The following is a 56,702-nucleotide window of genomic DNA, read 5'->3' as shown; positions in this document are numbered from 1 at the left end:
GTCCACGCGCCAGCGCAGCTCCGTGGGGTAGTAGCCATACATGAACTGGCCGAAGCGCTGCTGCACGAACACCCAGCAGGCGCCGTCCTTGGTGCAGTCGGCGCGGGTGGTGCCGACCCAGTTGGCATCCAGCAGCGCCCATTGCAGCAACGGCGGCACGATCAGCCAGATCAGGTAGACAGCGAACAGCGTCAACAGGGTATTGAGCCAACTGGAGAACAGGTTGGCACGCATCCATGCGAGCGCGCCGACGGTTTTCACCGGTGGCGGCATGTCAGGTTTGAAAACATGGGCAGTCACGGGCGTATCCTCATCGCTCGATCAGCGCAATGCGCTTGTTGTACCAGTTCATCAGCAGCGAGATGCTGATGCTGATGGCGAGATAGACACTCATGGTGATGGCGATCACCTCGATGGCCTGGCCGGTCTGGTTGAGCACGGTACCGGCGAACAGCGACACCATCTCCGGATAGCCGATGCCAGCAGCCAGCGACGAGTTCTTCGCCAGGTTCAGGTATTGGCTGGTCAGCGGCGGAATGATCACCCGCAGTGCCTGGGGGATGATCACCTTACGCAGCGTCGGCCCCTCGCGCAGACCGAGCGAACGCGCCGCCTCGGTCTGACCGTGGCTGACCGAGCGGATGCCCGAACGCACGATTTCAGCGATGAACGCTGCGGTGTAGATGGTCAGGGCCAGCGTCAACGCCAGCAGCTCAGGGATCAGCACCCAACCGCCCACGAAGTTGAATCCCTTGAGTTCAGGCATTTCCCAGTGCACCGGGCTGCCGAACAGCAAGGCACAGGCGCCGGGAATGACCAGGAACAACCCAAGCCCTACCCAGAACTTGTGGAACGGTTCGCCGGTTTCGTCGAAGCGCTTGTTGGCATACCGCACCATCGCCACGATTGCCACCACCGCCAGCACCAGGGCGACCACGAAAGGCCAGAAGCCATCGGCCATGGACGCGCCAGGCATGTTCAGGCCACGGTTGCTGATGAAGAAGGTGTCTTCGATATTGATGCTGCTGCGCGGCCCCGGCAGGGTCAGGAACACGGCAAAGTACCAGAACAGGATCTGCAGCAAGGGAGGGATGTTGCGGAAGGTTTCCACGTAAACCGTCGCCAGCTTGCTGATCATCCAGTTCGGCGACAACCGCGCCACGCCGATGATGAAACCGAGGATCGTTGCCAGGACCACGCCGATGAAGGTGACCAACAGCGTGTTGAGCAGGCCGATCACGAACACCCGCGCATAGCTATCGGACTCTACATAGGGAATCAGATGCTGGGCGATGCCAAAGCCGGCACTGCGGTCGAGGAAGTCGAAGCCCGAGGTGATGCCCCGGTGTTGCAGGTTGGTTTGCGTGTTATGGAACAGGTACCAGCCCAGGCCCACCACGAAGATGATCGTGAGGATCTGGAACAGCCACGCGCGCACACGTGGATCGCTCAGGGACAAGCCCTTTCGTGCGCCGATTTGATTTTGCATGAAATGCCCCGGACAGTAGGGATTCGAACAGCCTGCGGCGGCGGGATGCCGCCGCAGGAGGCAACCATCAGCGCACTGGAGGTGCGTACTGGATGCCGCCGTTGTTCCACAGGGCGTTCATGCCGCGGTCGATCTTCAGGTCGGTGCCCTGGCCCAGGTTCTTCTCGAACACCTCACCATAGTTGCCGACTTGCTTGACGATCTGCACTACCCAGTCCTTGGGCAGCTTGAGGTCCTTGCCATATTCACCATCGGCGCCCAGCAGTCGAGCGACGTCCGGGTTCTTGGTGGACTTGGCCTCGGCCTCGACGTTCTTCGAGGTGATCCCCGCCTCCTCGGCATTGAGCATGGCGAACAGGGTCCACTTGACGATGCTGAACCAGTCTTCGTCGCCCTTGCGCACCACCGGGCCCAGCGGCTCCTTGGAGATGGTTTCCGGCAGCACGACATAGTCGCTCGACGCCGCCAGCTTGGAGCGTTGGGCGAACAGCTGCGACTTGTCGGAGGTCAGCACGTCGCAACGCCCGGACTCCAGCGACTTGGCGCTTTCGTCGGAAGTGTCGAAGGTGATCGGGGTGTACTTCAGGCCATTGGCGCGGAAGTAGTCGGACACGTTCAGCTCGGTGGTGGTACCGGCCTGAATGCAGATGGTCGCGCCATCGAGCTCCTTGGCGCTGGAAACGCCGAGCTTCTTGTTGACCAGGAATCCGACGCCGTCGTAGTAGGTCACGCCGGTAAACACCAGGCCCATGCCGGCATCGCGCGAGCTGGTCCAAGTGGTGTTACGCGACAACACGTCGACTTCGCCGGACTGCAGCGCGGTGAAGCGCTCCTTGGCGTTGAGCTGGCTGAACTTGACCTTGGTGGCGTCGCCGAATACGGCGGCAGCCACGGCCCGGCAGACATCGGCGTCGATACCGATGATCTTGCCCTTGGCATCAGGTACCGAGAAGCCCGGGAGGCCGTCGCTCACGCCACACTGGACGAAGCCCTTCTTTTTGACCGCATCGAGGGTGGCGCCAGCCTGGGCGGTGCTCACGGCGCCCAGCGCGGCGGCAGCGGTCAGGACTGCCAGGGTGGTTTTCAACATCTTCATTCACAACCTCCAAAATTGCTCTTCTTGTATTGAGCCGGAATTGCACCGCGCCCTTTTGAGGCGCATCCGACCCTTGTTGGCTTGTTATTGGGTCAATTGGCGCAATGGGCTGTTCTGTGACAGCCTTCGGGTGCGGGGGTGTTACCGTCACCGGCGAGCCCGCGCATCGGGGGTTTAATAGCAAAGCGCGTACCATAGTCGCTGGCTTAAGCGATTAAGCCCCTCGTCAAGTAGGCAAAGTTGTATCGTTGCGACATTCTCTTTCGACGCGTTAATACCGACGCTTGGATTTCGAGCACGCTCGGCGTGCATCCGCACACTTTCGGAGCAGTTATGACCAACCCGCTGATTCTCGAACCCCAGAAAACCGCAGATGCCTGTGTGATCTGGTTGCACGGCCTGGGCGCCGACCGTTACGACTTCCTACCGGTGGCCGAATTCATGCAGGAGCGATTGGCCACCACGCGGTTCATCATGCCCCAGGCGCCTACCCGACCGGTGACCATCAACGGCGGCTATGCCATGCCAAGCTGGTATGACATCAAGGCCATGAGCCCGGCGCGAGCGATCGACGAAGCGCAGCTGGATGAATCAGCGCAGCAGGTCATCGACCTGATCAAGGCCGAACAGGCCAAGGGCATCAGCCTTTCGCGGATCTTTCTGGCTGGATTCTCCCAAGGTGGCGCGGTGGTGCTGCACACTGCCTATGTGAAATGGCAGGAAGCGCTGGGCGGGGTCATCGCACTGTCGACCTACGCCCCGACCTTCCACGACAGCCACGATCTGAGCGCTTGTCAGCAACGTACTCCAGCGCTGTGCGTACATGGCATCCATGACCCGGTGGTGATCCCCTCGCTGGGCCGCACCGCGTTCGAATACCTCAACCAGTGGGGCGTAGCGGCGCGTTGGCAGGAATATCCCATGGAACACGAAGTGGTCGTGGCCGAACTCGCCGATATCCACAACTGGTTGAGCGAGCATTTGCAATAAGCAGGGCTCGCCTGTAGTTGTAGGCGTTATCCACTACGCCGCGCCCAGTTCTTGCATTACACTGCCCGCGTACATTCCATAACCAGTTGACGAGACGATCGTGCTCAAGGCACTCAAGAAAATATTCGGCAAGGGAGACGCCGCATCACCGGCCGTCGATCCTGCAGCCAGCGCGCCCGCGCCCGCCGCTCGCCCTCTACCCGAGGCGGCACCGGCCAAACCACGCAGCAAGCCTGCCCCCCAACCTGTCGCCCAGGCCCCAGCGCCTGATGCGCCGCGCGCGCCGCAAACGGCCAAGGAAAAGCCTCGTCGCGAACGCAAGCCCAAGCCCCAGGCCAGCCTGTGGAAGCCCGAAGACTTCGTGGTCGAGCCGCAGGAAGGCAAGACCCGCTTCCACGATTTCAAGCTGTCCAACGAGTTGATGCACGCCATCCACGATCTGGGCTTTCCTTATTGCACGCCGATCCAGGCCCAGGTGCTCGGTCACACCCTGCGCGGCCAGGACGCCATCGGTCGGGCCCAGACCGGTACCGGCAAGACCGCTGCGTTCCTGATTTCGATCATTTCCCAGCTGCAGCAGACGCCACCGCCCAAGGAACGCTACATGGGCGAGCCGCGCGCGCTGATCATCGCTCCGACCCGCGAACTGGTGGTGCAGATTGCCAAGGACGCCATGGCCCTGACCAAATACAGTGGCCTGAACGTGATGAGCTTCGTCGGCGGCATGGACTTCGACAAGCAACTCAAGGCCCTGGAAGCCCGCCACTGCGACATCCTGGTGGCCACACCCGGTCGTCTGCTGGACTTCAACCAGCGCGGCGAGGTGCACCTGGACATGGTCGAAGTGATGGTGCTGGACGAAGCCGACCGCATGCTCGACATGGGCTTCATCCCACAGGTACGCCAGATCATCCGCCAGACTCCGCCCAAGAGCGAACGCCAGACCCTGCTGTTCTCGGCAACCTTCACCGATGACGTGATGAATCTGGCCAAACAGTGGACCACCAACCCGGCCATCGTCGAGATCGAGCCGGAGAACGTCGCCAGCGAAACGGTCGAGCAGCACGTCTACGCGGTGGCCGGCAGCGACAAGTACAAGCTGCTGTACAACCTGGTGACCCAGAACAAGTGGGAACGGGTGATGGTGTTCGCCAATCGCAAGGACGAAGTGCGGCGCATTGAGGAGAAACTGGTGCGTGACGGCATCAACGCCGCGCAACTGTCCGGCGACGTGCCGCAGCACAAGCGCATCCGCACCCTGGAAAGCTTCCGCGAGGGTCGCATCAGCGTGCTGGTGGCCACCGACGTGGCCGGTCGCGGTATCCACATCGACGGCATCAGCCACGTGATCAACTTCACCCTGCCGGAAGACCCGGACGACTACGTGCACCGCATCGGCCGTACCGGTCGAGCCGGCACCAGCGGCGTGTCGATCAGCTTCGCCGGCGAGGACGACTCGTACCAGTTGCCGGCGATCGAAGAACTGCTGGGGCGCAAGATCAAGTGCGAGATGCCGCCGGACGAGCTGCTCAAGCCGGTGCCGCGCAAGCATCATTGATTGCAGGAGCGGCCGTCTTGCTCACAATCTGAAAGCACGCCCGGCTACCAGCGTCCGGCCGCCTCCTGATCGCTTTGTCGGCCTTCGACCCAGCGCGGCCCTTCCTGGGTGTTTTCCTTTTTCCAGAACGGCGCCCGCGTCTTCAGGTAATCCATGATGAAGTCGCAGGCCTCGAAGGCCGCCTGGCGATGAGCACTGGCCACGCCAACGAAGACGATCGGCTCACCCGGTTCCAGCGCACCGATCCGGTGCAGCACCTCGACCTTGAGCAGCGGCCAGCGTTGCTGCGCCTCGGCCTCGATCTTGGTCAGGGCCTTCTCGGTCATGCCCGGATAGTGCTCGAGGAACATCCCCGCCACTTCGCGGCCATCGTTGAAATCCCGCACATAGCCAACGAAACCGACCACCGCGCCCACACCGACATTGGCGGCGTGCATGGCATTGACCTCGGCCCCCGGGTCGAAAGCCCGCTCCTGCACTCGAACGGTCATCTTCAACCTCCCGTCACAGGCGGGAAGAACGCCACTTCATCGCCCTCTTCCAGCGGCTCGTCCAGCCTGCACAATTCTTCGTTGCGTGCGCACATCAGATTCTGCTCGGCCAGCACGGCATACTCCCCACCCTTGGCCACCAAGGCCTGGCGTACATCGTCGAGCACCTGGAACGACCCCTCCACGCGCTCGGTATCCATGCCCAGCCGCTCGCGGTAGCGGGCGAAGTAAAGCACCTTGACCTTCATCATGCCTCCACCTTGTAGTGGCCGCTCTTGCCGCCGAGTTTTTCCAGCAGACGAACCTGCTCGATGATCATGCCTTTGTCCACGGCCTTGCACATGTCATAGATCGTCAGTGCGGCAACGCTGGCGGCTGTCAGCGCCTCCATCTCCACACCGGTCTGCCCGGCCAGCTTGCAGCGGGCGACGATACGCACGGCGTCCTGACCCTCGGCGCTGAGCTCGACCTTGACGCTGGTCAGCATCAACGGGTGGCACAGCGGAATCAGGTCACTGGTCTTTTTCGCCGCCTGTATGCCGGCGATCCGCGCAACGGCGAACACATCGCCCTTGGGGTGCTCGCCATCGACGATCATGCGCAAGGTCTGCGGCAGCATGCGCACCCGCGCCTCGGCGGTGGCCTCGCGCTCGGTCACGGCTTTTTCAGTGACGTCGACCATGTTGGCGCGCCCCTGGGAATCAAGATGTGTCAGCACTGCTCTGCTCCTGTGAAGGGAATCAGGAGTGTAAACCCGTGGGTCAGGTTTGAGCAGAGGTATGTGTCGGCAGGATTGCCCTCTGCGGGCATGCCCCCGAAAGGGCAGCCCGGCTTTTGAGGTTACAGGTGCGACTCGGCGTACTCGGCCAGTACCGAACGTGGCACCCCCTGCAGGGTGATGTGCACGCCGTGGGGGAAGTCCTTGAAGCGTTCGGTCAGGTAGGTCAGCCCTGAGCTGGTCGCGGACAGGTAGGGGGTATCGATCTGCGCCAGGTTGCCCAGGCAGACCACCTTGGAACCGGAGCCGGCACGGGTGATGATGGTCTTCATCTGGTGCGGCGTGAGGTTCTGGCACTCGTCGATCAGGATCAGACTCTGCTGGAAGCTGCGCCCACGGATGTAGTTGAGGGACTTGAACTGCAGCGGTACCCGCTCGAGGATGTACTCGACACTGCCATGGGTGCTCTCGTCGTCCATGTGCAAGGCTTCGAGGTTATCGGTGATCGCCCCCAACCACGGCTCCATCTTCTCCGCCTCGGTGCCGGGCAGGAAGCCGATTTCCTGGTCCAGGCCCTGCACGCTGCGGGTCGCGATGATGCGTCGGTAGCGCTTGCTGACCATGGTCTGCTCGATGGCTGCGGCCAAGGCCAGGATGGTCTTGCCCGAGCCTGCGGCGCCGGTCAGGTTGACCAGGTGGATATCCGGGTCGAGCAAGGCAAACAGCGCCAGACTCTGATGGATGTCGCGCGGCTTCAGCCCCCAGGCTTCCTGGTGCAGCAACGGCTCCTGATGCAGGTCGAGCAACAGCAGCTCATCGTTGCGAATACCCTTGATCCAGCCGACGAAGCCCTGCTCGTCGATGATGAACTCATTGATGTGCACGGCCGGCAGGTTGTCGATCAATTGCACGCGGTGCCAGGTGCGCCCACGCTCCTGGCGGGTATCGACTTTGCTGACCCGATCCCAGAATGAACCGGTGACTGAGTGGTAGCCTTTGGACAGCAAGGACACATCGTCGACCAGTTGGTCGGTGCTGTAATCCTCGGCGGCAATGCCGCAGGCACGCGCCTTGAGGCGCATGTTGATGTCCTTGGTGACCAGCACGACGTCCAGGTCGGCGCGCTTGCCTTTGAGTTCGAGCAACTGGTTGATGATGATGTTGTCGTTGAGGGTTTCCGGCAACAGCCGGGTCGGTTCACTGCGCGGGCTCATCAGGATCGACAGGTAGCCCTTGGATCCGCTTTTGCCACGCTGGATCGGCACGCCCTGCTCGACATCGCTGGGCGAGGCATCTCCAAGGGTCTGGTCGATCAGGCGGATGGCCTGGCGACATTCGGCGGCGATGGTGTGTTTCCCGGTCTTGAGCTTGTCGAGTTCCTCCAGCACCGTCATCGGCAGGGCGACATGGTGCTCCTCGAAGTTCAGCAATGCGTTGGGGTCGTGTATCAGGACGTTGGTATCGAGCACATAGAGGATTGGCTGGGTGGAGGAAGGGTTGCGTCCTTGGTCATCCATACTCGGTCACCTTATGTCGAAGCCACACGGCGCGTTCTGTTACGCCGCAAAGTGACGACCGTTCTTCCCGTATCCGCGTTGCTACGGGCGGGAAGCGAACCTGGCAAGGTGGGCCTGGATGACGCCACCTGTGCTGCAGGAATCGGCTGTCTGGTTTCTTCATACCGCAAAAACGATGACTAAAAAAAGTCTTTTTACGTCCTGGTGAAGTTTATTTTGCTGAATGACGACCAGCACTTGGCGCGCACGCCAAGCAGGACTACAGTCAAAAGGTATGCCTCTCAAGGAGCCACCGCAGCGCGTTGGGCGTAATCATGGCAGTCTTCCCAGCCGATACCGCTCTGCGCCGTGCTGCGCAACAACCATTGCACTGCAGGCTGCGCTTTGGACAAGCTGTCGTGGAACTGGATCACCCCTTTGCGCCATAGCAGCATCAAGGTCATCACCCGCTGGGCCGACGCCTCGGCAGACAGCCCGGTTTCGTCCTGGGCATCGATGTCCCACAACGACACTTGCAACCCCTGGCTGGCCATGAATGCCTCGCCATCGGCACGACGCTGCCCGTAAGGCGGCCGGAACAACGGCACATACTGCTTGGGCAGCTCCGCTTGCACCCGCGCCTGGCTGCGCCGCAGGGAATCCTGCCAATCCTGCCACTGGGCGTGGGAGCGGTATTCCCAACCCTGGATGCCCACGCACTGACCGGCATAAAGGTGGGGCAAGGCCTGCGCCGAGCCGCCATCACGTCGCAGTTGCAGGCGATTGCCAATGACGAAGAAAGTACCCTGCAGGCGCTGCTTGCGCAGATAGCCTGTCAGCCGATCGGTGTCGCCGCCTTGAGGGCCGGGGCCACCGACGAAGGTCAGGAGGAACATGCGGTCGTTCAGCTCATCGCCGTTGCGTTCACGATTGGACAGGCGTTCTACCTCACTGCTGGTCTGCGGCAGCAGCGCGGCCTTGCGCAGTTGCTCATCGAGATAACGGGCATGGAACTGATGACTGGGCTCGATCCACTCGGTGTAGAACTCGCCGACATCGCTAGCGAACGTCTCCGAACGAGTGCGTAACTCAGCCATGGATGCCACGGGGTAGCAGAACGAGGCATCTTGCTCGCAACTGCGCAGGGCCTGCTGGTAACCCTGCCACAATCGCTGCCACATCCGCGCCCGTATGGCCCTGATTTTCTGCAGGTTGATCTGCCGCAAACCCAGTCGTGCAGCCAACGCCTTGTCATCCAGTTGCTCGCTCTCGTGCAGCACCTGGGCAAACGCCAGAATTTCGGCCCGGGAGGCAACGTCGAACAATGCCGGGCTGTCCAACTGTTCGGGCCACACCGCGCGATCGAGCGTGGCCGGCGGCAAGGGGCCGGCTTGGACGGACAAGCTCAGGGAAATGGCCAGCAAGGCCAGGGCAATGCGCACATCCGTTCTCCGCAAATGGCCAAACCCGCACTATAACGCCTCGTGGTTATCATGGCCTGTGCCTATCGGCCACATAGTTTGGCGTAACCTCCCCCACCCCGTAGAATCGCGGCAACGCCTTTAGGAGCCGACCCGATGCTGACGGTGATTTCCCCCGCCAAGACCCTCGACTACGACACCCCACCGGTGACCGACCGCTTCACCCTGCCCCAGTACCTGGACGACTCGCAGCAACTGATCGAACAATTACGCACATTGTCACCAGCGCAGATCAGCGAGCTGATGCACCTATCGGACAAACTCGCCGGGCTCAATGCTGCGCGTTTCGGCAGCTGGACCCCAGACTTCAGCCCAGCCAACGCCAAGCAGGCGCTGCTGGCGTTCAAGGGCGACGTGTACACTGGCCTGGATGCCGAATCCCTGAGCGAAGACGATTTCACCTATGCCCAGGAACACCTGCGCATGTTGTCGGGCCTTTACGGCCTGCTGCGCCCGCTCGACCTGATGCAGCCTTATCGCCTAGAGATGGGCACCAAGCTGGCCAACGCCCGCGGCAAGGATCTGTATGCATTCTGGGGTACGCGCATCAGCGAGTGGTTGAATCAGGCTCTGGTCGAGCAAGGCGACGACCTGCTGCTGAACCTGGCGAGCAACGAGTACTTCAGCGCGGTCAAGCGCAGCGCCCTGAAGGCGCGTGTACTGAATGTCGACTTCAAGGACCAGAAGAACGGGCAGTACAAGATCATCAGTTTCTACGCCAAGAAGGCGCGCGGCATGATGAGCCGTTTCGTGATCCAGGAGCGTATCGCCGATCCCGAGCAGCTCAAAGGGTTCGACGTGCAGGGGTACTACTACAGTGCCGAACAATCGAAGCCAGATCACCTGGTGTTCTTGCGTGATCATCCGGTTGATTGATTGGGGCTGACGCCCGGGCGCTGGAGGTCTGCAGCGCCGCACAAATCGAGCGCCGCGCGGGCGGCGCTCGATATCCGCACCAGCAAAGCCCCAAAGCGCACCCCCCCTCTACACCCCTCCCCCGCCAAAATTTCCCTCCCGCCCCGCAATGACGCAGACCTCGCCGGACCTATATCGCCATATCTCTGGCGCCAAAAAACCAACGTTATTGACCTTATCGCCAAACGCCATAAGACCGTTCGTAGTTTTTTGACGAATTCTGAAAAAATTTTTCCGATGATGGCATATAAACATCTCGTGTAAGGATCGCCCTTTATATTCCGGGACGAAACCCCAGCGTGCTATCAGATTGAAACTATTTGGCACTGAAAAAATATTTAGAAATCTTTCATCGGGGCGGAGCCAGCCAGGAACTTCTGCTACGGCCAATCGCTCATAGAGCCGTAACGATTTTCCTCCCCACGATGTGTGAGAGATGACTTACAGATGACAAACAGCAGGTATCCACTACCTGCTTGGTTAACCCAGACAGGTATTACCGGCGACCCGGAATACCCGTCACTGCAGGAGAGTCGCGCCCCCTAAAATTCGTCCTAGTGGTTGATTTCAAAGGATTTTTCCACTTGAAAAAACAAGCACAGCAACGCGCCAAGTAGCGCATTGCATTAAAGACGGCTGCATTTCAGGGCACGCCTTTTAAAGACTGGCTTTTAACTGCCTATTTAGAGTGCACAACTTTGCGCGCTCCGGATTTATTCATGCCTGCGCTCGGCGAAGTGAGATTTCGTCATGGGTCCGTGCGCCTGAAAACTGTTGCTATCAACCCAGTCCGGCGTTTCTCGGAAGCGTCGACGTGATAAACACATGAGGTGATTGCGATGCGTATCAGCATCTTTGGTTTGGGTTATGTAGGTGCGGTCTGTGCAGGTTGCCTGACGGCACGGGGCCATGAAGTGATCGGTGTGGACGTGTCCAGCACCAAGATCGACCTGATCAATCAGGGCAAGTCGCCCATCGTCGAACCGGGCCTGGAAGAATTGCTGCAACAGGGCATCGCCAACGGTCGCCTGCGTGGTACCACCGACTTCGCCGAAGCCATCCGCGCCAGCGACGTTTCGATGATCTGCGTCGGCACCCCCAGCAAGAAAAACGGCGACCTCGGCCTCGAGTACATCGAGTCGGTGTGCCGCGAAATCGGCCATGTCCTGCGTGATACCGAGCGCCGCCACACCATCGTGGTGCGCAGCACCGTCCTGCCGGGCACCGTCAAGAACGTGGTGATCCCGATCATCGAAGACTGCTCCGGCAAGAAGGCTGGCATCGACTTCGGTGTCGCGGTCAACCCTGAGTTCCTGCGTGAAAGCACCGCCATCAAGGACTATGACCACCCGCCAATGACCGTTATCGGCGAATTCGACAAGGCCAGCGGTGATGTCCTCCAGGCCCTGTACGAAGAGCTCGACGCGCCGATCATCCGCAAGCCGATCGAAGTGGCCGAGATGATCAAGTACACCTGCAACGTCTGGCACGCCACCAAAGTCACCTTCGCCAACGAAATCGGCAACATCGCCAAGGCCGTCGGCGTCGATGGCCGCGAAGTGATGGACGTGGTCTGCCAGGACAAGGCACTGAACCTGTCCCAATACTATATGCGCCCGGGCTTCGCCTTCGGCGGCTCGTGCCTGCCCAAGGACGTGCGCGCCCTCACCTATCGCGCCTCGAGCCTGGATGTGAAAGCGCCGCTGCTCGACTCGCTGATGCGCAGCAACGAATCCCAGGTACAGAACGCCTTCGACCTGATCGAGCGCCACGACAAGCGCAAGGTCGCCCTGCTCGGCCTGAGCTTCAAAGCGGGCACCGACGACCTGCGCGAGAGCCCACTGGTGGAACTGGCCGAACGCTTGATCGGCAAGGGCTACCAGCTGGATATCTACGACGAGAACGTTCAGTACGCCCGCGTCCATGGCGCCAACCGGGAGTACATCGAGTCGAAGATCCCCCACGTCTCCTCGCTGCTCAACGACGACTTCCAGAAGGTCATCGACAACGCCGAGGTGATCGTTCTGGGTAACCGTGACGAGCAGTTCCGCGCCCTGGCCCAACAGGCGCCAGCCGGCAAGCAGGTGATCGATCTGGTCGGCTTCATGAGCAAACCGACCTGCACCACCAGCCGTACCGAAGGCATCTGCTGGTAAGCCCTCGGCCGGGCGACGCGGGTTCTGATCCCGCTCCCGCGTCGCCCCCTTTTTCCTGATTCTTCGACGGATGCTGAACATGCAAAGGCTCCAGACAGTGCTGTTGCAGTGCGCCGGTTGGCTGGCCTACATGAGCCTGCTCATGTTGCTCGCCCTGGCCCTGCCCGCCGATATCTTCGACTCGCAGTCGAAGCACTTCATCTTCCTGGTCGGTGCGGTCGGCATCTGGCGTTACTCCATGGGCGCCACCCATTTCATCCGCGGCATGATCTTCCTCTACGCGGTTTACCCGTACCTGCGCCGCAAGGTGCGCAAGATGGGCAAGTCCGCCGACCCATCGCATGTGTACCTGATGGTCACCAGCTTCCGCATCGAAGCACTGACCACCGCCCAGGTGTACAGCTCGGTGATCCGCGAGGCGATCGACTGCGGCTTCCCCACCACCGTGGTCTGCTCGCTGGTGGAGATGTCCGATGAACTGCTGGTCAAGAGCCTGTGGGCCAAGTACAACCCGCCCGAGCACGTGACCCTGGACATCGTGCGCATCGCCGGTACCGGCAAGCGTGACGGCCTGGCCTACGGCTTCCGTGCCATCTCGCGCATGCTGCCCGACGAGAACGCCGTGGTCGCCGTGATCGACGGTGACACCGTGCTGGCCGAAGGCGTGGTGCGCAAGACCGTGCCGTGGTTCAAGCTGTTCCCCAACGTCGGTGGCCTGACCACCAACGAATTCTGCGAAGTGCGCGGCGGCTACATCATGAGCGAGTGGCACAAGCTGCGCTTCGCCCAGCGCCACATCAACATGTGCTCGATGGCCCTGTCCAAGCGCGTACTGACCATGACCGGTCGCATGTCGATGTTCCGCGCAAGTGTCGTGACCAACCCCGAGTTCATCGCCGACGTCGAAAGCGACTCGCTGATGCACTGGCGCCTGGGCCGCTTCAAGTTCCTCACCGGTGACGACAAGTCGAGCTGGTTCAGCCTCATGCGCCTGGGCTACGACACCTTCTACGTACCCGATGCCGCCATCAACACGGTCGAACACCCGCCTGAGAAGAGCTTTCTCAAGGCCAGTCGCAAGCTGATGTACCGCTGGTACGGCAACAACCTGCGGCAGAACTCCCGCGCCCTGGGCCTTGGCCTGCGCCGCCTGGGTCTGTTCACCAGCATCGTGCTGTTCGACCAGCGTGTGTCGATGTGGACCAGCCTGCTCGGCCTGACCGTGGCAGTGATCGCCAGCCTCAAGTTCGGTCTCGGCTTCCTGCTGGTGTACCTGCTGTGGATCGGCATCACCCGCCTGATCCTGACCATCATGCTGCTGTGCTCCGGCCACGAAGTCGGCCCGGCCTACCCGCTGATTCTCTATTACAACCAGATCGTCGGCGCGCTGATGAAAATCTACGTCTTCTTCCGCCTCGACAAGCAGTCCTGGACCCGCCAACCGACTGCCCTCAAGCGAGACCTCGCCAGTTTTCAACAATGGTTCAACACCTGGTCCTCGCGGACCATGACCTTCTCGGCCGCCAGCATCTTCGTCGCTGTGCTGTTCATGGTCGTATGAGCCCAACCGGATCGGAACTAACAGGAACAAACACCATGAATACCGCCGTGAACGTCAACGTCGTGCATGAGTCCGAAGCCCAGCGCCAACACGCCCGGGTGCGCATTCCCGCCAAGCTGCGCTTCCTCGACAGCGAGCGCCAAGCCCACGAGGTGAAGGTCGAGGACCTCTCCGCCGGTGGCCTGAGCTTCCATACCAAACGGCATCTCTCGATCGGCGAAGTGCTGCGCGGACGTCTGCAGTTCGTGGTCGACAACCTCGGCCTGTCGATGGACATCGAGTTCCAGGTGCGCTCCTACAACGTCGCCGATGGCCGCACCGGAGCCCAGTTCCAGAACCTCGAACCCCGCGATATCTCGACTCTGCGCCACATCATCACCAGTCACCTGTCCGGTGAACTGATCACCATCGGCGACGTGCTCAGCACCTTGCAGCGCGACAACTTCACCAAGGCACGCAAGCAGAAGGATACCGGTAGCGGCCTGTCCGCTTTCGGTCGGATCAGGGCCGTCGGCGTAACCCTGGGCGTGTTCGTCATCGGTGTCGCCGCCTTCGGCTTCGTCGCCAAATCGCTGTACGGCATGTACTTCGTCAGCCAGGCCGAAGCCGGCGTGGTCGCGGTCCCCACCACCAACATCACCATGCCGCGCGACGGCACCGTGCAGAGCCTGGTGCAAAGCGGCGGTCAGGTTGCCAAGGGCGCGCCATTGGCGAGCTTCACCACCAGCATGCTGGACATGCTCAAAGGTGGCCTGGGCGACTCGCAGCTGGAGCCCGCGAAGATCGAGGAACTGTTCGGCAAACAGCTGTCGGGCACCCTTACCAGCCCGTGCGACTGCGTGGTCTCGCGTCAACTGGTGGACGATGGCCAATATGCCGCCAAGGGTCAGCCGATCTTCCAACTGGTGCCGCGTACCACCACGGCCATGGTCGAGGCACGCTTCAGCTACCGCCAGTTCGACAAGGTCAAACCAGGCACCCGGGTCAACTTCCAGGTGGCCGGCGAAGACGCCGTGCGCACCGGCCAGGTCGTCAACAGCAGCAGCCTGGACAGTGAAAACCTGGCCGCCGATATCCGCGTGCAGATCAAGCCTGACGACACCCTGCCGGCCGAACTGGCCGGACGCCCAGCCGCCGTCAGCAGTGACCGTGGTCCGTCGCTCGACTGGCTGATCGACAAAGCCATGGCCCGTGGTCTGTAAGAGGATCCCGAGATGATTCCCTACAAGAAAAGCGCAAGCCTGAGCCTCTGTGCCTTGGCCACGGCCATCGCCCTGGCCGGTTGTGCCGGCCTGCCCGACCAGCGCCTGGCCAACGAGGCCCTCAAGCGCGGTGACACCGCCCTGGCCGAGCGCAACTACAAGGCCTTGGCCGACCTCGGCTACAGCGATGCACAAGTCGGCCTGGCCGATGTCAAGGTCGCCTCGCGCGACCCTGAGCAGATGCGTGAAGCCGAGGCCACCTACCGCAAGGCCGCCGCCACCTCGTCCCGAGCCCAGGCGCGCCTCGGCCGCCTGCTGGTGGCCAAACCCGGCACCACCCAGGCCGAGCGTGAAGAGGCCGAAACCCTGCTCAAACTGGCTGCCAAGCAGGGTGAAGGCAATACCCTGGTGCCGCTGGCGATGCTCTACCTGCAGTACCCGCAGAGCTTCCCCAACGTCAACGCCCAGCAACAGATCGATCAGTGGCGCGCCGCCGGCAACCCGGAAGCGGGTCTGGCCCAGGTGCTGCTGTATCGCACCCAGGGCACCTACGACCAGCACCTGGCTGAAGTGGAGCAGATCTGCAAAGCGGCGTTGAGCACCACCGACATCTGCTACGTCGAACTGGCCACCGTGTACCAGAAACGTGCCCAGCCCGAACAGCAAGCTGCCCTGCTCGGCCAGCTCAAGTCCGCCTACGCCCGTGGCCTGGTCCCTGCATCGCGGGTCGACAGCGTCGCCCGCGTGCTGGCCGACCGCACCCTCGGCCAGACCGACGAGAACACCGCCAAGGATCTGCTCGAGCAGGTGGCACCGGTCAATCCGGCCTCCTGGGTCAGCCTGGCACAGTTGCTCTACGACTTCCCTGAGCTGGGCGATACCGACCAACTCATGGCCTACATCGACAAGGGCCGCGAAGCCGAACAGCCGCGCGCCGAGCTGCTGCTGGGCCGCCTCTACTACGAAGGCAAGCTGGTACCGGCCGATGCCCAGAAAGCCGAACAGCACCTGCTGGCCGCAGCCGATGCCGGTGAACTCAGCGGCCACTACTACCTCGGCCAGCTTTACCGCCGTGGCTATCTGGGCAACGTCGAGCCGCAAAAGGCCGTGGATCACCTGCTGATCGCCGCCCGTGGCGGCCAGAACAGCGCCGACTACGCCCTGGCCCAGCTGTTCGCCGAAGGCCGTGGCGTGCGCACCGATAACACCAATGCCTGGGTGTTCGCCAAGCTTTCGCAGCTCAACCCGACGCCGCAGTCCACCGAACTGCTGCAGCAGATCGACACCCAACTCACGCCCGAGCAACGCAGCCAGGCTGAGCGCCTGCTGGAGCAGGAAGCCAAGGCCCGCGGCAGCATGGCCCAAGGCGCCAACAGCATCCTGGCCCTCGAGGCCGTTCAAGACGACCAAGCAGTAGATGGTGAGGACTCGCTATGACGCTCAACCCCTTCGTGAAAGCCGGCATTGGCCTGAGCTTCGCCCTGTTGTGGTCGTGCCCGACCCTTGCAGACATGACCGCCCAGAAGAACTTCGGCCTGGACGTGAAAATCACTGGCCAGTCCGAAGACGATCGCGACCTGGGCACCCGCTCCGGCGGTGACGTCAATGGCCTGGGCCTGGACCTGCGCCCTTGGGTGTATGGCGAGCGCGGCAACTGGAGCGCCTATGCGATGGGCCAGGCGGTCACCGCCACCGACACCATCGAGACCGACACCCTGCGCCAGAACGACGATGGCACCCGCACCGACACCTCGGTCGACGGTCGCGAGCAGGACAAGAGCTACCTCGCCATGCGCGAATTCTGGATCGGCTACAGCGGCCTCACCGCCTACCCGGGCGAGCAACTGCGCCTGGGTCGCCAGCGTCTGCGCAGCGACGACGGCATGTGGCGCGACACCAACATCGAAGCGCTGAACTGGACCTTCGACACCACCTTGCTCAAGGCCGACCTGGGCGTGGCGCAGCGCTTCAGCGAATACCGTACCGACCTGACCGAACTGGCCCCCGAAGACAAGGACCGCACCCACGTCTACGGCAACGTCGCCGCGCAATGGACACCTGGCCACTGGGTCGGCCTGCGTGCGCACCATACCCATGACAGCGGCAGCCTGAAGAACCCAGGCGAAACCGTCGACGGGCTGGACAAGACCCGCACCGGCGACCTCACCTGGCTGGGCCTGGAAGCCAACAGCGACGCCTACAACTGGCGCAACGACCACACCATCAACTATTGGGGCAGCGTCACCTGGCTGACCGGCGACCGCGACACCCTCAGCACCCAACAGGTTGGGGACGACCGGGTCGCCACCGGCAAACAGAGCGGCGACGTCAACGCCTGGGCCACCGACCTCGGCATCCGCCTGCGCCTGGACCCGCAGTGGCAGGTCGGCGCGGCCTACGCCCGTGGTAGCGGCGGCGGTGGTGACGATGGCTCGAACAACTTCGAGCAAACCGGCCTGGAGAGCAACCGCTCCAACTTCACCGGTACCCGCTCGCGTGTGCACCGCTTCGGCGAAGCCTTCCGCGGCGAGCTCGGCAACCTGCAGGCGGCCACGCTGTTCGCGTCCTGGCAACTGCGCGAGGACTACGACGCCAGCGTCATCTACCACAAGTTCTGGCGCGTCGACGGCCACCAGAACATCGGCTCCAGTGGCATCAACGCCGTGGTCGACGACAACGGCGTGAACCGCTCGCTGGTCGATGGCGAGAAAGACCTCGGCCAGGAAATGGACGTGGTCGTCACCAAGTACTTCAAGCAAGGCCTGCTGCCGGCTTCGATGAGCCAGGCGATCGACGAGCCATCGGCCCTGGTGCGCCTGCGCGCCGGCGTGTTCAAGCCAGGCGATGCCTACGGCAAAGAAGCTGACTCGTACATGCACCGCGCCTTCGTCGATGTGATCTGGCGCTTCTGACGCCGGGAGAGGACCTGTCATGAACCTTCACCCGCACCTACGACACAGCCTTCTGGCCAGCGCCCTGCTGCTGGCCAGCGGCCTGGCGGTCGCCGCCGAACCTGCGGTGATCGCCAAGGAACTGCAGCAGGCCAAGACCTACACGGTGTCTTCCGCGCCGGTCGAGCCGCTGCACCTGGACCCACCCAAGCTGCCCGACCTCAGCGGCTACACCGCTGAAGCGGTGCAGAATAAGATCGACCGCAGCCACAAGGGCAAGGTCAGCATCCGCCGCATGTTCCAGGAGGACACCCTCAAGGAATTCGTCGGTGGCGACAACAAGGCAGCCGAGTGGGTGCAGCGCCAGCATGGCATCCCACAGGCGATCTTCGTCGACGACGGCCATATCGACCTGGTCGAGCTGAGCAAGAAGGTGCCCAACCAATACCTGCGTGAAGTCGAGCCGGGCGTCTACCTGGCGCGCCTGCCGATCGTGGTCGGCCACAAAGGCATCCTCGAGATCAATGGCAAGGTCAAGGAACTGCGTCTGTCCGAGGAAGGCGGCGCGTTCATGGTCAATGACGGCAAGCTGTTCGTCACCGACACCAAGGTCACCGGCTGGCGCGAAAAGGCCAACGGCCCTGCGACCTTCCAGACGCCCAAGGCATTTCGCCCGTTCCTGCTGTCATGGGGCGGCACCGAGACCTACATCGTCAACACCACCATGGCCAGCTTCGGTTATGCCAAGTCCAAGTCCTATGGTGTGAGCATCTCGCAGTACACGCCGAACATGGCCAAGCAGATGGGCCGCACCGAGCCCACCGGCTGGATCATCGGTTCGACCTTCAGCGACATGTGGTACGGCTTCTACTGCTATGAGACGTCCGACTTCGTGGTCAAGGACAACACCTACCACGACAACATCGTCTACGGCATCGACCCCCACGACCGTTCGCACCGCCTGATCATCGCCGGCAACACGGTGTACGGCACCAAGAAGAAGCACGGGATCATCGTCTCGCGTGAGGTCAACGACAGCTGGATCATCAACAACAAGAGCTTCGACAACAAGCTCTCCGGCGTGGTGATCGACCGTAACAGCGTCAACAACCTGATCGCTTACAACGAGATCTACCGCAACCACACCGACGGCATCACCCTGTACGAAAGCGGCGACAACCTGATCTGGGGCAACAAGCTGATCAACAACCGCCGCCACGGCATCCGCGTGCGTAACAGCGTGAACATCCGTGTCTACGAGAACGTCGCCTTCGCCAATGGCCTGGTAGGCATCTACGGCCACATCAAGGACCTGTCCGACACCGACCGCGACATCGCCCTCGATCCGTTCGACACCAAGGTGTCGCTGATCGTGGTCGGTGGCGAGCTGGTCGCCAACGGCTCCGGCCCCCTGTCCATCGACTCACCGCTGTCGGTCGAACTGTACAAGGTGAAGATGCTCGCCCCGCGCAAGGCCAGCGGCATTTCCCTCAATGGCGTGCTGGGCGAGCGCCAGGACGAAATTCTCGACCTGCTGGTGCGCCAGCAGAAAGCCGTGCTGATCGACCCGGTCGAACGCCAGACCGAAATGATCGATTAAGGAAGCCCAGACCATGACTCCACACCTGATGAAACTGCTGGGCCTGTCCGCCGCACTGCTGGCCATCAGCCAAGGCGTGCAGGCCGACGAGGTCAAGGCACCGACCTTCACCGCCGAGCCCTGCTGCCAGCTGTGCCCGGAGGCGCATGACGCCAGCCGCTACACCACCCGTTACCAACAGAACTTCACCACGCTGGTGCAAGCCCAGGGCGACTGGTTGTTCCGTACCCGCGAAGACCTGCGCACCGAGTTCGACACCACGCCAAGCGGCTACAAGCGGCTGCAGCAGGTGCACGATGCCTTCAAGAAGCGCGGCGTGGAACTGGTGGTCGTCTATCAGCCGACCCGCGGGCTGGTGAACCGCAACATGCTCAAGCCTGAAGAGAAAGCCGCCTTCAACTATCAAAAGGCCCTGGGCAACTACAAGGCCATGCTCCAGCGCTTCGCCAAAATGGGCTACAACGTGCCTGACCTGTCGCCGCTGACCAACGAGCAGTTGGCCGCCGCCGACCAGGGCAAGGATTTCTACTTCCGTGGTGACCAGCACTGGACCCCTTACGGCGCCCAGCGCGCAGCCAAGATCGTGGCCGATACCGTGCACCAGATGCCGGCCTTCGAAGGCATCCCGCGCAAGGAATTCGAAACCCACGTGTCCGGCCGCATGGGCAAGACCGGCACCTTGCACAACGTGGCCGGGCAACTGTGCGGCACCCGCTACGCCATCCAGTACATGGATCAGTTCACCACCGAACCAAAGGCGACAGCCGGCGGCGAGGCCAGCGGCGACGATCTGTTCGGCGACGCGGGCAACGCCGAGATCACCCTGGTGGGCACCAGCCACAGTGGCAAGAACTACAACTTCGCCGGATTCCTGGAACAGTACATCGGTGCCGATGTGCTCAACGTCGCCTTCCCCGGCGGCGGCCTGGAAGGCTCGATGATCGAGTACCTGGGCAGCGAGGAATTCCAGAACCACCCACCGAAGATCCTCATCTGGGAATTCTCGCCCCTGTATCGCCTGGACCAGGAAACCATCTGGCGACAGATCCTCGCCCTGCTCGACGATGGCTGCGATGCACGCCCGGCATTGATGAGCGCGAGCAAGACGCTCAAGCCCGGCACCAACGAACTGATGGTCAACGGTAAGGGCGGCGTCATCAAGAACCTGGTCAATCGCAATCTGCAGATGGACGTCAAGTTCGAGGACCCGTCGGTCAAGGTGATGCAAGCCACCCTCTGGTACCTCAACGGCCGCCACGAAGACATCAAGCTGGAAAAGCCGGAAACCTCCGACACCAATGGCCGCTTCGTCTTCCAGATGCGTGAAGACGAGGACTGGGCCGACCAGAGCCTGCTGGCATTCGAGGTTCAGGGGCCGGAGAACGGCACCCAGAAAGTCGAAGCCAAGCTGTGCAAACGCCACAACTTCGCTGTGCCAGCGCAGACCGCGCAGGCCAGCCAGTGAGGTCAGCATGAATCCAATCAAGCGAATCGCGTGCCCTTCCCTGCTGCTCCTGGCGCTGTTCGGCGGCGCCGCCCAGGCAGCGCTGGTGCCACCCCAGGGCTATTACGAAGGCATCGAGAAGATCAAGACCAGCGACGGTAATTTCCGTTGCGAGGCCGCACCCACGCCCTATACCGGTCCGCTGCAGTTCCGCAGCAAGTACGAAGGTTCGGACAAGGCCCGCTCGACGCTCAACGTAGCTGCGGAAAAGGCCTTCCGCGACTCCACCGCCGACATCACCACGCTGGAGAAAGGCGTGAGCAAGATGGTCGGGCAGTACATGCGCGACGGCCGCCCCGCACAACTCGACTGCACCCTGACCTGGCTCGGAAGCTGGGCACGCGCTGGCGCGTTGCTGTCGACCGACTACAACCACACCGGCAAGTCCATGCGCAAATGGGCCCTGGGCAGCATGAGCGGTTCGTGGTTGCGCCTGAAATTCTCCAAGTCCCAGCCCTTGGCGGCGCACCAGGCCGAGGCCGAGTTGATCGAGAAATGGTTCGCCCGCCTGGCCGAGCAGACCGTGCGCGACTGGAGCGACCTGCCGCTGGAGAAGATCAACAACCACAGCTACTGGGCGGCGTGGTCGGTCATGGCCACCGCCGTGGCCACCGACCGCCGCGATCTGTTCGACTGGGCAGTGAAGGAATACAAGATCGGCGCCAACCAGGTCGACGATCAAGGCTTCCTGCCCAACGAAATCAAGCGCAAGCAACGCGCTTTGGCCTACCACAACTACGCCCTGCCGCCACTGGCGATGATCGCCAGTTTCGCCAAGGCCAACGGTGTCGATCTGCGCAGCGAAAACAATTTCGCCTTGCAGCGCCTGGGCGAAGGCGTGCTGGCCGGCGCACGCGACCCGCAGCATTTCGCGCAGCGGGCCGGGGTGAAACAGGACATGAAAGACCTCAAGGTCGAGAGCAAGTACGCCTGGCTCGAACCCTGGTGCGCGCTGTACCAGTGCGTCGGTGACACCCAGCAGCGCAAGCACGGCATGCAGCCGTTCAACAGCTTCCGTCTGGGCGGTGATCTGACCCGGGTCTACGACCCGAATGCGCAGCTCAAGAAGTAACGCAACACCCCTCTAGGAGCAGGTAACTCCGCTCCTGGAGGAAATATTGGTCGCCCTCCGCGTTTTGCCGTGGGGGGTTTGGGGGGCGCTTTGCCCTGTGCTGTGAACAATTAGGAGAACCGGGATGGTCTTCTCGTCCAACGTGTTCCTGTTCCTGTTCTTGCCGATCTTCCTCGGCTTGTACTATCTGAGCGGGCAACGTTATCGCAACCTGCTGTTGCTGGTCGCCAGCTACATCTTCTACGCCTGGTGGCGAGTGGACTTCCTGGCGCTGTTCGCCGGGGTGACGCTGTGGAACTACTGGATCGGCCTCAAGGTCGGCGCCGCCGGCGTGCGCACCAAGCCTGCGCAGCGCTGGTTGCTGCTGGGCGTGGGCATCGACCTGGCGATCCTCGGCTACTTCAAGTACGCCAACTTCGGCGTCGATAGCCTCAATGCGATCATCACTTCGTTCGGCCTGGAGCCGTTCATCCTCACCCACGTGCTGCTGCCGATCGGTATCTCGTTCTACATCTTCGAGTCGATCAGCTACATCATCGACGTCTACCGCGGCGATACCCCAGCCACGCGCAACCTGATCGACTTCGCGGCGTTCGTGGCGATTTTCCCGCACTTGATCGCCGGCCCCGTGCTGCGCTTCAAGGACCTGGTCGATCAGTTCAACAACCGCACCCACACCCTGGACAAGTTCTCCGAAGGCTGCACCCGCTTCATGCAGGGCTTCATCAAGAAAGTGTTCATCGCCGACACCCTGGCGGTGGTCGCCGACCACTGCTTCGCCCTGCAGAACCCGACCACCGGTGACGCCTGGCTAGGGGCACTGGCCTACACCGCGCAACTGTACTTCGATTTCTCCGGCTACAGCGACATGGCCATCGGCCTGGGCCTGATGATGGGCTTCCGCTTCATGGAAAACTTCAAGCAGCCCTACATCAGCCAGTCGATCACCGAGTTCTGGCGCCGGTGGCACATCAGCCTCTCCACCTGGCTGCGCGACTACCTGTACATCACCCTGGGCGGCAACCGCAAAGGCACCTTCAACACCTACCGCAACCTGTTCCTGACCATGCTGCTCGGTGGCCTGTGGCACGGTGCCAACTTCACTTACATCATCTGGGGCGCCTGGCACGGCATGTGGCTGGCCATCGAGCGGGCGTTGGGCATCGACACCAACCCGCAGCGCTTCAACCCGATCAAGTGGGCGTTCACCTTCCTCCTGGTGGTGGTCGGCTGGGTGATCTTCCGCGCCGAGAACCTGCACGTCGCCGCCCGCATGTATGGCGCCATGTTCAGCTTCGGTGAGTGGCAGTTGTCGGAGCTCAATCGTTCCCAGCTCACCGGCCTGCAAGTCGCGACCCTGGTGATCGCCTATCTCACCCTGGCGTTCTTCGGCCTGCGCGATTTCTACCGTAACGCCACGCCGCCCGCCGCCGTGCGTACGCCGGCGCAGGTCAATGCCGACGGCTCGATCGGTCTGGACTGGACCCGGGTCATGACCCGCGCACTGATCCTGCTGCTGTTCGTCGCCTCGATCCTGAAACTTTCGGCGCAGAGCTACTCGCCGTTCCTGTACTTCCAGTTCTGAGGTTGACGACCATGACCCGGACATTACGTATCACCTATTCGCTGTCGTTCCTCGGCTTGCTGGTCGGGCTCGGCGCCTGGTCGGTCGGCGGCCTGGAAAGCTTCAACCGCACCAGCCAGATGACCCTGCTCAACGGCAAGCTGGCCAAGGCCGCCGAGACCCATTACGACGAGCAGTTCCCGATCAAGCGCCTGGGCACCAACCTCTGGGCAGCGCTGGACTTCAAGCTGTTCAACGAAGGCCGCCCCGGCGTGGTCCTGGGCCGCGAACAGTGGCTGTTCAGCGATGAGGAGTTCAAGCCGACCGCCGGTGCCGAGCAACTGATGCAGGAGAACCTGGCGCTGATCCAGGGCGTGCGTGACACCCTGCGCAAACACGGCAGCCAGCTGGTGCTGGCGATCGTCCCGGCCAAGGCGCGGGTCTACGCCGAGTACCTTGGCAAGGAGCAACCGGCCAGCCTGCACGACGACCTGTACAACCAGTTCCACGCCCAGGCCCGCCAGGCCAACGTGTTCGCCCCCGACCTGATGGCCCCGCTGGAGCAGGCCAAGGCTCGTGGTCAGGTGTTCCTGCGCACCGATACCCACTGGACGCCGATGGGCGCCGAAGTGGCGGCACAGGCACTGGCCGAAGCGGTCGGTCGCCAGAAGATGCTCAGCGGCGAGCCCCAGGCCTTCGTCACCGACGCCGGCAAGACGGCCCCGTACAAAGGCGACCTGACCAACTTCCTGCCCCTCGATCCGCTGTTCAGCGACCTGCTGCCGCCGCCGGACAGCCTGCAACAACGCTCGACCCGTCCGGCCGAGGGCAACGAAGCAGGCGGCGACGCTCTGTTCGCCGACACCCAGATCCCGGTAGCGCTGGTGGGTACCAGCTACAGCGCCAATCCGCACTGGAACTTCCTTGGCGCGCTACAGCAGGCGCTGCACAGCGACGTCGCCAACTACGCCGAAGACGGCCACGGCCCGTTGCTGCCGATGCTCAAGTACCTGCAAAGCGACGCCTTCAAGAACGCCGCACCACAAGTGGTGGTGTGGGAATTCCCAGAACGTTATCTGCCAATGAAAAACGACCTCAGCAGCTTCGATCCGCAGTGGATCGCGCAACTGAAGGGTACCCGTAAATCCGATGAAAACCTGGCGCTGTCGTCCAACCAGACGAGCCACTGATAGAGAGGAACACGCACATGACCACCAAGACTTCCATTGCCAAAGCCCTCACCCTCGCGGCAGGCCTGTCTCTCGCTTCCATGCAGGCGTTTGCCGGCGCCGACGCCGCCCTGTATGGCCCGAGCGCACCGAAAGGCTCGACCTTCGTGCGTTTGTACAACGCCTCCAGCGCGCCAGCCGCCGCCACCGTCGGCAATACCCAGATCAAGCAGGTGGGCGCCCAGTCCAGCAGCGACTTCAGCTTCCTCCCAGGGGGTGACTACACCGCCCAGGTCGCTGGCAAGAGCGTGCCGGTCAAGCTCGCCGCGGACAAGTACTACACCCTGGTCAACAACGCCAACGGTGCCCCGCAGTTGATCGAGGAAGCGCCATTCAAGAACAAGCAGAAGGCCCTGGTTCGCGTGCAGAACCTGAGCGACCAGCAACTGAGCCTGAAGACCGCTGACGGCAAGACCGAAGTGGTCAAGCCGGTAGCCGCCAAGGGCACTGGTCAGCGTGAAATCAACCCGGTCAAGGTCAGCATGGCGCTGTACGCAGGAGACAAGAAAGTCGGCGACGTCAAACCCGTCGCTCTGGAGCGCGGCGAAGCGGCCGTGCTGTATGTAACCGGTTCCGGCAACGCCTTGTCGCCGGTGTGGGTAACTCGCCCCGTGGCTAGCAACTGATCCCCCTGCCTCGTAACGACTTTTATTGGAGAAACATGATGATCCCGGTAATTCTTTCTGGTGGTAGCGGTTCCCGTCTGTGGCCTCTGTCGCGCAAGCAGTTCCCCAAACAGTTCCTGGCCCTGACCGGTGAACACACCCTGTTCCAGCAAACCCTCGAGCGTCTGGTATTCGAAGGCATGGACGCGCCGTTGGTGGTCTGCAACAAGGATCACAAGTTCATCGTCCAGGAACAACTCGACGCCCTGAAGCTCGAGACCCAAGGCATCATGATGGAGCCGTTCGGGCGCAACACTGCCCCGGCAGTGGCCATGGCCGCCATGAAGCTGGTCAACGAGGGCCGCGACGACCTGATGCTGGTATTGCCCGCCGACCACGTGATCGATGACCAGAAGGCCCTGCAACGTGCCCTGGCCCTGGCCACCGTGGCTGCCGAAAACGGCGAGATGGTGCTGTTCGGCGTGCCGGCGACCAAACCGGAAACCGGTTACGGCTATATCCGTTCGGTCCAGGACGCCTTGCTGCCCGAAGGCGTGGCGCGGGTCGCCCAGTTCGTCGAGAAACCCAACGAGAAGCGTGCCGCCGAATTCGTCTCGACCGGCGGTTATTTCTGGAACAGCGGCATGTTCCTGTTCCGTGCCAGCCGCTTCCTCGAGGAGCTGAAGAAGCACGATCCGGATATCTACGACACCTGCCTGCTGGCTCTGGAGCGCAGCGCCGAAGACGGCGATGTGCTGAGCATTGACGAAGCCACCTTCGCCTGCTGCCCGGACAACTCCATCGACTACGCGGTGATGGAAAAGACCCAGCGCGCCTGCGTGGTACCGATGTCGGCCGGCTGGAGCGACGTGGGCTGCTGGTCGTCGCTGTGGGAAGTGCACGACAAGGATGCCGACGGCAACGTCACCAAGGGTGACGTAGTGGTACAGGACAGCCGCAACTGCATGATCCACGGCAACGGCAAGCTGGTGTCGGTGATCGGCCTGGAGAACATCGTCGTGGTCGAGACCAAGGATGCGATGATGATCGCCCACAAGGACAAGGTCCAAGGCGTCAAGCAGATGGTCAAGACCCTCGACGAACAGGGCCGCAGCGAAACCCAGAACCACCTCGAGGTTTACCGTCCGTGGGGTTCGTACGACTCGGTGGACATGGGTGGCCGCTTCCAGGTCAAGCACATCACCGTCAAGCCGGGCGCCAGCCTGTCGCTGCAGATGCACCACCACCGCGCCGAACACTGGATCGTGGTGTCGGGCACTGCCGAAGTGACCTGTGACGAAAACGTGTTCCTGCTGACCGAGAACCAGTCGACCTACATTCCGATCGCCTCGGTCCACCGTCTGCGCAACCCCGGCAAGATCCCGCTGGAAATCATCGAAGTGCAGTCGGGCAGCTACTTGGGCGAGGATGACATCGAGCGCTTCGAGGATGTCTACGGGCGGACCTCGACGCCGATCGAGCGTGGCGTTTCGGTGAAGACCATCGCGCAGTAAAGCTGCAAGCTGCAAGCTACAAGCGAAAGCGGGACGGTGGGGAGCCTACAGGTGTGGGCTCACCACCGTCCCGCTTTTGCTTGTGGCTTGTGGCTTGAAGCTTGAAGCTTGAAGCTTGAAGCTTGCAGCTTATGACTTGCCGCTCCAAGATGATTCGAGACCCGAATGGAATTCGCCCAACATGATCATCGGTGCCTTTCTCATCCTCACCTGGCTGGTGCTGCTGCTGCGCTACCCGGCCAAGGCCCTGCCGATTTCCATGGCGGCCGTGTGCGGCCTGGCCCTGGTCGCGCTGTTCGTCGCCTGGCAAGACAACCGCGAGGCTTCACGCCTTGCGCGCCTGGACCTGCGCCTGAGCTATGCCCCTGATCAGTGCCCTGCGGATCGAGCGTTGCAGGTGCAGATGACAAACGGCAACAACGTGCCACTCATCGAACTGCGCTGGCGCGTGGCGGCTTATGCGCCGGGCGACAGTGTGAATCTGGCGGAAAATACCTATAACGCGCCGCGCTATCGCGGGCCAGGCGAGCTGCAACCTGGAGCGCAGTGGAAAGACTGCCTGCCGCTGCCGCCGCTGCGGTCCGGGTACCGGCCACAGACCCTTGAGTTTCGTGCTGAACGGCTGCAAGGTACGTTTGCCAACTAGATTTCCTAGTGTCTGTGCCGGCCTCTTCGCGGGTAAACCCGCTCCTACAAGGTACCCGTGGGCGAGCTCGCGAATGGGCCAGCACGGAAAACCTCTATCACAGGCCTCGTCTCCATGCCCACTGTCCTCATCACCGGTTGTTCCAGCGGCATCGGCCGCGCCCTGGCCGACGCCTACCGCGATGCCGGCCATGACGTCTGGGCCACCGCCCGCAAGGCCGAAGACGTCGAAATACTCGCCAACGCCGGCTTCACCGCCCGGCAACTGGACGTCAACGACAGCGATGCCCTGGCGCGCCTGGCCGAGGAGCTCGAAGCGCAACATGGCCGCCTCGATATGCTGATCAACAACGCCGGCTATGGCGCCATGGGCCCCTTGCTCGACGGCGGTGTGGACGCCATGCGCCAGCAGTTCGAAACCAATGTCTTCGCCCTGGTCGGCGTGACCCGCGCCCTGTTCCCGCTGCTGCGCCGGGCACGCGGTCTGGTGGTGAACATCGGCAGCGTGTCGGGCGTGCTGGTCACGCCGTTCGCCGGTGCCTACTGCGCATCCAAGGCCGCGGTACACGCCCTCAGCGATGCTCTGCGCCTGGAACTGGCGCCGTTCGGCGTCCAGGTAATGGAAGTACAGCCCGGCGCCATCGCTTCGCAGTTCGCCAGCAATGCCCAGCGCGAGGCGGCGCAGGTACTGGCGGCCGACTCGCCATGGTGGCCGTTGCGCAGCTATGTCGAGGCCCGGGCCCGCGCTTCGCAGGACAAACCGACCCCTACTGCAGTATTCGCCCAGGGCGTGCTGGCGGCTACACGCAAGAACCCGGCACCGGCGCTGGTGCGCCTGGGCAATGGCAGCACAGCGTTGCCTCTGCTGGCGCGCCTACTGCCGCAGCGCGTGCTGGACGCCGTCCTGCGCAAACGCTTCGGGCTCACGCGCCCGCTCTAGCAGGAGACCCGTACCACCACCTGCGCCGCCACCTCTGCGGGCGAACCTTTCGGCAGGCCATGCACCGCCACCTCGGCCAAGTCCGGCAGCGCGCTGTCGGCAGGCAGGATCACTTGCCCCCAACCGCGCTCGGCCATGCCCACGATGTAATGGCGCCACAGCACCTCGCCAACGCCGAGGGTATCGATCAGGATGTCGGTGTGCGGCACGCGTTCGATCAGTGTCCGCGTGCCCGCTTCAGTGGCCAGATCCAGCGCGATGCCGATGATCCGCGCTTTCGGCAGTTGCTCACGGACCGCCTTCAGCGCAGCATCGACCGCCATCTGACTGCGACCAATGAGCACCACCTCGACACCCGCTCGAGCCAGGCCAATGGCGGTCGCCAGGCCCACGCCCGAGGTGGCACCACACACCACTGCGCGTTTGCCGTTCAAAGCCAGATGCATCGCGGCGTCCTCGATCAGGCTTGCGCAGGCTGCTCGTCGAACGCTTGCCAGCCGCCGCCCAGGGCCTTGTACAGGCCCACCAGCGCCTGGGCCACCGCCGCCGAACTGTCGATCCACTGTTCCTCGCTGGCCAGCAACGCGCTCTGGACGCTCAGCACGTTGAGAAAGTCTACGGCCCCTTCGACGTACTGACGTTGGGCGGTCTCCAGGGCGATGCGGTTCTGCCGTACGGCCTCGGCCAGGTGATCGCGGCGCAGTTGGCTGGCGTTGTACAAGCGCAGCACGTCGTCGATCTCATGCCAGGCACCGAGCACCACCTTGCGATAGTTCAGCGCGGCTTCCTGCTGCTGCGCCTCGCGCAATTGCAGGGTGCCCTTGAGCCGGCCACCCTCGAAGATCGGCAACGACAGCTGTGGACCAAAGGCGAAGCGGCGAGAATCCCAGGCGCCGAAGTCCGCCAACTGCATGGCCTGGAAGCCGACATTGCCGGACAGGCGAATGCTCGGGTAGAAGTCGGCCTTGGCCACGCCGATGCTGGCCGTGGCGGCATGCAGACGCGCCTCGGCCTGGCGGATGTCGGGGCGTCGCTCAGCCAGCTCCGATGGCAGGCCGATGGCGAAGGTCTGCTGCGGCGTCGGTACATCGCCGCCCTCCAGCAACTCAGCCTGCAGGCTGCGTGGCGGCTCTGCGGCAAGCAGGCTGAGGGCGTTGATCAGATCGTCACGGCGCGCCTGCAGGGTCGGCAGGCGCGCCTCGATGGAGGCCACCTGGGCACTGGCCTGGGCCACGTCCAGGCGAGTGGCGACGCCCTCGGCCTGCCGATCCTCGGAGAGCTCGAGGCTGTGCTGGGCGACTTTGAGGTTGTCCTCGGTGACCGCCAGAGTGTGTTGCACCGCACGCAACTGGATGTAGTTGCCAGCGGTTTCCGAAAGCAGTGCCAGGAGCACGCCACGACGGTCGTTTTCCGCCACTTCCACCGAGGCATCGGCCGCCTCGACCTGTCGCCGCACACGGCCCCAGAGGTCGAGCTCCCAGCCAGCGACCAGGTCGCCCTGCCACAGGTTGAAAGCCGACTTGCCGGCATGCCCGGATGGGTCACTGAGGCCTTCGGCGCTGTTGCGCGCCCGGCTGTAACCGACGTTGGCATCCACCGACGGCGCCTGCTCGGAAGCCACGGTACTGCGCAGAGCGCGGCTTTGCAGCAAGCGCGCGCTGGCCATCTGCAGGTCCAGGTTACGCTCGGCCACACGCTGGATCAGCGCGCTCAGGCGCGCATCGTGAAAACTGTCCCACCAGCGCAGTTCGAGCGGTTCGGCCTGCGGCTGACTCGCAGCCGCCTCGCCCTGCAAGGGCAACCAGCGTTGCGGCGCCTGGCTGTCGGGGCGCTGGAAATCGGGGCCAAGGGTGCAGCCGGCAAGCACGATGGCGAACAGCACCGGGCTCAGACGCAGAGCGGGCTTCATCGAGCAGTGACCTCCGTGCCTTTGAGCGTGTCGCCGTGGGTGTCGATGGTCGCTTCCACCGACATCCCCACGCGCAGGCGCTCGAGCAAAGGCTGGCCGTCATCGAAGACGATCTTCACCGGGATGCGCTGCACCACCTTGGTGAAGTTGCCGGTGGCGTTGTCCGGCTTGACGGCGGCGAACGTCACCCCGGTGGCCGGGGCGATACTTTCGACATGCCCATGCAGGGTCTGGCCGGCAAAGGTATCGACACTGATGCTCACTGGCTGGCCCGGCTGCACGTGGGTCAGCTGGGTTTCCTGGAAGTTGCCGACCACGTAGGCATGCTGCAACGGCACCACCGACAGCAGTCGCGCACCTGGGTTGACGAAGGCGCCGACACGCAGCGCTCGCTCGCCGACCATGCCGTCCACCGGCGCGGTGATTCGGGTGTAGGACAGATCCAACTGGGCTTTTTCCAGGCCGGCTTCGGCACGCTTGAGCTGGCCATCGGCGCTGGCCACCTGGGCGCTGAGGATGTCGACCTGTTTGCGCGTCGCCACCAGCGCCGCCTGGGCATTGGCCAGTCGTGCCCGAGCCTGGTCGACACGGCTGCGCGCCTGCTGGGCGTTCTGCACAGTGCCGGCGCCCTGCTCGGCCAGGCGGCTATAGCGCTTGACCTCGTGATCGGCGAAGGCCGCCTCGGCCTGGGCGGCTTTCACCGCGGCTTCGGCCTGGACGATCAGCGAGCCCTGGCGGTCCAGGGTGGCGCGGGCATCGGCGCTCTGCGCCTTGGCCACCAGCAATTGGGCCTGGGCGGCATCGAGCGCGGCCTGGTAATCACGGTCGTCGATGGTCGCCAGCAACTGGCCGGCGCTCACCTGCTGGTTGTCTTCGACCAGGACCTCCTTGATGAAGCCGGCGACCTTGGGCGCGACCACCGTGTAGTCGGCGATCACATAAGCGTCGTTGGTGCTCTGGCGCCGGTCGCTGCCAAAGATCCAGGGGCCGATCAGGCCCGCCAGCACGGCCACGGCGATCACCGAGCCGATCACGATTTTCTTGCGGTTGTGGTTCATTTTCAGCGGTCTCGAATTCATCCGGCGTTCAACCCACCGCACGCGGCGGATAGACCCGGGTAGGCACGAAAGGAATCAGGCAGATCAAGGCCACGGCGACGCCGGCCATGACCAGGTAGAGGTCGGCCGAGGTCAGCACCAGGGCTTGGTCGTGGATACGTCTGGCCAGGCCGGCAGCGTTGTCGTCGATCAGCGGTGCATTGCCCAGGCTGTCCACCAGGTGGTTGGAGTGAAAGTGCCGGCGCAAGGTACCGAGGGCATCGATCAGCCCCCCGGCGACCACCGCTGCCAGGCCCTTGACGGTATTGAACCAGCTCGAGGCGAAAGGCCCTTCCTGGGGGCTCATGCCGTTGGTGGACAGCATCAGCAGAGGCAGCACCGCCATCGGTTGGCCGAACACCTGCAACAGGTAGAACGGGTAGAAATCGCCGCGGATCCATTCGGAGGTCAGCAGGCTGCTGCCCAGGCAGCTGGTTGCCAGCAGCGCCAGGCCCACCGCCAGCACCCAGCGGCAGTCCACCGCGCGGATGTTGCACAGCGCCGCAGTCAGCGGCAGCGCGATCAGTTGCGGCATGGCCACCAGCAGCATCAGAGGGCTGGTCTGAGCCGGGCGATAGCCCTGGATCTGTGCCAGGTACGCCGACGGGATGGTACCGACGCCGGAAAGCACGATCAGCACCCCGGCCAGGGTCACCAGGGCGAAACTCAGGTTGCGCCGCGACAACATGCGCAGTTGGAAGAACGGCAGCGGCTCGGACCATTCGTTGTACATGAACAACACCAACAGCAGCAGGCCGCCGCCCAGCAACCAGCTGATCAGCGGCGAATCGAACCAGCCCCAGCGGTCACCCAGGGACAGGCCGAGCACGATGCAACTGATGGCCGGCAGGCCGAGCAGCACGCCGCGCCAATCGAACTGCTTGAAGCGCTCCAGGCGCAGCGGGTCCTGGGGCAGGCCCCAGCCGACGCAGAACATAGCCAGGCCAGACGGCAGGATGATCTGCCAGAACGCCCACTGCCAACCGACGTATTCGGTCCACAGCCCGGCCAGAGGCGTGCCTAGGTTGGGGCCGAAGGTGGCTGTCAGGGCATAACCGGCCAGGCCATAGATCTTGATGCCCGGCGGCAGGAATCGCAGCGCAACGCTCATCAGCATCGGCGGCAGGGCGCCGGAGGCCAGGCCTTGGACGATACGCAGCAGCATCAGGCTGTGCAGGTTGGGAGCAAAGGGCTGGAGCAGGCCAAGCACGGCGAACACGGCAATCGCAGTCAGGGTGAAGCGGCGCAAAGAGAACGTCGTGGCGAGCCAGGGGGCGAAGGCCATGGCCGACACCGAGGCTGCGCTGTAGACCGCCAACAGCCAGGCGCCTTCGTCGGCGCCGATGCCCATGGCGCCGCGGATATCCGCCAGGGAGATCTTGGTCACCGCTTCGTTGAGGCCGGCGCACAGCACCGCCAGCAACACCCCGAGCAGGCCGACCACCACCCGCAGGCCAAAAGCCGCCTGCGCAGGCGCAGCGGCAGTCGCGGCGGAGGGGGTGGACAACGCACTCATGAACAGACATCTCCAGCAATAATTTTCAGGCTGGACAAGTCTAAGAAGGTCGAATGCTTACGAAAACTGACTTCTCGGAAGGTTTAAGTTGCGTCTGGCGCAATCCAAGTGAACCGGCACTGTCTGCTTCGCGGGCAAGCCCGCGAATAGGCCGTTATGACCGCAGCAAAACTCAAGGATCGACACTGCAAACCGCCTTCAACGTCTGACGCAACCAGCGATGCGCCGGGTCGTTGTGAAACCGCGGGTGCCAGGCCTGCAACACGTTGACCCGCTCCAGCGGCACCGGAATCTCGAACGAGCGCAGCGGCAAGCCAAGCTTGTGTACGCTGTTGAGGATGTTGGCCGGCATCGGCAGCAGCAGGTCGGAATCCGGCAGCGAGAACAGTGCCGAGTGGAAGCTGGGCGTGATCAATGCCACCCGCCGCTGCACCTTGAAATTGGCCAGCTCCACGTCGATCGGCCCATTGGCCCGACCACGCCGCGACACGCTGATCTGTGGATAACAGGCAAAGCTCTGCGGGGTGATCGGCTCCTCGAAGATCGGATGATCACGCCGTGCCAGCCCCACGTACCAGGTCTGGAACAGGCTCTGCACCTTGATCTCCGGCCCCAGGTCGACGGTGGAACTGATGATCAGATCGGTCCGCCCGTCGCGCAGCACACTGTCGTCGTCTCCGCCTGGGCTTTCCGGCACGAAGCGCAGCACCGTGCGCGGCGCCTGCTCGTGCATGCGGCGCAGCAGTGGCGCGCCGTACAGGGCGATGAACAGGTCGTTGGTGCGAATATTGAAGGCGCGCTCGAGCTTCGGCAGGTCGACCTCACCCGCGCCGCGAAACACCTCGCCAGCCTGCTCCACCAGCGCCGCCACCTGCTCGCGCAAGGCCAGCGCCCGGGGGGTAGGCACCAGGCCGCGACCGGCGCGGACCAGGATCGGGTCGCCCAGGGCCTCACGGATACGCCCCAAGGTGCGGCTCATGGCCGCCGGGCTCAGGTTCATGCGCTGCGCAGCACCGACCACGCTGCCTTCATCGAGCAAGGCGTCGAGCGCGACGAGCAGGTTCATGTCCGGGAGTTGCATGGCCGTGTTCCGTGACAGCTGTGGGAAAGGCAATGGTAACAGCTGGACGATTGCGCCAGATGTAATGCGCTCGTGCGTGGGGGGGCATTTATTCACGGGCCGTGTTAGGCCTTAAATGAAGCATTGGCAGGTCCGGCCCTTTCGCGGGGCAAGCCCGCTCCCACAGGTACTTGGGCATTGTGCAGTTCCTGTGGGAGCGGGCTTGCCCGCGAAAAGGCCGGACCTGCAAGCACATCAGCCAGCCCAAGCCAAGGATCCCGCATGCCCCATCCCGTCCTGATCGCCATCGATGCCTCCCCCGCCGCCAGCGCCCTGCTCGCTCTGGCCCTGCGCTATTGCCGCCCCGACGAGCACGAACTGCACGTGCTGCTGGCCATCGACTCGACCTTCGCCGTGCATGACAAACCCGCCCCCTACACCGCCGAGGAACTGGAGGAATACCCAGCCGCCTGCGAAGAACAACGCCTGGGCGACGCTGCCGTAGCCGATGCCGTGCGCCAACTGCAGGCCGCCGGTTTCGCGGCCCACGGCTGCATGGTCGCCGGCCAACCCGTCGATGCCATCGTCGACAAAGCCAAGGAACTGAACTGCGAGTTGATCATCATGGGTCACCGCCACCTGTCTCGACTGGGGCGGCTGCTCGACCCGTCGATCAGCGCCAAGGTGATCGACCAGGTGAAGGTGCCAGTGTTGGTCGGAGTGGCCTGACCGCTCATCAACGTGCTAATGCAATCGCATTGACCGATCGCTACCAGACCACGGTTCCCGAAACCGTGCGCCGCGCCTTGGGCCTGAAAAAACGTGACAAGATCCATTACTCGATTCGGCCGGATGGAGGGGTGATACTCACCCGCGCAGAGGCAACCGAGGACGATCCGGTACTGGGCCAGTTCCTCGATTTCCTGGCGCACGATATCGCCCGGCATCCTCAGCGGCTACAGGTTGTCGATGCTGGCCTGCTCGCGCGCCTCGATCAACTCGTAGGCGACACGGAGGTCGATCTGGATCAACCTCTATCGGCGGATGATGAATGAGTGACGCGAGCAGGAAGCCCTTGGTTATTCATGGATGGAGCGTATTTGCCCACCCTTTGTTTCTTGCCAACCTGGCAACACTAAGCGCTCAAGTGGAAGCGCAAAAGGCTAAAGACCCTGTCGGCTATACCAAAAAAAATGCGTACAAACGGCTGGTAGCCATCAAACGGCTAGCGTTCGACATCATCCCGCAAGATCCAACCAGAGCAGAATATCGCCAAGGCGGAACGCTCGGCGATGATCGCAAACACTGGTTCAGGGCGAAGTTCTTTCAACAGTGTCGATTGTTTTTCCGCTACCACGCTGCCAGCAAGATCATCGTGCTGGCTTGGGTAAACGACGAAGCCAGCAAGCGGGCTTACGAAAGCAGCGACGACGCCTCCAAGGTCTTTAAAAGAATACTCATCCACGGCTACCCTCCGGATGATTGGGATGAGTTGCTGAACGAAGCCGCACATCGGCAATGATTCCAGGTCACCCCTCGCCAGGCCTCACCACCACCGTACAGGTCGTCCCCGCCGCCAGCAGGAACCCCTCCGGCACTTCATCGATGTGAATCCGCACCGGCACCCGCTGCGCCAGCCGCACCCAGTTGAAGGTCGGGTTCACATCGGCGATCAACTCGCGGCTCTGGGGGTTATCACGGTCGTAGATGCCGCGGGCGATGCTCTCCACATGGCCGGTGATGCGCTCGCCACTCATCATCTGCAATTCGGCCTGGTCGCCCACCTTGACATGCGGCAGCTTGGTTTCCTCGAAGAAGCCATACACCCAGAACGAGTTCTCGTCGACCACCGCCATCACCGCTTCACCGGTGCGGGCATAGTCTCCTTTGTGGATGTTCAGGTTGGTCACGTAGCCATCGACCGTGGCGACGATCTGGGTACGTTTGAGGTTCAGTTCTGCCGCGGCCAGCTCGGCCTGGGCCTGCTGATAGTCAGCCAGGGCGGCGTTGGCGATGTTGCTGGCGTCATCGCGGTTTTCCTTGGAGATCACCAGGTTGTCCAGGTCGGCACGGCGCTTGGCGTTGACCTTGCGCATCTCCCAGGTGGCCTTGCGCGAGGCGACCAGGGCCTTGGCCTGCTCCACCGCCAGCTGGTAATGCTCGGGATCGATCTGGATCAGCAGGTCACCCTTCTTCACCCGCTGGTTGTCCTTGACCGGCACGTCCACCACATAGCCCGGTACATCGGCGGCGACGTTGATGATGTCAGCGCGCACGCGGCCGTCGCGGGTCCATGGCGTGGTCATGTAGTGCAGCCACAACTGGCGACCGATCACCACGGCGGCGGCCAGCACCAACAGGGTGGCGACCAGACTGAAGAACTTTTTCATCGAAGGTTTCTCACCAATAGAGCGACAGCGCCAAGGCGCCGAACAGACAGACGAACAGCGACAGGCGCAACAGTGCCGGGTGCCAGAAGAAGCGATAGCCGTCATGGCTGGCGATGAACCGGTCCAGGCCCCAGGCCAGGCCCAGGGCGAACAGGAACATCAGGGACATGGTCGGCATGTACACGCCATGGAAGGCGATTTCGCGGGGCATGATTTCAGGGAGCATCGTGCAGTCCTTTCGCCGGAGCCAACGGCGACTGTGGGTCGAGCAGGGAAGAGCGGATGAAATGCAGGTAGCTCTGCACGCGCCGCAGCACCGAGGTGTCGAAGTGTCGGGCGAACGGCTCGTCGGTGGCCTGCACGCGGCTGATAGCGTGATCCACCGCCACCAGGGCACGTTCGTGGTTGCTGGCATTGGGTTGCAGGAACAGCCGGGTCAACGCCCGGCCCATGACGCGGATGGCCTGGCGCCATGGCTGCGATTCGGCATAGGCCGGGTGAACCGGCGCGCGTGCCTGCTCCTTGCGCAGTTCGATGATGGCGTGGCCGATCTCCAGCACGGTGAACATCCATCCCATCAGTTCGCTCTGCACCTTGGGCTTGCCGGCGGCCAGACCATATGCCTGGTGCAGCAGGTCACGGGTGCGGCTCTCGAACGCCGAGCCGAGCCCACGCAGCCCACCACCGATGGCGAACAGCACCTGCTCGCGCAGTTCCAGTTCCAGGCGACTCCACAACCAGCGGCTGTTGGGCGGCAGAATGATCGCTCCGGCCGCCGCGCAGACGAACATGCCGATGACCATGCCGATGTAGTCGTTGATGAAGGTATAGGGGTCATACACGGTGAGGTTGTTGGGCACCGAGCCGATGGCGAAGAACACCAGCAGGCCGATGCCATAACCGGCGTAGGCCGGTCGTGACGAGAGGAACGCGCCCAGCACGAATACCGGAGCCAGGACCATGCACAACAGTGCGAAACCGTCGATCCAGGGAAACACGAAGAAGGTTTCGAAGAAACCGATGAAGGCGCCCAAGGCCGTGCCGCAGGCCATCTGGAAGGACATGCGCTTGGGGTTCGGCGAAGCAGCCGACAGGCCCACGGTGACCGTGGCGATCAAGGTCATCATGGCCCCGCTGGGCCAGTCGCTGAGCAGCCAGTAGCTGCCCAACAGCAACAGTACCGCCGAGGCCCGCACCCCGGCGGCAAGCGACACCAGCCAGCTGGTCTGTGCCACATACGGCTCATCCCACTGCTCACGCTGGTGGCGGTGCGCGGCCAGCGAAGCGTGGGTCTCGGCGTAGCTGTACATCTCGTCGACGAAGCGGTAGAGCAGCTCGAAGGCGGTGTGAAAGTCGAGCAGATCCGACTCGCTCGGGCCTGTCGCCAGGTAGTCGGCGCGCAGGCCGCGTACCTGGGCCTGCAGGCCTTCCTTGTAGGCGGCCAGCTCCAGGGTCAGGCGCAACGCGTCGGCGTCGGTCAGGGCACGGCCGACGTAGGGCTGCAACAGCTCGATCAAGGTTTCCAGGCCTGGTTCGATAGCGCTGACGATCTGCGCAGGCCCACGTGCACGCAGGCGTTCGATGAGCCGGTGCAATGCGTTGAAGCGCGTGGTGATGGCCATGAACTCACTGTTCATGCGCACCAGCCGCCCCGAGCGGCGCCGCATGTGCGGGTCTTCGAAGGCGGTGACGTTGCGCAGGCTCTCGAGCCCGACGGCCTCGGCGACGAAGCGCACGTTGCTGGTTTCGAAGCGGTCGCGCTGACTGTCGCCGCGCAGCGCCTCGACCACCACTGCGGCGAACACGCCAAAGCGCTGGTACAGGGCGTTGCGCATGGCCGCGCTGGCCGACTGCGGCAGGATCGCGGCGCTGACGAAGGTCGACACGAGGATGCCCAGGGCGATTTCCAGTACCCGCCATATGGCAGCCATGAACGCCTGGTCAGGGTGTTGCAACACTGGCAGGCCGATCATCGCTGCGGTGTAGCCAGCCAGCACGAAACCATAGGCGCGGAAGGTGCGGTAGCGCATGGCGCCGGCCGAGCACAGGCCGACCCACAGCGCGAGGCTGGGCAGGAACAGCTCGGTGTTCTGCGGGAACAGGGCGATCAGCACCACCGCCATCGCCGAGCCGGCCAGGGTACCGAGCACCCGATAGAAACTCTTGGCGAAGACATGCCCGCTCTGCGGCTGCATGACGATGAACACGGTGATCATCGCCGTGCGCGGCTGCGGCAGCTCCAGGCGCATGGCCAGCCACAGGGTGATGAAGGCAGCGGCCAGCACCTTGAAGATGTAGACCCAGGTCACCCCATCGGTACGCGCCCAGGCGAAGAAGCCTCGGCGCCATTCCAGACGCTGCAGCCAGCGCATGGGCAAAGTCAGCGCGCTCATTCGGCGTGGTCCGCCTGCCGGTCGAAAATGGCCAGGGTGGCCGGGGTCTTGGGCGGCGCCTGACGCCCTTGGGCGGGTACGTCATTGCCGGCCTGCAGGCCACCCCCCAACGCCGTCACCAACTCGGCATGGGCGATCAGACGCGCGGCCTGGACCTGCTGCTGGGTCTGCTGTTGGCGGAACAACAGGGTCTGGGCGTTGAGCACGTTGAGGTAGTCGGTGAGGCCTCGCTGGAACGCGATCATGGCGATGTCGTAGGTCCTCTGCGCGGCAGCCACCGACTCGGCGGCGAAATGCGCTTGCTCCTTCATCGACTGGCGGCGGATCAACTGATCGGAAATGTTCTTCAGCGCACCGATCACAGTCTGGTTGTAATGCGCCACAGCCACGTCGTAACCGGCCGAAGCTACGCCCAGCTGCGAGCGCAGGCGGCCGCCGTCGAAGACCGGCAAGCTGATGGCCGGTCCGACGTTGTAGTTGAACTTGCGCCCGGTGAGAAACGCCAGCGGACCGCCACCGGTGGCCATGAAGCCGAGGCTGCCGACCAGGTCGACGTTGGGGAAGAAGCCGGCGTGGGCGACATCGATGCCACGAGCCTGGGCGGCGACCTGCCAGCGGCTGGCGACGACGTCGGGGCGCTGGCCGACCAGCTCGGCAGGCAGCGTCGACGGCAGTTTCAGTGGCGCGGCCAGAGCCAGGCTGGGGCGCTGCAGTTGCGCGCCCTCCCCCGGACCCTTGCCGGCCAGGGCTGCCAGTTGGTTACGGGTCAGAGCGATCGCCTCGTTGAGGCTGTCGATCTGGCGATGGGTTTCGGGCAGCGGCGCCTCGGCCTGGCTGACCTCGAAATGGGTGCCGATACCGGCGTCCAGGCGACGCTTGGCCAAGGCCAGGATCTGCTCCTGCTGCTCGAGCTCGGCCTTGACGATGTCGCGCTGGGCAAAATGCAGACTCAGCTGGATATAAGCCCGCACCACATTGTTCTGCAATTCCAGTTGCGCCTGGCGAGCCTCGGCTACGCTCATGTGCGCCTGGTCCACGGCCTGCTCGCTGGCATTGCGCTCGCGCCCCCAGAGGTCGAGGGCGTAGCTGAAACCGATGGCCGCGTTGTTGTCCCAGGTGTTGGCCCCGGCCAGCTCACCCGGGCCGTAGAATTGGTCTTCAGGCCAGTTGTGCCGCTTGAGCGTGGCCTGACCGTTGGCCTGCAGCTTTTCTGCCGACTCGACCACACCGGCCATGGCCTTGGCTTCACGTACCCGCGCCATGGCCATGGCCAGGGTCGGGCTACCAGCCACGGCCAGTGCCACCCAGCGATTCAATTGCGGATCGCCATAGGCCTGCCACCACTGCTGGTCCGGCCAGTGGGCGTCGGTCGCGGCTTGGCGTATGGCCGCATCGGTGGTCAGGGTGTTGGCTTGCAGCGTCTTGCTTTGCGGGGCGATGCCCCATGTTCCGATACAGCCGCTCAAGGTGAGGCTAAGGGCACAGGCACTGAACGCCTGAAGCGTTCTGATGATGCGACGCGGCACAGCTGCGATTTCCCGAGGAAGAGGTGGAGGGGCCGGGCAATTCTAGGGGGCCGCTGCACTGGCGATAAGCGTATATTCCTGCGAATCTTTGTTACCGAAACAGCGATAATCCGCCTTTGGTCGAAGGCAGAATTTAATATCTTCGCCGTTACTTCGTGACACAATTTCGCCCTCAACTTCGAGAGTGACCCATGGACACCCTGCAAAACATGCGAGCTTTCAGTTGCGTCGCCCAGCTCGGCAGCTTCACCGCCGCCGCCGCGCAACTGGATACCACCACCGCGAACGTCTCGCGGGCGGTCTCCAACCTGGAAGCCCATCTGCAAACCCGTCTGCTCAACCGCACCACCCGGCGCATCGCCCTGACCGAAGCCGGCAAGCGCTACCTGATGCGTTGCGAGCAGATCCTCACCTACGTGGAAGAAGCCGAAGCCGAGGCCAGCGACGCCCATGCGCGCCCTGCCGGGCAGTTGAAGGTGCACTCGATGACCGGCGTCGGCCAGCACTTCGTGGTCGATGCCATCGCCCGCTACCGCGAATCGCACCCCGACGTGACTTTCGATTTGACCATGGCCAACCGCGTGCCTGACCTGCTCGACGAAGGCTACGACGTGTCCATCGTGTTGGCCACCGAACTGCCGGACTCCGGTTTCGTCTCGCAGCGCCTGGGCATCACCTACAGCATCGTCTGTGCCTCGCCGGATTACGTGGCCAAGCATGGCTTCGCACACAAGCCGGTCGACCTGCTCAAGCATGCCTGCCTGCGCATGGTCAGCCCGGTGATTCCGCTGGAAAAATGGCTGTTCGACGGCCCGGAGGGCCAGGAGATGGTCAACATTTCCACCTCGCCGTTCCAGGTCAACTCAGCCGATGCCATGAAGACCGCGATCCGTTGCGGAATGGGCATGGGCGTGCTGCCGATCTACTCGGCGATCGACGGCTTGCGCGACGGCAGCCTGGTGCGGGTGTTGCCCGAGTATCGGTTGCAGGAGCTGAATTTGTACGCGATCTACCCGTCTCGCCAATACCTGGATGCGAAGATCAAGACCTGGGTCGAGTACCTGCGCAACTCGCTACCGGAAATCCTGGCCGCCCATGAGGCCGACCTGAAAACCCATGAATTGTTGATCGCCAACTGAAGAGAGGCAGCTACAAGCGGCAAGCTACAAGCGGCAAGAAAAAGCAGATTTGTGCATCCCAGGCTTTTTCTTAAAGCTTGCAGCTTGTAGCTTGTAGCTTTTCTCTGGAAGTAGCCCATGAAAAAGACCGTCCTGGCCTTCAGCCGCATCACCCCGGCCATGGCCGAGCGCCTGCAGCAAGACTTCAATGTGATCCTGCCGAACCCCAAGCTCGGCGACATCAATGCCCAATTCAACGAAGCCCTGCCCGAAGCCCACGGCCTGATCGGGGTTGGCCGCAAGCTGGGCCGAGCCCAGCTCGAAGGGGCTGGCAAGCTGGAAGTGGTGTCGAGCGTGTCGGTCGGCTACGACAACTACGACCTGGACTACTTCAACGAGCGTGGCATCGCCCTGACCAACACCCCGGACGTGCTCACCGAAAGCACCGCCGACCTGGGCTTCTCGCTGATCATGGGTTGCGCCCGCCGCACCGCCGAACTGGATGCCTGGACCAAGGCCGGCAACTGGCGGGCAACCATCGCCCCGCAGCACTTCGGCAGCGACGTGCACGGCAAGACCTTGGGGATCGTCGGCCTGGGTAACATCGGCGCCGCCGTGGCCCGGCGCGGTCGCTTTGGCTTCAACATGTCGATCCTGTATGCCGGCAACAGCCGCAAGACCGCGCTGGAACAAGAGCTAGGCGCGCAGTACCGCAGCCTGGAGCAACTGCTGGCCGAGTCCGATTTCGTCTGTATCGTAGTGCCGCTGTCCGACGCCACGCGCAAGCTGATCGGCGCCCGTGAGCTCAAGTTGATGAAGCCGAGCGCCTTTCTCATCAACATCGCCCGCGGCCCGGTGGTCGACGAAGCGGCGCTGATCGAGGCGCTGCAAAAAGGCACCATCAGGGGTGCCGGCCTCGACGTGTACGAAAAGGAGCCGCTGGCAGAATCGCCTCTGTTCCAGTTGCCCAACGCCCTGACCCTGCCGCACATCGGCTCGGCCACCGCCGAAACCCGGGAGGCCATGGCCAATCGGGCCATGGACAACCTGCGTGCGGCGTTGCTCGGTGAGCGGCCACGCGACCTGGTCAACCCGCAAGTGTGGAAGGCTCACTGATCCCCCGCCGGCACCTGCCCCATCAGCCCTCGGCTGTCGGGGCAGGCCTACCTGGTTGGCGGTTGGCGCTGCGCCCGACGACCTCCCGCACCACGTAACGTGGACGGTGCTTGGTTTCCTGGTAGATGCGTCCGATGTACTCGCCGAGAATGCCGATTCCGATCAGTTGCACGCCCCCCAGAAACAGCATGGTCACGATCAGCGATGGATAGCCCGGAGGGTCGCTGCCGTGCAGCAGCTGGTCGATGATCCGGTACGCGGCGAGCATCAACGCCGACAACGACACCCCGGCACCGATGTAGCTCCATAGCCTCAGCGGCACGGTGCTGAACGAGGTGATGCCATCGAGGGCGAGATTCCACAAGCGCCAGAAACCGAACTTGCTGCAGCCGGCGACACGCTGCGGCCGGTCGTACTCGACGACCTCGGTACGAAAGCCGACCCACGACAACACGCCTTTCATGAACAACTGCTGCTCCGGCAATTGCCTGATCGCCACCACCACCTTGCGGTCGAGCAGGCGGAAGTCGCCGACGTTTTCCTCGATCGAGGTCGAGGCGATCCTGTTGTGCAGACGGTAGTAGAGCCCGGCAGTCCAGCGCTTCAAGGCGCTGTCCGATTCACGGCTACGGCGTTTGGCCAGGACGACTTCGGCACCGTTGCGCCAACGCTCGATCAACGTGGCGATGAGTTCAACGGGGTCTTGCAGGTCGACATCCATCGGCACCACCACATCGCCATCGGCATATTCCAGCCCGGCGAACAGCGCAGACTCCTTGCCGAAATTACGCGAGAAATGGATGACTGAAACCCACTCGTCGGCCCTGGCCAGGTCCGCGCAGATGGCCTCGGTGGCATCGACGCTGCCATCGTTGACGAACAGGATCTCGACGGTGATGTCCCGCAGCGACGGTTCCTCGCGTACCGTGCGATAGAAATGCCCGAGGGTGTCCTCCTCGTTGAATACCGGGACGATCAAGGTCAGCTTCATGGCTCCCTCCGTTTGAATACCACAGTGCGCGAGTAGACATAACCGATGACCAGGCTGGCGGCGGAAAAACTCACCAGGGTCAGCCACGCGGCCAGACCAGCCCGATCGGCCAATGCGCCGAGCAGCAGGCTCAGGCTGCCCATACCGGTCAGGAAAAGCACATAGCGCGCGCCTGACGGCCGCACCGCGAAGGTGAAAAGCGCATTGGCGAAATACGACAGGCTTGCCGCCGCGCCGAAGGCAACCAGGTTACTCAGCGCTTGGCTGAAACCTGCGTACAGGTGCAGGACAATGAACACCAGCCAATGAAAACCTGTGTTGAACAGGCCGACCAGGGCATATCTGAACGGTTCTCGAGCCGGAGCCTTCGGCTGCTGCAGGCCTCTCACCATGCGCTTTGCTCCTCAGGCTCCCGAGGCGCGTTCAAGAGCACTAGCGCGTACTCATCCACGCGATAGACGGAAAAGAACCTGGTCTTGACCACTGGGAGGGGGTTGCGCTCGCGCAACGACAAGAAAAAGCGCTTGGTGACCCGGTTAACCTGCGTCAGCCCCGCGCGCGGCAGTGCTTCGCTCAAGACCCAGTCTTCGAAGTTGAGGATCGGACGCAAGACCGGCATGGCCTTGAAGGTGCCCCTTGCCGCAGGCAGCCACTTGCCTTTTTCATGCTGGCCGTAGAGATAGATGCGGTCGATGCCCTGTAGCCGAGGATGAGTCTGGAGGGTCGTGACCAGCGTGTACACGAACGCGTGCTGCAGTTCTTTTTGCAGCAGCAATACCCGCCCATAGGCAAACGCCATCGACAGCATAAGTGCCAAAGGCAGCGCCAGCACCCACGCCAGCCTAGGATGAATGGCGACCAGCGCGCGGCGGGCGAGCCATGCCAGCATCACCATCACCGCCCCCCATCCCATGAGCAGACGGGCCCCATGCTGGAAGTGGGCAAGTACCAGCGCCACCCCCGATATCAGGATATAAGCCGCTGGCAGTGTGAGCAGTACCAGCCCCCCAAGCGCATACGTCTCGATCCGTGCCGAATGCCCGGCCCAGATTTGCATCAGCGTCAGCTTGAGGCCAACCATGGCAAGGACCAACACGCCGATGTACACCCAACCATTGGCGGCGGTCGCCAAAAGCGCAATGTCCTGCCCTATCAATTCAAGCCGTGCGAGTATCTCGGCGGGCAACTGGGCATCGACGGACACAAGCCTGGTGCGCTGCTCGACGGTCAGCCGATAGGCCGTCTGATGGTAGAGCAGGCAACCCACCGTGAGTTGTCCCAAGCGCAAGGCCAGGCGCCGGAACACCGGTTTGCAGGCCAGGCCACTGCCGACCTGATGGAGGATCTCGATGCAACAGAGGATGGCGAATACATTGATTGCGGGTTGGTAGAGGCTGAGCACCGCGGTGAGCAGCAGACTGCCCAGCAACCAGCGCCCGGCACTTCCTGATCCTGCCGTGATCGCCCACACGCAGGCTGCCAGCGCCAGTCCCATGGCCGGCCCATCGTATTGATAACTGAGGTTCTGCAGAAAGAACGGGCTGAACCACAGCGGCAGCACCACCAGGACATCGGCAAGGACAGGCCGCTCGAAGTAATGCGCGGTAAGGCTGGCCAGGGCCCTGGCGACGATCACCACTGCCAGCAGCAGCGGCAGGGGAAAAAGGTCTGGCGCAACCCCGGCTCCACCCAGCACGGCGTACAGCCAATCGACCAGTATTCGCCCCTGCCCTGCCCAGGAATTGGCCCTGCCCTCGATCACGCCCGCCGTCATCGAGCGCCAGATGTCATCGATGTAGGCGTAATCGGCCAGAATCAGGGGCAACACGTGCAACGCCAATGCCGCCATGAATATCAGCCACAGCTGACGCTGCGACAGCGCACTGCCCTGCGGCGGGGTTTCCAGCATCCGTTCGGCTCCACGCAGCGTGAATGCCAACCAGTCTCCCCCGCCACACCCTGCTGCGCACCTGGCAGTTCTAACAGTTGCGCGCTGAGCTCACCTTTGCGCCCCTAACGCCGGCATCGGCATTCTTGGCTTGCGAAACACCAGTACGTTACCCGCCATGACCGCCAACAATCCCAACAGCGCCGGTGGCGTCCACTGATAACCCTCGGCGTAGGCCGACACGTTCAACGCCACCAGTGGGAACAGTACCGTGCAATAAGCCGCCCGCTCCGGGCCCATCCGCCCGACCAAGGTCAGGTAGGCGGTGAAGCCGATCACCGAACCCGGGATCACCAGGTACATCAACGAACCGAGGTAGCGGGCGCTCCAGTCCATGGCGAACGGGATACCGCTGAACAGACAGTACAGCACCAGCATGCCGGCGCCATAGAGCATGCCCCAGGCATTGGTGGTCATGGGTTTGAGCCCAGCCTTCTGCTGCATGCTCGAAAGCATGTTGCCGGCCGAAAAGCACAGTGTGCCGAGCAGTGCCAGGCCCAGACCGTACAAGGTCTCGCGGCTGGCAGCGTGGTGCGACAGTTCGGGCCAGAACAGCAGGCCTAGCCCAACCAGGCCCATGGCTCCGCCGCCGAGCACGTTGCCGGCGATCTTCTGACCGAAGAACAGCCGTGCGTTCAGCGCATTCCATAGCGTCGCGGTGGAAAACACCACGGCGATCAGCCCACTGGCGATCCACTGGCTGGCGGTGAGAAAACACATGAAGTTGACGCAGAACAGGCACAAGCCTTGGGCCAGGCAGATCAGGTGGCCGCGCCGGTCCATCGCTTGCAGGCGGCGGGTGAGCAATAGGATGGCGAACAGCACCAGGCCGGCCAGGGCGAACCGGTAGGCAATGGAAACCGGGATGGCGACCACTCCCAGTTGCAGTTTCAGGGCGATCCAGGTGGTTCCCCAGATGAGTACGGTGAGCAGATAGAGCGAGAGGTTCATGGCGCGGTTCCTTGGCTGCGTTGCCCGATCAGTGTTTCCTCGCCCATCCCTGCTCCGCTTGCACAATCTTGCGCTTTTCCATCGCCATCCGCTGCCATCGCTGCCGGACAGCAGTACGATAGCCGTCAGAGGAATCGCCTATGACCCCATTGACCCAATTGCAAGTGTTCAACGCCATGCACGCCTCGCCCCACGCTCGGCTGGAGCTGAGCGCGCACCTGGGCGATGGCTTGGCGGCGGCGCTGTGGAGCAACCGCGACGATGCCCGGGACTATCAGGCGCCGAGCCACCACACGTTGTCGTGCTACATCGCCGATGGTACCGGCACCTTCCGCCGCCAGCGCCCTTCAGACAAAGGGGCACCGGACAAACTGTGCATCATGCCGGCGGGCCACGAGTCGAATTGGGTCGTCAACGGACCGATCCGCCTGGCCCACCTGTACATCAGCGAGGCGCAGTTCGCCCTCGGCTGCGTGCGCCTGCTCGACCGCGAGCCTCGGGAGCTGCAACTGCAGGAGGCGACCTTCCTCGATGATCCCCGTCAATCGCTGCGCTTTCGTCAGCTGATCGGCTTGGCCTGGGAGGAGCCTGCCGAGCGACTGCTGGCCAGCAGTCTGGCGCACGAGATCGTCGACCATGCCGTGCTCAGCCAGGTCGGCCTACGCCAGGGACTGCGCCTAAAAGGCGGCTTGGCGCCGAGCCTGCGCCGACAACTGGTCGACTACATCGAAGCGCATCTGGATCAACCGATCACCTTGGGCGAACTGGCACTACGCTGCAACCTGTCGGAATACCACTTCGCCCGCATGTTCCGCGCAAGCTTCGGCTTGCCGCCGCACCAGTATCTGCTGGCCCGCCGCCTGCACCGGGCGTGCCGCCTGCTGCGCCTGGGCGACCTGCCGCTGGGGCAGGTGGCGCTGGCCTGCGGGTTCGCCAGTGCCAGCCATTTCAGCAATCGCTTTCGCCAGGCCGTCGGGGCGACACCTGGCGAGTACCGTTTGGCATTTGCTGGGTGAGGGTCGTGGGCGGCGCTTCGGCGTCCTGATCGACCCGCGAAGCAGACGTCTCAGAACTCGAAGGTACTCGACAGGCTCACCTGCCGCGCATCGCCGATGGCGACGAAATACTGGTTCACCGCGGAACTGTAGTAGACCTTGTCGAACAGGTTCTTCACGTTCAATTGCAAACGCACGTTGTGCTCGTCGAGCTTGGTCTCGTAGCTGGCGAAGGCATCGGCCACGGTATAGCTGGGCAGATCGAAGGTGTTGGTCGAGTTGCCCGCCCGCTTGCCTACGTAACGCGCTCCGGCACCAAAGCGCAGGCAGTCGCCGCCGAACAGACTGCCGAAGTCGTACACCGCCGACAACGACCCGCTGTGCCTGGCCACGTTCTGCAGACGGTTACCCTTGAGTTCCGGGTCCTTGGTCACCTTGGCATCGGTGAAGGCATAGCTGCCGATCAGGCTCCAGCGATCGGTCAACTGCCCGGTCAGGTCGAGCTCGACACCCCGCGAGCTGACCTCGCCGGCATTGCTGTACACCGTCTCGCCCGAGGTGCTGTCGAAGTTGGATACCAGCACATTGCGCTTGGTGATGTCGAACAGCGCCAAGGTGCCGGTGAGTTGGCCGGGCATGTCGAGCTTGGCGCCCAGTTCCCACGACTTGCCCTCCTCCGGCGCAATCGACGAATCGATCGTCACGCCGCCGGACAGCGGCGCGATGGTCGAGTTGGGCTTGAACGACTCGCTGTAACTGCCATAGAACGACAGTTGATCATCTACCTGATACACGATTCCTGCATGCGGCACCCAGGTCTGGCCGTCGATGTCGGTGTTGGCCTTGAACGGACGGCCACGGCCGGCGTACTGGTCGTACTGCTGGAAGCGTGCGCCGGCCACCAGGATCCAGTGCTCGTCCAGGTGCAACGCGTCCTGCACGAACACGGACTCGGTGCGCAGCTTGTCGGTCTGGTCGCTGTCGCTGGCGCGCACGTTGGTACCCTCGACCTCCTGGCCGTACACCGGATTCAGGTAGCTGAAGGTCGACTGGGCGCTCTGGCGGATCAGGTCGCCGCGGTAGATCTTGCGGTCCTCATGATCGACCCCGAGCAACAGGTCATGGCGCATCCCCGCCAGCTCCAGGCTGCCATCGAGGCTGACGGTGACGAACTGGTCGCGGCTCATGGCGTTGTGGGTGCCGTCGATGCTGCGGGTCAGCGTGCCGGCGGCTTCGTCCACGCCAGTCACGCGAACCTGGCTGGCGTCGTAGGTTTCGCGATTGAAGCTGTAGCCTGCGTGCAGCTTCCAGTCTTCGCCGAGCTGATGGTCGAGCTCCAGGCGATACAGGTCCGAGCGCCCTTCCATGTCATTGAACGGCTCGTCCAGGCGCCGCGTGGCTGGGATATTCAGCGGGTGGCCATTGCTGCCGAAGGCCGTGCCGCGGTCGAAGGGATAAAGGAATTCGCGGTGCTCGTAGGCCAGCACCACCTGGGTGTCTTCGCCGAGCCAGGCCAGCGATGGCGCCACCATCGACTCGCGATGGACACCGTAGTTGCGCCAGTAGTTCTCGTCCTCATGGTCGACGATCAGCCGATAGGCCAATGGACTGTCCCCCAGCGCACCGGTGCTGTCCAGGCCGCCGCCGCTGCCGTTCTTGCCACTGCCGTAGGTCGAGCCGCGCAGGTTCAGCGCCGTGTAAGGCTGCAGTTGCGGGCGCTTGCTGACCACGTTGATCACCCCGCCCGGGTCCTGGATGCCATACAGCAACGAGGCCGGTCCCTTGAGCACCTCGACCCGCTCGGTACTGGCATTGAGGTTACGGCCCTGCACCACCGGCATGCCGTCGCGCATGATCGAGCCGTCGCGGTTGTCGCCGAAGCCGCGCTTCATCACCGTGTCGGCGGTACCACCGAAGTTGTTGCCCTGGGTGATGCCACTGACATTGGCCAGGGCGTCATCGAGGTTACGTGGAGCCTGGTCGCGGATGACTTGGGCCGGTACCACGTTGATCGCCTGTGGCACTTCCTGGGTGCGGGCCTGCCCACGCATGATCGAAGCCGTAGCTGGGGGCTGGTAGCTGTAGCTATCCAACTGCGAGGTGATGGTGGTGGCCTGCAGACTCAGCGCACCGGAGCTGTCCAGTGGCTCGAGTGTCAGGGTATGGCCGTCGAGGCGGCGCCAGGTCAGGCCCGCGGGTTGCAGCAACTGTTGCAAAGCCTGCTCGGCGCTGAAGCGGCCGTTCAAGGCCGGAGCCTGGACTGCCGGTAGTTGCAGGGTGTAGACCACACTCTGTCCCGTGGCCTGGCTGAAGGCGTTGAGTGCTTGGGCCAGAGGCTGACTCGGCTGGGCGAAGACATGCACCGGCAACTGCTCGGCGGCATGGGCCAAGGGGGCGGCGAACAGCGCCGGATACAAAGAAAGACCGAGCCAGAGAGGAACGCAACGCGAGGTGAACTTCATGGACACTGACCTGTGAGAGGGTTATAGCTGCGAATGAATCGCACTTTCACCTACTACACGAATGCCGCATGCAGTTACCTCACCCGCTGGTGAAAATAATTTCCCTGCCGTGGCCCGCTCCTACACGGGACGTTTTGGGTCGCAGGGTTAGCGGATAACGGTCAGGCGTCCAAGCACGGTCTGCCGGGAGAACCCCAGCACTTGGCCGAGGGAGTCGAGCGCCTGCAGCGGCTCGCTGGCCGGGAAGCTGCCACTGACCTTGCGCTGGCCCAACTCGCTGTCGAGCAGCATGATCCGTCCAGGGTAGTAACGCTGCAGGTCGTCGACTACCTGGGCAAGCGGCACCTGGTAGTAGTTCAGCCAGCCCTGGCGCCAAGCCAGTTCACTGGAGCTGTCCACGGACTGGATAGCAGCAGCCTGGCCTTGGGCGTAGAGCATCTGTTGGTTGGCGGTCAGCTCACGCATGGGCTGCCCGGCAGCGGGCGTCACCCCGACCCGTCCGCTGCGTACCGTGACCTGGGTTGCAGCGCCCTGCTCGCGAACTTCGAATTGGGTACCCAGTACCCGGACCTCTCCCCCGTCCGCTTCCACCACGAACGGCGTGCCGGTGTGGGTCACCTGGAAGAACGCCGCGCCGCGCAACAGTCGCACGCGACGCTGGCCATGCGCGAAGTCGACGGCGATCGCGCTGCCGGCATCCAGGGTCAGCTGCGAACCATCGGCCAGTGTCACCTGGCGCAGTCCGTCGCCGCTGCGGTAGTCGGCTTGCAGATCCTGCAGCCAAAAGCCAGGGTGCCAGCCCGCGCCGGTACCCACCGCCAGCACCAGGCAGGCCGCTGCCGCCAAGGCACCGGCCCGCTGACGCCAGCGACGCCGAACGGGTGGTCGGGCCATGGCCTCGAGGTAAGGGCGCAGACTATCGCGCTCCAGCTCGGCCAACTGCGCCGCTGGCCCGGCGCTGCGCTGCCACAGCGCCTGGGCCTCGGTGTAAGCCTGGCGGTGCGCCGGGTCGGCCAGTAACCAGCGCTTGAATGCAGCACTGTGCACTTGCTCGGGATGTTCGTTGATGCGGCTCAACCAGCCCAGGGCTTCCTGGGAGGGATCGCAGAGGTTGGCATGCTGGCGGTTCATCGTCTGGCACTCCCTGGCCCGCGTGCTGGCATGGCGGGCTCGGCGACACTCGCCTTGCACGCTTCGAGGGCGCGCATCATATGCTTTTCCACCGCGCTCTGGGACAGTTGCATGGCCTTGGCGATCTCCGCGTACTTGCAACCGTGCACCCGGTTGAGCAGAAAGATCTGCCGGGTGCGTTCCGGCAAGGCGCGCAGCGCGGCTTCGATGCGTTGCAGGTCGTGATCGACTTCCAGGGCGTGCTCCGGAGCCCCCGCCGCCTCGCCGTCCTCTATGCTCATGCTCGCTTCGGCCAGGCGCTCGCGGCTGCCTTCGCTGCGCAGATGGTCGATGGCCAGGTTGCCCGCGCAGCGCAGCAGATAGGTATCCAGCGCCTCGACCTTGACCTCAGGACGCCGCCAGAAGCGCAGGAACAGCTCCTGGACCAGGTCCGAGGCGGTGGCGCGGCACCCGACCCGGCGGCTGACCAACGCCTCCATGCGCGCCCGCTGGGCCAGGAAAACCTGAAGAAAGCGCGCCCGACCGTTGGCGCTGTCGGCCTCAGGTTCGGCGATGTGGCTCGGTTCGCTCACCGATCACCCGCCAAACACGGCCAACAGAGGCCCCAGCACCGCGCTGGCAGCGGCAAGGCCAAGCAACAAGCGAGGCCGATAGGGCAGGCCGAATACCCAGAGCGTAACCCCGGCCATCAAGACCGCGATCCACTCGACCAGACCGTGAGCCCAGCCACGCATCTGCACGGCCACGACCAGCGATACCAGCAGCAGCGCCCAGCCGGCGATGCGCAGACCGCGCAGTGCAGCCTGACCTGGTTTGCGCCCAAGCAACTCCGAGGCGTGTTTGTCCATGGCCAGGCACAAGGCAGCGAAGCCCGCATAGCCAATCAGGGCAACGCTCAGCATCCGTTCACCTCGGGTGTTTCGGCCACTTTGCGGGGGGCGCGCCTGGCCGCCACCTTGGGCGCACGCAGCATCTGGCTGGCGGCCCAGGCGAGGAATGCGCCAGCAGCCAGTGCAGTCAGATCGAAGCCGGCCATGACCCAGTCACCCTCCGACAGCGAACGGTTCAGGCCTTGTCCGGTGACCAGCCCGTTGAGCAACGGCAACGCGCCAAAAGCAGCGGCGCCGAGCGCCAGTTGCTCGCCCCAGGCCCGTCGTCCCGGGCGCAGCGCGGCATGCAGCAGTGACAGCGCCCAGGCCAGGAAGAACAGCCTGACTTCCCAATCCGCTCGCCCCACCAGCCCGCCCGGCAGCAACCGATTGGCCCAGAAGAACGCGGCCACGCCCAGCAACAGGCCGCTCATACTGGCGATGTTCAACACTTCGACCAGACGCAATTCCCCTGGCAGCCGCTCGTGCTTGGCATGCTTGAGCTGGCGCTTGCCCAGCCACATCACCAGGCCGGTGCCGATCACTGCGGTACCGGCCAGGCCAAAGGCGAAGTAGAGCCAGCGCAACCAGGGTCCTGCATAGTTGCCCATGTGCAGGCCGGCGAAGCTGAAGCTGGTGAGCAGGGCGGCGCTCTCCGCCGCGCCCTGGCTCAACATCGCCCCACTGCTACCGTCGAAGGTCCAGTTGGCGCTGCGTCGGTACGGCACATGATCGGCCGCCGACTGGCTGAAAATGACTCGGGCATTGCGATCGCCCGGGTTCTGCACCTGGATATAGCCCATTCGCGCCCCTGGGGCCAGCTGCTGGACCTGGTCATAGAGTCCGGCCAGCGACACCAGCGGCGTGGCGACATGGGCGGGTTTGGGTGCCTCGTCGCGGCCGAACACATCGCTGAAGTAACTGCCGGTATTGCCGCCATAGCTGGCCATGATGCTCGCCGGCATGACCATGTACATGAACAGCACCAGGCTGCTATAGCTGATCATCAGGTGGAACGGCAGCACCAGCACGCCGATGGCGTTGTGGCCGTCCAGCCAGGAGCGCTGACCCTTGCCGGGCCGGAAGGTGAAAAACTCCTTGAAGATCTTCTTGTGGGTGATGATGCCGGTAACCAGGCCGAGCAGCATGATGAAGGCGCAGAAGGTCGACAGCCAGCGGCCCCAGGGGTGCGGCATCTGCAACTGGAAGTGGAAGCGGTAGAAGAATTCGCCACCACGGCTGTCACGCGCAGCGACCGCCTCGCCGGTGCTGGCGTCCAGTTTTTTCTCGACGAACCCGCGGCGTCCGCCGTTGGGATCGCGCCAGCCCACGCTCAGGGCGGCATCGCGCTCACTGGGCAAACGAATCATCCAACCCTCGGAATGCCCGGCGTTACCCTCGAGATAGCGCTGGGCCAAGGTCAGGCTGGCCTGTGGGTCGAGCCCATGGCGGCGGATTTCCGGGTGGGTCCAGTGGTTCACTTCCTCCTTGAAGTACGACAGGGTACCGGTAAGGAAGATGGCGAACAGCAGCCAGCCGAAAAGCAGGCCGGTCCAGGTGTGCAGCCAGGCCATGGCCTGGCGGAAGCCTTCCTTCATGGTGTCTTCATCCAGTAGGCCAACATGCTCGACAGCCCCAGGACGAGACTTGGCAACAGCACGCCGAGCCAGGCGCGTCCCGCACTGCGGCAGGCGAAGCACCCGATGAACGCCAGCAGGTAGAACACGAACGACAACATCATGCCGGTCATGGTCGCGTCTACCCGGCTCATCGGCGCCCACAAGGTGATGGCGATGCTGGCCATCGACGCCAGCAGGTAACCGCCGAACAAAGCGGCCAGGGCGCGTGAAGCGACTCCCAGGCGATAGCTTGATGAAGGGCCGGCTTTGCTTTTCATGGCGAGGTTCTTGAAAAACGGCCCACAATAATAATGATTTGGATTCTCATAAGCAAAAGCCGTGCTGCCCAGTGGCTTCCCACGCGCCATTTGCAACAGGAAATTTATTTTCAAAAGGGGCTTGAATTCGTTCCGCCGTTGCCTGACCTTAGAGTCAAGAGGCGAAGAAATACCAAGGGCCTCAAGGGCCTAGGCACGCCTCTCCGCGAGCAAGCTGAATAAGGATTGAATCATGCAAATCCAGGTCAACAGCAGCAACCATATCGACGGCAACATCCGGCTCAACGAGTGGGTCCGCGCAACGCTGGAAAGCACACTCGAGCGCTATGACGACAGCCTCACTCGCCTCGAGGTGCATTTGGGCGACGAGAATGGCGCCAAGCCCGGCCCGCATGACAAACGCTGCCAGATCGAAGCTCGCCCCAAAGGCCATCAGCCGATTTCCGTCACCCATATCGCCGGCTCGCTGGATCAGGCCGTAGACGGCGCCGCCAGCAAGTTGAGCCACGCCCTGGAGCATTTCTACGGCAAGCTGCGCAGCAAGCGCGGTACCTTTGAACTGAGCGACCCGGAGGCCTGACCGCAATGCCTGCAACGCCCGGCCAAGTGCCGGGCGTTTTCGTTTGCAGCGATCAACGGGGGTGAACCAACCCGTCGTTAGGCCGGTCAACCCCTGCAGTCATTCCTTCGCAGATTTCGACCATGCACAATCCATTCGACCAGATCAGCGACGCCTTCACACCCGAATACCGCGTGAACCTGAGCATCGAACGCCTGGACGGCAGCATCATGCTGACCCTCTCCGACGATGCCGGCGTGGTCGCCAAGCGCTTGATCAGCCAAGCCCAGCGCAACGACCCGGTGCGCCTGCAACGGGTGATCGACAGCATCCGCCTGGGCCTGGCCATCGAGCACGGCCAGAACCCGTTGCAGGTGCTGGCCGCCCTGACCGGCGATATCCACCGCGACGGCAAATCATTCGCGGCAGCCAACTGAGGTCACCCCAGCGTCAGCAGCATCCGCCCGATCAGGCGTTCGATGTCCTGCAGGCGCAGGCCCATCACGCGGTGCATGGGGTCGAACGTGTCTGGGCGGTGGAATAGCCCTACCAGGCCAATATCGTAGGTGGGTTCCTCGCCCTGTTCGAGCCAATGCAGCGACTCTTCGAGCAGGGTACGGGTCTGCACCACCTCCATCTCGACGACATGGGCGATCTCGTTGACATGCACGGTGTCCGGGTCGATCCCGTGGGGCATCAGGGCTTCTTGCAGGTAGGCGCGGACGGCTTCGCTTTCATAACGCATGCTGTTCTCTCCAGATAGACTGACGCACGGTGTGCGCAACCCTCTGTCACGCCCCGTCGTCATCCCGATTGAACAGCTGCACCACCCCCCACCTGCACTACATAGCTACCGCTCACCTACCCTCGTCGACTTCCTTGCCATGGGCATCCAGCGCCTTCGTCGACGGGTAGCGATACGAGGCGTAGCGCACCACCAGAATCGAGAACGCCAGCAACAGGATACCGCCGCACAGATACAGCAGGCCTTCATCCGGCGCCTTGTGGTGCGAGACATCGCCGATCAGCAGGCGCGTCAGCGCCGTGATCGCCACGTACAATAGGAAGCGGATCGGCATGTGGTTGGTCTTGAAGTAGATGCCCACCATCGCACCCAACTCCAGATAGATGAACAGCAGCAGGATGTCATCGACACTGATCCCGCCCTTGCCGAGCATGTCGAGAAAGGTCACCACTGCCGCGTAGGCGGTGATTGCACCGATGCCGAACAAGGCCAGGTAGTGGAATGCCTCCACGCACAGGTTGCCCAGCGAGTCGGCGGAGCCATGCAGGCCCTTGCGCAGCTTTTCAGCCCATTTGATGTTCACGATGTCCGATTCCCCGATACGACATGAAGGATTGTGCGCCACGGCTGTGACGCTTTTGCCATGCAGTTAAAGGGCCATGCCCCAAGGTTGGAAGGCGACCGATTGCCGCAAGACACCGGTGGGCTACCCTTTTGCCTGAACTTTTTGGTTGCGCGAGGATGGCAATTGCCATTACTGTATGCGCATACAGTATTCATGGTTCAACCAGCAAAAAGGCATAGAGGTGATGAATGGCCGTCGAAGTGGTGTACCGCAGCAGCCGCGATCCGGAGCGCTTGTTCATGGATAAGGCCGAAGCAGATCGTCATGACAAGATGCTGGAGCTGGCCGAGCGCCTGGCCGAAGTGCTGCAGAAGGCCGTGCCTTCACTGACCGAGCAGCAGGTCGAGGAAGCGGGTATCTACATGGCCAAGAACCGCGATGTGTTTGCCCGCGCATTCAAGAGCCAACCCGATGCGCTGGCGGAGTTGCTCGATGGGGCGGCGACCGAGTAGGCATTTTCTGTGTCTGTCCTGGCCTCTTCGCGGCGGTTCGGCGCGAAGAAGCCAGCACCGATAGGTAAGTCTCTACCGGTCAGCCGTATAGCAGCCGCTCGGCCAACATCTGCGCCACCCTCGCCGGTGAACGCTTTTCGGCTTGGGCATGGGCGAACACCTCGGTCAGCCGCGAGGGAATCCGCGCCAGGTGCGCGGTGATGGTGCCCAGTTCCTCGCCCCGATGACGCAGTGC

Annotated in this window: 56 protein-coding genes (2 of these 56 running past the window's edge); 26 read left to right on the top strand and 30 right to left on the bottom strand. The window is 63.2% G+C overall.

All coding sequences use genetic code 11. The features are described from left to right. From E2H86_RS16735 to E2H86_RS16725, 3 genes are all read right to left on the bottom strand, one after another. Positions 1–300, bottom strand: the beginning of a protein-coding gene (locus tag E2H86_RS16735) for an amino acid ABC transporter permease (RefSeq protein ID WP_133329789.1). It extends 798 nt beyond the left edge of the window; only the first 300 of its 1,098 coding nucleotides appear in the window; it begins with the start codon at positions 298–300; the stop codon falls past the left edge of the window. Between the two features lie 10 nt (positions 301–310). Then, positions 311–1,489 (bottom strand): amino acid ABC transporter permease, encoded by a 1,179-nt coding sequence (locus tag E2H86_RS16730; RefSeq protein ID WP_133329787.1) that lies wholly within the window; start codon positions 1,487–1,489, stop codon positions 311–313. Positions 1,490–1,556: 67 nt separating this feature from the next. Then, positions 1,557–2,585, bottom strand: a complete 1,029-nt coding sequence (locus tag E2H86_RS16725; protein ID WP_133329785.1) for an amino acid ABC transporter substrate-binding protein — start codon at positions 2,583–2,585, stop codon at positions 1,557–1,559. Between the two features lie 333 nt (positions 2,586–2,918). On the opposite strand from E2H86_RS16725, the gene E2H86_RS16720 reads away from it, so the two are divergent. Both E2H86_RS16720 and rhlB read left to right on the top strand, forming a co-directional pair. Next, positions 2,919–3,575, top strand: coding sequence for an alpha/beta hydrolase (locus tag E2H86_RS16720; RefSeq protein WP_133329783.1), 657 nt, complete (start codon positions 2,919–2,921; stop codon positions 3,573–3,575). Between the two features lie 100 nt (positions 3,576–3,675). Then, on the top strand, positions 3,676–5,133 hold the full coding sequence (rhlB, locus tag E2H86_RS16715) for an ATP-dependent RNA helicase RhlB (protein WP_133329781.1): 1,458 nt from the start codon (positions 3,676–3,678) through the stop codon (positions 5,131–5,133). Positions 5,134–5,177: 44 nt separating this feature from the next. Here rhlB and moaE read toward each other — a convergent pair whose 3' ends face one another. The 5 genes from moaE to E2H86_RS16690 form a co-directional block, all read right to left on the bottom strand. After that, positions 5,178–5,624 carry a molybdopterin synthase catalytic subunit MoaE gene (gene moaE / locus E2H86_RS16710; protein WP_133329779.1) on the bottom strand — a complete coding sequence of 149 codons (447 nt, stop codon included), beginning with the start codon at positions 5,622–5,624 and terminating at the stop codon, positions 5,178–5,180. A 2-nt stretch (positions 5,625–5,626) separates the two neighbouring features. Further along, entirely contained in the window at positions 5,627–5,872 is a 246-nt protein-coding gene (gene moaD, locus E2H86_RS16705) for a molybdopterin converting factor subunit 1 (RefSeq protein WP_133330016.1), read from the bottom strand. Then, positions 5,872–6,342, bottom strand: a complete 471-nt coding sequence (gene moaC, locus E2H86_RS16700) for a cyclic pyranopterin monophosphate synthase MoaC (RefSeq protein ID WP_133329777.1) — start codon at positions 6,340–6,342, stop codon at positions 5,872–5,874. The genes moaD and moaC overlap by 1 nt, the downstream gene beginning before the upstream one ends. 122 nt (positions 6,343–6,464) lie before the next feature. Then, positions 6,465–7,859, bottom strand: coding sequence for a PhoH family protein (locus E2H86_RS16695; RefSeq protein ID WP_133329775.1), 1,395 nt, complete (start codon positions 7,857–7,859; stop codon positions 6,465–6,467). A gap of 281 nt (positions 7,860–8,140) precedes the next feature. Continuing rightward, positions 8,141–9,280 (bottom strand): polysaccharide deacetylase family protein, encoded by a 1,140-nt coding sequence (locus E2H86_RS16690; RefSeq protein WP_133329773.1) that lies wholly within the window; start codon positions 9,278–9,280, stop codon positions 8,141–8,143. Positions 9,281–9,415: 135 nt separating this feature from the next. On the opposite strand from E2H86_RS16690, the gene yaaA reads away from it, so the two are divergent. From yaaA to E2H86_RS16615, 15 genes are all read left to right on the top strand, one after another. Continuing rightward, positions 9,416–10,195, top strand: coding sequence for a peroxide stress protein YaaA (yaaA, locus tag E2H86_RS16685; protein WP_133329771.1), 780 nt, complete (start codon positions 9,416–9,418; stop codon positions 10,193–10,195). An 878-nt stretch (positions 10,196–11,073) separates the two neighbouring features. After that, positions 11,074–12,390, top strand: a complete 1,317-nt coding sequence (locus tag E2H86_RS16680) for a nucleotide sugar dehydrogenase (RefSeq protein ID WP_133329769.1) — start codon at positions 11,074–11,076, stop codon at positions 12,388–12,390. 79 nt (positions 12,391–12,469) lie between these two features. Next, complete coding sequence (gene alg8 / locus E2H86_RS16675) at positions 12,470–13,951, top strand: mannuronan synthase (RefSeq protein ID WP_165976080.1); 1,482 nt, start codon at positions 12,470–12,472, stop codon at positions 13,949–13,951. Positions 13,952–13,986: 35 nt separating this feature from the next. Then, positions 13,987–15,153, top strand: a complete 1,167-nt coding sequence (locus E2H86_RS16670; RefSeq protein WP_133329766.1) for an alginate biosynthesis protein Alg44 — start codon at positions 13,987–13,989, stop codon at positions 15,151–15,153. A 12-nt stretch (positions 15,154–15,165) separates the two neighbouring features. After that, positions 15,166–16,590, top strand: a complete 1,425-nt coding sequence (gene algK, locus E2H86_RS16665; protein WP_133329765.1) for an alginate biosynthesis TPR repeat lipoprotein AlgK — start codon at positions 15,166–15,168, stop codon at positions 16,588–16,590. After that, positions 16,587–18,065 carry an alginate export family protein gene (locus E2H86_RS16660; RefSeq protein WP_133329764.1) on the top strand — a complete coding sequence of 493 codons (1,479 nt, stop codon included), beginning with the start codon at positions 16,587–16,589 and terminating at the stop codon, positions 18,063–18,065. Before algK ends, E2H86_RS16660 begins: the two co-directional genes overlap by 4 nt. A 19-nt stretch (positions 18,066–18,084) precedes the next feature. Then, entirely contained in the window at positions 18,085–19,644 is a 1,560-nt protein-coding gene (gene algG / locus E2H86_RS16655) for a mannuronan 5-epimerase AlgG (protein WP_133329763.1), read from the top strand. A 13-nt stretch (positions 19,645–19,657) separates the two neighbouring features. Next, complete coding sequence (locus tag E2H86_RS16650; protein ID WP_133329762.1) at positions 19,658–21,109, top strand: alginate O-acetyltransferase; 1,452 nt, start codon at positions 19,658–19,660, stop codon at positions 21,107–21,109. Positions 21,110–21,116: 7 nt separating this feature from the next. Beyond that, the gene (locus E2H86_RS16645; protein ID WP_133329760.1) at positions 21,117–22,220 is read left to right on the top strand and encodes a mannuronate-specific alginate lyase; all 1,104 of its coding nucleotides are present in this window, start codon (positions 21,117–21,119) and stop codon (positions 22,218–22,220) included. A gap of 124 nt (positions 22,221–22,344) precedes the next feature. Next, positions 22,345–23,805: an MBOAT family O-acyltransferase gene (locus E2H86_RS16640; RefSeq protein ID WP_133329758.1), complete on the top strand. Its 1,461-nt coding sequence runs from the start codon at positions 22,345–22,347 to the stop codon at positions 23,803–23,805. An 11-nt stretch (positions 23,806–23,816) separates the two neighbouring features. Then, entirely contained in the window at positions 23,817–24,974 is a 1,158-nt protein-coding gene (locus E2H86_RS16635; RefSeq protein WP_133329756.1) for an alginate O-acetyltransferase, read from the top strand. Between the two features lie 17 nt (positions 24,975–24,991). Then, positions 24,992–25,639: an alginate O-acetyltransferase AlgF gene (locus tag E2H86_RS16630; RefSeq protein ID WP_133329754.1), complete on the top strand. Its 648-nt coding sequence runs from the start codon at positions 24,992–24,994 to the stop codon at positions 25,637–25,639. 38 nt (positions 25,640–25,677) lie between these two features. Further along, positions 25,678–27,132 (top strand): mannose-1-phosphate guanylyltransferase/mannose-6-phosphate isomerase, encoded by a 1,455-nt coding sequence (locus tag E2H86_RS16625; RefSeq protein WP_133330014.1) that lies wholly within the window; start codon positions 25,678–25,680, stop codon positions 27,130–27,132. A gap of 181 nt (positions 27,133–27,313) precedes the next feature. Continuing rightward, positions 27,314–27,778: a multidrug transporter gene (locus tag E2H86_RS16620; protein ID WP_133329752.1), complete on the top strand. Its 465-nt coding sequence runs from the start codon at positions 27,314–27,316 to the stop codon at positions 27,776–27,778. Positions 27,779–27,892: 114 nt separating this feature from the next. After that, entirely contained in the window at positions 27,893–28,717 is an 825-nt protein-coding gene (locus E2H86_RS16615) for an SDR family oxidoreductase (RefSeq protein WP_133329750.1), read from the top strand. Here E2H86_RS16615 and E2H86_RS16610 read toward each other — a convergent pair. The 5 genes from E2H86_RS16610 to E2H86_RS16590 form a co-directional block, all read right to left on the bottom strand. Next, positions 28,714–29,163: an SDR family NAD(P)-dependent oxidoreductase gene (locus E2H86_RS16610; RefSeq protein WP_133329748.1), complete on the bottom strand. Its 450-nt coding sequence runs from the start codon at positions 29,161–29,163 to the stop codon at positions 28,714–28,716. The genes E2H86_RS16615 and E2H86_RS16610 overlap by 4 nt on opposite strands. 14 nt (positions 29,164–29,177) lie before the next feature. Continuing rightward, complete coding sequence (locus E2H86_RS16605; protein WP_133329746.1) at positions 29,178–30,626, bottom strand: efflux transporter outer membrane subunit; 1,449 nt, start codon at positions 30,624–30,626, stop codon at positions 29,178–29,180. Continuing rightward, on the bottom strand, positions 30,623–31,684 hold the full coding sequence (locus tag E2H86_RS16600) for an HlyD family secretion protein (RefSeq protein ID WP_133329744.1): 1,062 nt from the start codon (positions 31,682–31,684) through the stop codon (positions 30,623–30,625). The genes E2H86_RS16605 and E2H86_RS16600 overlap by 4 nt, the downstream gene beginning before the upstream one ends. A 28-nt stretch (positions 31,685–31,712) precedes the next feature. Further along, positions 31,713–33,239 carry an MFS transporter gene (locus E2H86_RS16595; protein ID WP_133329742.1) on the bottom strand — a complete coding sequence of 509 codons (1,527 nt, stop codon included), beginning with the start codon at positions 33,237–33,239 and terminating at the stop codon, positions 31,713–31,715. A 172-nt stretch (positions 33,240–33,411) separates the two neighbouring features. Then, positions 33,412–34,320 (bottom strand): LysR family transcriptional regulator, encoded by a 909-nt coding sequence (locus E2H86_RS16590; RefSeq protein ID WP_133329740.1) that lies wholly within the window; start codon positions 34,318–34,320, stop codon positions 33,412–33,414. A gap of 261 nt (positions 34,321–34,581) precedes the next feature. Between E2H86_RS16590 and E2H86_RS16585 the strand changes: the two genes are divergently transcribed. Genes E2H86_RS16585 through E2H86_RS16575 form a run of 3 tightly spaced genes read left to right on the top strand, consistent with a single transcriptional unit; the run spans position 34,582 to position 35,821 of the window. Then, the gene (locus tag E2H86_RS16585; RefSeq protein WP_133329738.1) at positions 34,582–35,028 is read left to right on the top strand and encodes a universal stress protein; all 447 of its coding nucleotides are present in this window, start codon (positions 34,582–34,584) and stop codon (positions 35,026–35,028) included. 29 nt (positions 35,029–35,057) lie between these two features. Beyond that, on the top strand, positions 35,058–35,354 hold the full coding sequence (locus tag E2H86_RS16580; RefSeq protein WP_230385213.1) for a type II toxin-antitoxin system PrlF family antitoxin: 297 nt from the start codon (positions 35,058–35,060) through the stop codon (positions 35,352–35,354). Then, a complete protein-coding gene (locus E2H86_RS16575) occupies positions 35,351–35,821 on the top strand; it encodes a type II toxin-antitoxin system YhaV family toxin (protein ID WP_133329734.1) in 471 nt (156 codons plus the stop codon). Before E2H86_RS16580 ends, E2H86_RS16575 begins: the two co-directional genes overlap by 4 nt. Positions 35,822–35,828: 7 nt before the next feature. Here E2H86_RS16575 and E2H86_RS16570 read toward each other — a convergent pair whose 3' ends face one another. The 4 genes from E2H86_RS16570 to E2H86_RS16555 are packed head-to-tail and all read right to left on the bottom strand — an operon-like array spanning position 35,829 to position 40,608. Then, positions 35,829–36,689, bottom strand: a complete 861-nt coding sequence (locus E2H86_RS16570; protein ID WP_133329732.1) for an efflux RND transporter periplasmic adaptor subunit — start codon at positions 36,687–36,689, stop codon at positions 35,829–35,831. Between the two features lie 10 nt (positions 36,690–36,699). Further along, a complete protein-coding gene (locus E2H86_RS16565) occupies positions 36,700–36,900 on the bottom strand; it encodes a DUF1656 domain-containing protein (RefSeq protein WP_133330012.1) in 201 nt (66 codons plus the stop codon). A 4-nt stretch (positions 36,901–36,904) separates the two neighbouring features. Then, complete coding sequence (locus E2H86_RS16560) at positions 36,905–39,082, bottom strand: FUSC family protein (protein WP_133329730.1); 2,178 nt, start codon at positions 39,080–39,082, stop codon at positions 36,905–36,907. Continuing rightward, positions 39,079–40,608, bottom strand: a complete 1,530-nt coding sequence (locus E2H86_RS16555) for an efflux transporter outer membrane subunit (RefSeq protein WP_133329728.1) — start codon at positions 40,606–40,608, stop codon at positions 39,079–39,081. Before E2H86_RS16555 ends, E2H86_RS16560 begins: the two co-directional genes overlap by 4 nt. A 191-nt stretch (positions 40,609–40,799) precedes the next feature. Between E2H86_RS16555 and E2H86_RS16550 the strand changes: the two genes are divergently transcribed. Together E2H86_RS16550 and E2H86_RS16545 are read left to right on the top strand one after the other, a co-directional pair. Beyond that, positions 40,800–41,747 carry a LysR family transcriptional regulator gene (locus E2H86_RS16550; RefSeq protein WP_133329726.1) on the top strand — a complete coding sequence of 316 codons (948 nt, stop codon included), beginning with the start codon at positions 40,800–40,802 and terminating at the stop codon, positions 41,745–41,747. Positions 41,748–41,864: 117 nt separating this feature from the next. Continuing rightward, entirely contained in the window at positions 41,865–42,842 is a 978-nt protein-coding gene (locus tag E2H86_RS16545; protein WP_133329724.1) for a 2-hydroxyacid dehydrogenase, read from the top strand. A gap of 22 nt (positions 42,843–42,864) precedes the next feature. On the opposite strand, the gene E2H86_RS16540 is transcribed toward E2H86_RS16545, so the two are convergent. Genes E2H86_RS16540 through E2H86_RS16525 form a run of 4 tightly spaced genes read right to left on the bottom strand, consistent with a single transcriptional unit; the run spans position 42,865 to position 46,732 of the window. Beyond that, positions 42,865–43,833: a glycosyltransferase family 2 protein gene (locus E2H86_RS16540; protein WP_133329722.1), complete on the bottom strand. Its 969-nt coding sequence runs from the start codon at positions 43,831–43,833 to the stop codon at positions 42,865–42,867. Then, positions 43,830–44,225: a GtrA family protein gene (locus E2H86_RS16535; RefSeq protein WP_133329720.1), complete on the bottom strand. Its 396-nt coding sequence runs from the start codon at positions 44,223–44,225 to the stop codon at positions 43,830–43,832. The genes E2H86_RS16540 and E2H86_RS16535 overlap by 4 nt, the downstream gene beginning before the upstream one ends. Continuing rightward, positions 44,219–45,772, bottom strand: a complete 1,554-nt coding sequence (locus E2H86_RS16530) for a glucosyltransferase domain-containing protein (RefSeq protein WP_133329718.1) — start codon at positions 45,770–45,772, stop codon at positions 44,219–44,221. The genes E2H86_RS16535 and E2H86_RS16530 overlap by 7 nt, the downstream gene beginning before the upstream one ends. 60 nt (positions 45,773–45,832) lie before the next feature. Beyond that, positions 45,833–46,732, bottom strand: a complete 900-nt coding sequence (locus tag E2H86_RS16525) for a DMT family transporter (RefSeq protein WP_133329716.1) — start codon at positions 46,730–46,732, stop codon at positions 45,833–45,835. Positions 46,733–46,872: 140 nt separating this feature from the next. On the opposite strand from E2H86_RS16525, the gene E2H86_RS16520 reads away from it, so the two are divergent. Then, a complete protein-coding gene (locus E2H86_RS16520) occupies positions 46,873–47,748 on the top strand; it encodes a helix-turn-helix domain-containing protein (protein ID WP_133329714.1) in 876 nt (291 codons plus the stop codon). Between the two features lie 50 nt (positions 47,749–47,798). Here the strand turns inward: E2H86_RS16520 and E2H86_RS16515 are convergent, their stop codons facing one another. From E2H86_RS16515 to E2H86_RS16490, 6 genes are all read right to left on the bottom strand, one after another. Continuing rightward, on the bottom strand, positions 47,799–50,189 hold the full coding sequence (locus tag E2H86_RS16515; protein ID WP_133329712.1) for a TonB-dependent siderophore receptor: 2,391 nt from the start codon (positions 50,187–50,189) through the stop codon (positions 47,799–47,801). 147 nt (positions 50,190–50,336) lie between these two features. Beyond that, the gene (locus E2H86_RS16510; protein ID WP_133329710.1) at positions 50,337–51,320 is read right to left on the bottom strand and encodes a FecR family protein; all 984 of its coding nucleotides are present in this window, start codon (positions 51,318–51,320) and stop codon (positions 50,337–50,339) included. Beyond that, positions 51,317–51,892: an RNA polymerase sigma factor gene (locus tag E2H86_RS16505; protein WP_133329708.1), complete on the bottom strand. Its 576-nt coding sequence runs from the start codon at positions 51,890–51,892 to the stop codon at positions 51,317–51,319. The genes E2H86_RS16510 and E2H86_RS16505 overlap by 4 nt, the downstream gene beginning before the upstream one ends. A 3-nt stretch (positions 51,893–51,895) precedes the next feature. Next, positions 51,896–52,222, bottom strand: coding sequence for a DUF3325 domain-containing protein (locus tag E2H86_RS16500; protein WP_133329705.1), 327 nt, complete (start codon positions 52,220–52,222; stop codon positions 51,896–51,898). Continuing rightward, on the bottom strand, positions 52,216–53,787 hold the full coding sequence (locus E2H86_RS16495; RefSeq protein ID WP_133329703.1) for a PepSY-associated TM helix domain-containing protein: 1,572 nt from the start codon (positions 53,785–53,787) through the stop codon (positions 52,216–52,218). The genes E2H86_RS16500 and E2H86_RS16495 overlap by 7 nt, the downstream gene beginning before the upstream one ends. Then, positions 53,784–54,086: a DUF3649 domain-containing protein gene (locus E2H86_RS16490; RefSeq protein WP_133329701.1), complete on the bottom strand. Its 303-nt coding sequence runs from the start codon at positions 54,084–54,086 to the stop codon at positions 53,784–53,786. The genes E2H86_RS16495 and E2H86_RS16490 overlap by 4 nt, the downstream gene beginning before the upstream one ends. Before the next feature lie 232 nt (positions 54,087–54,318). Here E2H86_RS16490 and E2H86_RS16485 point away from each other — a divergent pair, with 232 nt between their 5' ends. Further along, positions 54,319–54,666, top strand: a complete 348-nt coding sequence (locus tag E2H86_RS16485; protein ID WP_133329699.1) for an HPF/RaiA family ribosome-associated protein — start codon at positions 54,319–54,321, stop codon at positions 54,664–54,666. Between the two features lie 122 nt (positions 54,667–54,788). After that, a complete protein-coding gene (locus tag E2H86_RS16480) occupies positions 54,789–55,082 on the top strand; it encodes a DUF3509 domain-containing protein (RefSeq protein ID WP_133329697.1) in 294 nt (97 codons plus the stop codon). 2 nt (positions 55,083–55,084) lie between these two features. Here the strand turns inward: E2H86_RS16480 and E2H86_RS16475 are convergent, their stop codons facing one another. Together E2H86_RS16475 and E2H86_RS16470 are read right to left on the bottom strand one after the other, a co-directional pair. Beyond that, on the bottom strand, positions 55,085–55,390 hold the full coding sequence (locus E2H86_RS16475) for a hypothetical protein (RefSeq protein WP_133329695.1): 306 nt from the start codon (positions 55,388–55,390) through the stop codon (positions 55,085–55,087). Between the two features lie 112 nt (positions 55,391–55,502). Next, positions 55,503–55,973 (bottom strand): phosphate-starvation-inducible protein PsiE, encoded by a 471-nt coding sequence (locus E2H86_RS16470; protein WP_133329693.1) that lies wholly within the window; start codon positions 55,971–55,973, stop codon positions 55,503–55,505. A gap of 230 nt (positions 55,974–56,203) precedes the next feature. Here E2H86_RS16470 and E2H86_RS16465 point away from each other — a divergent pair, with 230 nt between their 5' ends. Next, on the top strand, positions 56,204–56,467 hold the full coding sequence (locus E2H86_RS16465; protein ID WP_133329691.1) for a YebG family protein: 264 nt from the start codon (positions 56,204–56,206) through the stop codon (positions 56,465–56,467). Between the two features lie 79 nt (positions 56,468–56,546). Here the strand turns inward: E2H86_RS16465 and E2H86_RS16460 are convergent, their stop codons facing one another. Continuing rightward, positions 56,547–56,702: the final stretch of a Leu/Phe/Val dehydrogenase gene (locus E2H86_RS16460; RefSeq protein WP_133329689.1), read on the bottom strand. Its footprint extends 864 nt past the window's final position; the window shows 156 of its 1,020 coding nt (coding positions 865–1,020); the start codon falls outside the window, past its right edge; its stop codon occupies positions 56,547–56,549.

Source organism: Pseudomonas putida, from assembly GCF_004357765.1.
In the GTDB taxonomy this organism is placed as follows: Bacteria; Pseudomonadota; Gammaproteobacteria; order Pseudomonadales; family Pseudomonadaceae; genus Aquipseudomonas; species Aquipseudomonas putida_U.
The sequence above is the reverse complement of the archived record's forward strand: the minus strand, read 5'-3'. Positions and strand labels throughout refer to the sequence as shown.

Coding starts and splice junctions, on each gene's coding strand:
- E2H86_RS16730 (WP_133329787.1), bottom strand. CDS start 1,489: ATGCAAAATCAAATCGGCGCACGAAAGGGCTTGTCCCTGAGCGATCCA.
- E2H86_RS16725 (WP_133329785.1), bottom strand. CDS start 2,585: ATGAAGATGTTGAAAACCACCCTGGCAGTCCTGACCGCTGCCGCCGCG.
- E2H86_RS16720 (WP_133329783.1), top strand. CDS start 2,919: ATGACCAACCCGCTGATTCTCGAACCCCAGAAAACCGCAGATGCCTGT.
- moaE (WP_133329779.1), bottom strand. CDS start 5,624: ATGACCGTTCGAGTGCAGGAGCGGGCTTTCGACCCGGGGGCCGAGGTC.
- moaD (WP_133330016.1), bottom strand. CDS start 5,872: ATGAAGGTCAAGGTGCTTTACTTCGCCCGCTACCGCGAGCGGCTGGGC.
- E2H86_RS16695 (WP_133329775.1), bottom strand. CDS start 7,859: ATGGATGACCAAGGACGCAACCCTTCCTCCACCCAGCCAATCCTCTAT.
- yaaA (WP_133329771.1), top strand. CDS start 9,416: ATGCTGACGGTGATTTCCCCCGCCAAGACCCTCGACTACGACACCCCA.
- E2H86_RS16680 (WP_133329769.1), top strand. CDS start 11,074: ATGCGTATCAGCATCTTTGGTTTGGGTTATGTAGGTGCGGTCTGTGCA.
- alg8 (WP_165976080.1), top strand. CDS start 12,470: ATGCAAAGGCTCCAGACAGTGCTGTTGCAGTGCGCCGGTTGGCTGGCC.
- E2H86_RS16670 (WP_133329766.1), top strand. CDS start 13,987: ATGAATACCGCCGTGAACGTCAACGTCGTGCATGAGTCCGAAGCCCAG.
- algK (WP_133329765.1), top strand. CDS start 15,166: ATGATTCCCTACAAGAAAAGCGCAAGCCTGAGCCTCTGTGCCTTGGCC.
- E2H86_RS16660 (WP_133329764.1), top strand. CDS start 16,587: ATGACGCTCAACCCCTTCGTGAAAGCCGGCATTGGCCTGAGCTTCGCC.
- algG (WP_133329763.1), top strand. CDS start 18,085: ATGAACCTTCACCCGCACCTACGACACAGCCTTCTGGCCAGCGCCCTG.
- E2H86_RS16650 (WP_133329762.1), top strand. CDS start 19,658: ATGACTCCACACCTGATGAAACTGCTGGGCCTGTCCGCCGCACTGCTG.
- E2H86_RS16645 (WP_133329760.1), top strand. CDS start 21,117: ATGAATCCAATCAAGCGAATCGCGTGCCCTTCCCTGCTGCTCCTGGCG.
- E2H86_RS16640 (WP_133329758.1), top strand. CDS start 22,345: ATGGTCTTCTCGTCCAACGTGTTCCTGTTCCTGTTCTTGCCGATCTTC.
- E2H86_RS16635 (WP_133329756.1), top strand. CDS start 23,817: ATGACCCGGACATTACGTATCACCTATTCGCTGTCGTTCCTCGGCTTG.
- E2H86_RS16630 (WP_133329754.1), top strand. CDS start 24,992: ATGACCACCAAGACTTCCATTGCCAAAGCCCTCACCCTCGCGGCAGGC.
- E2H86_RS16625 (WP_133330014.1), top strand. CDS start 25,678: ATGATCCCGGTAATTCTTTCTGGTGGTAGCGGTTCCCGTCTGTGGCCT.
- E2H86_RS16620 (WP_133329752.1), top strand. CDS start 27,314: ATGATCATCGGTGCCTTTCTCATCCTCACCTGGCTGGTGCTGCTGCTG.
- E2H86_RS16615 (WP_133329750.1), top strand. CDS start 27,893: ATGCCCACTGTCCTCATCACCGGTTGTTCCAGCGGCATCGGCCGCGCC.
- E2H86_RS16610 (WP_133329748.1), bottom strand. CDS start 29,163: ATGCATCTGGCTTTGAACGGCAAACGCGCAGTGGTGTGTGGTGCCACC.
- E2H86_RS16605 (WP_133329746.1), bottom strand. CDS start 30,626: ATGAAGCCCGCTCTGCGTCTGAGCCCGGTGCTGTTCGCCATCGTGCTT.
- E2H86_RS16600 (WP_133329744.1), bottom strand. CDS start 31,684: ATGAACCACAACCGCAAGAAAATCGTGATCGGCTCGGTGATCGCCGTG.
- E2H86_RS16595 (WP_133329742.1), bottom strand. CDS start 33,239: ATGAGTGCGTTGTCCACCCCCTCCGCCGCGACTGCCGCTGCGCCTGCG.
- E2H86_RS16590 (WP_133329740.1), bottom strand. CDS start 34,320: ATGCAACTCCCGGACATGAACCTGCTCGTCGCGCTCGACGCCTTGCTC.
- E2H86_RS16585 (WP_133329738.1), top strand. CDS start 34,582: ATGCCCCATCCCGTCCTGATCGCCATCGATGCCTCCCCCGCCGCCAGC.
- E2H86_RS16575 (WP_133329734.1), top strand. CDS start 35,351: ATGAGTGACGCGAGCAGGAAGCCCTTGGTTATTCATGGATGGAGCGTA.
- E2H86_RS16570 (WP_133329732.1), bottom strand. CDS start 36,689: ATGAAAAAGTTCTTCAGTCTGGTCGCCACCCTGTTGGTGCTGGCCGCC.
- E2H86_RS16565 (WP_133330012.1), bottom strand. CDS start 36,900: ATGCCCCGCGAAATCGCCTTCCATGGCGTGTACATGCCGACCATGTCC.
- E2H86_RS16560 (WP_133329730.1), bottom strand. CDS start 39,082: ATGAGCGCGCTGACTTTGCCCATGCGCTGGCTGCAGCGTCTGGAATGG.
- E2H86_RS16550 (WP_133329726.1), top strand. CDS start 40,800: ATGGACACCCTGCAAAACATGCGAGCTTTCAGTTGCGTCGCCCAGCTC.
- E2H86_RS16545 (WP_133329724.1), top strand. CDS start 41,865: ATGAAAAAGACCGTCCTGGCCTTCAGCCGCATCACCCCGGCCATGGCC.
- E2H86_RS16540 (WP_133329722.1), bottom strand. CDS start 43,833: ATGAAGCTGACCTTGATCGTCCCGGTATTCAACGAGGAGGACACCCTC.
- E2H86_RS16535 (WP_133329720.1), bottom strand. CDS start 44,225: ATGGTGAGAGGCCTGCAGCAGCCGAAGGCTCCGGCTCGAGAACCGTTC.
- E2H86_RS16525 (WP_133329716.1), bottom strand. CDS start 46,732: ATGAACCTCTCGCTCTATCTGCTCACCGTACTCATCTGGGGAACCACC.
- E2H86_RS16520 (WP_133329714.1), top strand. CDS start 46,873: ATGACCCCATTGACCCAATTGCAAGTGTTCAACGCCATGCACGCCTCG.
- E2H86_RS16515 (WP_133329712.1), bottom strand. CDS start 50,189: ATGAAGTTCACCTCGCGTTGCGTTCCTCTCTGGCTCGGTCTTTCTTTG.
- E2H86_RS16510 (WP_133329710.1), bottom strand. CDS start 51,320: ATGAACCGCCAGCATGCCAACCTCTGCGATCCCTCCCAGGAAGCCCTG.
- E2H86_RS16500 (WP_133329705.1), bottom strand. CDS start 52,222: ATGCTGAGCGTTGCCCTGATTGGCTATGCGGGCTTCGCTGCCTTGTGC.
- E2H86_RS16495 (WP_133329703.1), bottom strand. CDS start 53,787: ATGAAGGAAGGCTTCCGCCAGGCCATGGCCTGGCTGCACACCTGGACC.
- E2H86_RS16490 (WP_133329701.1), bottom strand. CDS start 54,086: ATGAAAAGCAAAGCCGGCCCTTCATCAAGCTATCGCCTGGGAGTCGCT.
- E2H86_RS16485 (WP_133329699.1), top strand. CDS start 54,319: ATGCAAATCCAGGTCAACAGCAGCAACCATATCGACGGCAACATCCGG.
- E2H86_RS16480 (WP_133329697.1), top strand. CDS start 54,789: ATGCACAATCCATTCGACCAGATCAGCGACGCCTTCACACCCGAATAC.
- E2H86_RS16475 (WP_133329695.1), bottom strand. CDS start 55,390: ATGCGTTATGAAAGCGAAGCCGTCCGCGCCTACCTGCAAGAAGCCCTG.
- E2H86_RS16465 (WP_133329691.1), top strand. CDS start 56,204: ATGGCCGTCGAAGTGGTGTACCGCAGCAGCCGCGATCCGGAGCGCTTG.